The following is a 56,672-nucleotide window of genomic DNA, read 5'->3' on the forward strand; positions in this document are numbered from 1 at the left end:
AGGCCGGGGTCAGCCCCTTCGTCACGGTCTTCGACCAGCTCGGCGCGGGCTGGATCGGCGACGTCATGAACCTCGTGGTCATCACCGCCGCGCTCAGCTCGTGCAACACCGGCCTCTACTCGATCGGCCGGATCTTCCGCACGATGGCGGACAACGGCCACGCCCCGCACTGGCTCACCCGCATGTCCTCGCGGCGGGTGCCGTACGCCGCGATCCTCGCGATCGCCACGGTCTACCTCGTGGGCATCCTGGTGAACATCTGGGCCGGCGGGACCCACGCCTTCGACCTCGCCCTCAACACTGCCTCGATCGGCGTGATCTTCACCTGGGGCTCCATCTTCGCCTGCCAGCTCATGCTGCGCAGGAAGCGGGGCGGCTCCGCCTCGACCCTGCCCATGCCCGGTTCGCCGTGGACGAGCTGGCTCGGCCTGGGCGCCCTGGCCGCGATCACCGTGCTCATCGCGTTCGACACCATGACGGACAAGGCCACCGGCGAGGTGTACCCGATCGGCCTGTACACGGTCCTCAGCGTCCCCGTGATCGCGCTGCTCCTCTGGCTCGGCTGGCTTCTGGTCAAGCGCCGCGAGGGCTCGCTGGCCCCCGCGTCCGAGGACACCGACGCGGAGACCGCGGACGCGAACGCCTGAGGTCCTCGACGCCCACCTGGGGCCACCTTCTGGAGGTCACCTGATGTGACTCCAGGAGGTGACCTTCAGGAGGTGGCCTTCAGGAGGTGACTTTCAGGATCATCGCGGGAGGAGCTCGCGGGCGCCGAGGGCGTCCGCGATGAACGCGTAGTCCCAGGCTCGTTCCTTCCACGCTTCGTAGCGTCCCGACGCGCCGCCGTGCCCGGCGTCCATCTCGGTCTTGAGCACGATCGGCTGCCCCGACGTGGTGGCCGCGCGCAGTGCCTGCACCCACTTGGCCGGCTCGACGTACAGCACCCGCGTGTCGTTGAAGCTCGTCACGGCGGCCACCTTCGGATACGGGGCCCGGCGGATGTTCTCGTACGGGGTGTAGGACTTCATGTAGGCGTAGACCTCGGCGTCCTCGATCGGGTTGCCCCACTCCTCCCACTCGAGGGCCGACAGCGGCAGCTCGGGGTCGAGGATCGTGGTGAGGGCGTCCACGAACGGCACTTGCGCGACCGCGGCGGCGTACTTCTCCGGGGCCAGGTTCAGCACCGCGCCGATGAGGAGGCCGCCGGCGGAGCCGCCCATGCAGGCGATCCGTGCCGGGTCCGCCCATCCGGAGGACGCGACCCAGTCCGTGGCGGCCACGAAGTCGGTGAACGTGTTCCGCTTGTGCAGCTTCTTGCCGTCCTCGTACCAGTGCCGGCCCAGCTCGCCGCCGCCGCGCACGTGGGCGACGACGAACACGATGCCCCGGTCCAGCAGGCTGAGTCGGGCGATGGCGAAGGCCGGGTCCATGCTCACCTCGTACGAGCCGTACCCGTAGACGAGGGCCGGGTTCGTCCCGTCCCGCTCGACCGACGCCCGCCGCACCACGGACAGCGGGACCCGAGTGCCGTCGTCGGCCGTCGCCCAGGCTCGCTCGGCCACATACTGGCCCGGGTCATACCCGCCGAGCACGGGGGTCTCCTTGCGCAGGAGCAGCTCGCCGGTGGCCAGCACGTAGTCGTAGACGCGCGGGGGAGTGACGTAGGAGGTGAAGCTCAGCCGGGCCACCGGGGCGCCGTGCTCGGTGACGCCGCCGCCCGCCGTGTAGAGCTCCTCGCCGAACTGCGGCTCGACGAACGACGGCGTGCGGCCGGCGTCCGCGGCCTCGACGGCGTCCGCGAGGGGTGCGAAGCGGACGGTGGTGACGGTGTCCCTGCGCAGCGTGACGATGAGATGCGTCGCGGAGACGTCCGCCCCCTCCACCTTGACCTGCTCGTCGTGCGGAACGAGGGTCGACCAGCGCTGTTCGGAGAGGGGCTTGGACGTCTCGGACAGGTCCACGAGGGAGAGCATGCTGTTCGGCGCCGAGCCCTCGGGCCCTTGCGGACGCCCGTCGTGCAGGAGCAGCAGCCTCGTGCGGCCCCCATGCTCGAACGGCTCGGCCGAGTGCAGGATGCGCTCCTCGCGGCCCAGTACGAGCCGGAGCGCGGCGTCGGGATCGGCCAGGTCGAGGATGCGGGTCTCGGAGTACTCCGAGTTGCCGATCCCCACGAGGAGCCAGCGGCGGTCCGAGGAGAGGTCGATCCCGGTCCACTGCGCGACATCGTCCTCCTGGTACAGGACCGTGTCCTGCTCCGGCGGCGTGCCGAGCACGTGCACGCGCACCTGGTAGGGCCGCCACGAATCGTCCGCGACCATGTAGAACAGCCGCGAGCCGTCAGGATCGAACTCGAGGCCGTAGAACACGCCCTCGATGACCTCGGGCAGGTGCTCCCCGGTGCGGAGGTCCTTCACGCGCAGGGTGAAGGTCTCGTCCCCGGCCGTGTCCACCGAGTAGGCGTACAGGGTGCCGTCGCGGGAGACCGCCGCCCCGCCGAGCGCGAAGAAGGGGTGGCCCTCGGCCTCGGCGTTCCCGTCCAGCAGCACCTGCTCGCCGGGGACCGCGGTGCCGGGCACCACCGCCGGCGGCGTCCACGCGTCCAGGGTGCCCTCGTCCACGGCGCCGCGGGCCGGTCCGCCGGCGGAGTCCGCCCGGACCCGGCAGTAGATCGGGTACTGCTGGCCCTCCACGGTGCGCGCGTAGTACCACCAGCCGTCCTTGCGGGCAGGCACCGAGAGGTCGGTCTCCTGGGTGCGGCGCTTGATCTCCTCGAAGATCGCATCGCGGAGGGGCTGCTGGCCGGCGGTCACGGCGTCGGTGTAGGCATTCTCCGCTGCGAGGTGTGCGATCACCTCCGGGTTGTCCTTCTCGCGCAGCCATTCATACGGGTCCACAAAGGCGTCGCCGTGGTGCTCGCGCGTCGAGGGCACCTTCTTCGCGACAGGGGCTTCCGGCACGGTGGCTTCAGTCATGGCCCCACCCTAGCTGGCGGCGCCGACAGTCCTCGGCGGGGCTACCCGCTCGTGCGGTACCATTTCCGTGACTGTGCGCACGCCAGCGCCATGACCATTGGGGAGGTACACGCGGGTGGAGCAGGGCACTGGCCTCAGCGCCGAACAAGGGATGTCACTGACGGACTATCTGCGGATCGCACGGCGGTTCTGGAAGGGCATCGTGGCGCTCGTCCTGGTGTCCACCGCGGCCGCGTTCGGCTGGTACCTCATCCAGCCGCGCATCTACTCGGCCGAGGCGAGCGGCATGGTGATCAGCTCCGGTGCCGACAACCTCTCCTGGTCCCTCGCCGGGGACAGCCTGGCCAAGTCGAAGGCGAAGTCCTACAAGGCCGTCGCCGAGTCCGCGTCGGTCGCGGACCGCGTGATCAGCGACCTCAGCCTGCCCACGACCGCGCAGGACCTCCTCGGGAACGTGGCGGTCACGGTGCCCACGGACGGCACCGAGATCCGCATCGATGCGAGGGACAAGGATCCGGTCCAGTCCCAGAAGGTGGCCAACGACTGGGTGAAGGCCCTGGCCAGCCAGGTCAGCGACCTCGAGAAGGACGCGAATTCCAACGCCAAGGGCAACCCGGCCGTGAAGGTCGTTCCTCTGGTCACCGCGATGGTCCCCACAGAGCCGGTCTCGCCCAAGCTCACCCTCGCGCTGGGCGTCGGCGTGGTCGGAGGCCTGCTCCTGGGCCTCGCGTACGCCTTCATCCGTGACCGTGTTGACCGCCGGATCCGTACCTCCGAGGAGGCCGAGCGCTTCGGCTACCCCGTGATCGGAACGCTTCCGCTCGACGATGTGCTGGTGAAGGGCTCGAGCGTCCTCGAGGGGACCGGCGGCCACCAGTTCATGAGCGAGGCGCTGCGCGAGCTCCGCACCAACCTGCGCTTCATCGACGTGGACCACCAGCCCAGGATCGTGCTCGTCACGAGCTCGCTGCCCTCCGAAGGCAAGTCGACGGTGATCGCCAACCTGGCCTCCACCCTGGCGGCCGATGCGGAGCCCGTGATCGTGGTCGACGCGGACCTGCGCCGCCCCAACGTCCACAACGTCTTCGACATCGTCGGCGACGTCGGCGTCACCGACATCCTCTCCGGACGTGCCCGCATCGACGACGTGATGCAGACGTGGCACCGCAACGACCTGGTCCGCGTCCTCGCCGCCGGGCACATCCCGCCGAACCCCTCCGAGCTCCTCGGGTCCCAGGCCATGCGGAACCTGCTGGCCACCCTGTCGCAGGACGCGCTCGTGCTCGTGGACGCGCCCCCGCTGCTCCCGTTCACTGACGCCGCCGTCCTCTCCCGCGCCGCGGACGGCACCCTCGTGCTGGTGCGGGCCAACCGGACCAAGGTGGACGAGCTCTCCCATGCGCTGGGCAACCTGCAGCGCGTCAAGGGCCGCGTCCTCGGGCTCATCCTCAACGGCATTCCCGCGAAGGGCGCCGACGCGCGCGCCCGCGGCTACTACGGCCGATACGGCTACGGCGAGCCGCCCGCAGAGGACCGGACGCTCGAGCCCGCAGCGCAGCCCCGCGAGGCACGGAGCCGGCGAGGGTCTGCGGGGTCGGCCGAGGACTGGTCGGGCAGCGGGCAGTCGATGACGGACGACGCCGCGGGGTCGCGGTGGGACCGCCCGTTCGACGAGGACAGCCAGGGGGCGCACGGCTTCGGAGCGCCGTCTCCGGGGCAGGACCGTCTGGGCCTCGCCGCCGAGCACGACCAGCCGGATGGGCCGCGCGGCCACTCCGGGTGGGCGCAGCCGGGCTACGGCGAGGATCCGGGCGCGCACTCCACCGATGCTGACGAATCCGCGGCGGACGACGGCGTGTGGCTTCCTGCCCGCGTGCGCGAGTCCTACGGCTCCCGGCGCCGCGGCCTCTGAGGCCGCGTCCGGGACACGCCCGGAACAGCACCACGGCACAGCACGCCGGAAGTCAGGGACTTCCGGCGTGCTTCCGTCTGCGCACAGAGTCCCCGGCGGTGAGGATTGCATCGACCGCGGGCACCAGCTCCTCCGCCATCCGCCGGTAGACCTCCGGGCCCTCACGGAACGGGTCGGTGATGTCGTCGTCGGGAGCGGGCCCCGCCTGACGGCGCCCCGCGGCCTCGGCGATCGTGGCCAGCCATGCTTCCCGCACTGAGGCCGTGCTGGCTGCCTCGGCCTTCTCGAGCGCCGCGCGCGAGAGGACCCGGGCGAACTCGCGCAGCGTGAACGTCTTACGGAAGGCGGACGGCGCGAGCTGGAGGATCACCGCCCGGTGTTCGGTGGACATGGCCAGGACCAGGTCCGCCCCGGTGAGCATCGGCGTCGTGAGCTGGCGGGCGGAGAACCCGGCGAGCGAGGCCCCGAGAGCGGAGGCGATGGCCCGGGATCCGGGCTCGGCGTCGGCCCCGACCAGGGCATGGGTTCCCGCGCTGCGGACCTCCACCGCGTCCGGGCAGATCTCGTCGAACCCGGTCTGGAGGAGGCGCTCAGCCAGCGGAGAGCGGCAGACATTGCCGGTGCAGACGGTCAGGATTCGCAGGCGGTCGGCGCTCGTCACCGGATCACGCTAGCACCGGGCGCCCGGCGGCACCTGAGTGGGCTGGCGCCTGTGCCTCCCGCACGGGGGCGGGGGCTCAGCTGCCCTGGAGGTTCCGGTCAGCCAGGTACTCGGCAACGGTGCCGTGGGCCATGGCCGAGGCGAGGGCGTCCGCGGCCCCGTGGTCGAGCTCGACGATGGACTGGCCGTCGGCGGAGGTGCCGGTCCCGGACGTCGGAAGGGTGAAGCTCACGATGTCCGCGGGCCGGAGGTCCTTCACCTCGAGGGCGAGCGCCGCCACGGCCCGCGCGTCCAGGCCCCTGTCCACGGTGAGGTAGGGCGCGAACTGGCCCACGATCCGGCTCACCGTGACGGGGTTCGCGAGGGTCTGGGGCCTGGCGAGCTGGGCCACGAGCGCCTTGAGGAAGATCTGCTGGTCGCGGACCCGCTGGTAGTCGCCGTCGGGGAACGCGTAGCGCTCGCGGACGAAGGCGAGGGCCTGGTCCCCGTCCAGTGTCTGGGGCCCGGCGCCGAAGCGGTAGCCCGAGGTCTGGCCTGCGGTGAAGGGCGCCGGGACGTTGACCCTGACACCGCCGACGGCGTCCGTGAGGCCCTTGAAGCCCTCGAAGTCGACGAGGACCGCATGGTCGATGCGCTGGCGGAGCAGAGACTCGACGGTCTGGACCATGAGCGGGACGCCGCCGAAGGCGAGCGCCGCGTTGACCTTCGCACTCCCGTGCCCGGGGATGGGGACCCAGGTGTCGCGCATGATCGAGATGATGTACGCCTTCTTCCGATCGGCCGGGAGGTGCACGAGCAGCATCGTGTCCGAGCGCTGGTCGGATGACGCGCCGGACTCGGCCTGGGAGGCCGTGGCCCCGCGGCTGTCGCTGCCGACCAGCAGGATGTTCACCGGCGTCCTGCCGTCCGCGGCCGGGGTGGCCGCGGGGCGGTCGGAATCCTGCGGGAAGGCTGCCGCGATCTTCTGCGTCGACGCGTCGAACGTCGCCGCGAGCGTCCCCAGGTACGCGAAGGCGGTGCCGCCGGCGGCGATGACGAGGACCAGCGCGATGAGGAGGACCGCGCGTCCGCGGCGGCCGCGGCGCGGGGAATGCGGCCGCCTCGGGCCCGGCTCGGCGCGGAGGGCCGGATCGCTGGTCGTCGGCACCATGCCACCACGCTGGCGCCGGGCGCGCGGGCCCGGACAGGGGTCGCGGGAAGACCAGTACGTCGCCGCGGGAATTCGGGTGCTGCGCCGTCGGCGGGAGCAGGGGAGTGCGTACCTTGACGCCAGTGTTCGACCTCCCATATTCTGAACGAACGGTCGGTAATTATTTCTTGAGGAGGAGACATGGCAGCTGCGAACCTGCAGTCCGTGCCCCAGCCCCAGGCTGGACAGGGCGAGGACGCCCCGTCCGCTGAGGACATCGCGGGACAGGCGTACTTCGATCGGGTGATCGCCGAAGACTCGCGCATCGAGCCGCGCGACTGGATGCCGGCGGCGTACCGCAGGACGCTCGTGCGGCAGGTGTCCCAGCACGCGCACTCCGAGATCATCGGCATGCAGCCCGAGGCCAACTGGATCACCCGGGCCCCGAGCCTCAAGCGCAAGGCGATCCTCATGGCCAAGGTCCAGGACGAGGCCGGCCACGGGCTGTACCTGTACTCGGCAGCGGAGACGCTCGGCACCCCGCGTGACGTCCTCAACCAGCAGCTGCTGGACGGCAAGGCCAAGTACTCCTCGATCTTCAACTACCCGGCCCGCACCTGGGCCGACATGGGAGCCATCGGCTGGCTCGTGGACGGGGCGGCGATCGCCAACCAGGTGCCGCTGTGCCGGGCCAGCTACGGCCCCTACGGGCGGGCCATGGTACGCATCTGCAAGGAGGAGTCCTTCCACCAGCGCCAGGGCTTCGAGATCCTCCTCGAGCTCTCCAACGGCACCCCCGCCCAGAAGCAGATGGCGCAGGACGCCGTCGACCGCTTCTACGCCCCCGCGCTGATGATGTTCGGGCCGCCGGACGACGACTCGCCCAACTCGAAGCAGTCCATGGCATGGAACATCAAGCGCTTCTCCAACGACGAGCTGCGCCAGCGGTTCGTCGGCATGATCGCCGAGCAGGTCAAGGTCCTCGGACTGACCCTCCCCGACCCCGAGCTCCGCTACGACGAGGAGACCGGCCGGTGGATCCACATGGAGCTCGACTGGCAGGAGTTCAAGGACGTCATCGCGGGCCGCGGCCCGTGCAACGCCCAGCGCATGGCCCGCCGCCGCGAGGCCCACGAGAACGGCACCTGGGTCCGCGAGGCGGCCCGCGCGTACGCGAAGAAGCAGGCCGCGAAGCGTGCCGCAGAAGAGATCGGAGCAGCTTAAGTGAGCGAGCAGAGCAACATCTGGCCCCTCTGGGAGGTCTTCGTGCGGTCCAGCCGCGGGCTCTCCCACGTCCACGCGGGGTCGCTGCACGCCCCGGACGCGGCGATGGCGCTGCGCAACGCGCGGGACCTCTACACCCGCCGCAACGAGGGCGTGTCCATCTGGGTCGTCCCCTCCGAGGCCATCGCCTCATCCGACCCGGACTCGAAGGGCGCCTACTTCGAGTCGCCCCAGGGCAAGGACTACCGGCACGCGACGTACTACACCAAGAGCGAGGGCGTGAAGCACCTGTGACCGCTCCGACCCCCGCCCACGAGGCCGCTGCCCACACCGACCACGCCCTCGACAGCTTCGGCGACGCCGCGGCGTCGGCCACCCGCGTCACCCCGGGCAACGCACTGCGCCCCGAGGACATCGCCGTCTCCCCGGAGAAGCCCACCGAGGACGTCGCCCAGTACGCCCTGCGCCTCGGCGACGACGCGCTCATCCTCGCCCAGCGCCTGAGCCACTGGATCTCCCGCGGCCCGGAGCTCGAGGAGGACATCGCCCTCGGCAACATCGCGCTCGACACCCTCGGCCACGCGCGCTCGTTCCTGACGTACGCGGGCCACGCGTGGGACAGGACCGAGGACGACCTCGCGTACTGGCGCGAGGAGGAGGAGTTCCGCTGCGCCTGGATGGTCGAGCAGCCCAACGGCGACTTCGGCGTGACGATCGCCCGCCAGCTCGTCATGTCCGTCTACCAGTACCTCCTCTACTCGAAGCTCGTGGACTCCACCGACGCGACCCTCGCCGCGATCGCCGCCAAGGCGCTCAAGGAGGTCGACTACCACCGCGACCACGCGATCCAGTGGACCGTGCGCCTCGGCGACGGGACCGAGGAGTCGCACGACCGCATGCAGGCAGCGCTCGAGCTCGTCTGGCCCTACGTCGACGAGCTGTTCGACGACGACGCCCTGATCGACGCGGTCGGCGATGCCGGCGTGCGCCCCTCGAGCCTGCGCGAGACCTTCGACGCCCACCTCGCCGAGGTCCTCGCCGAGGCCACCCTGGACCTCCCCGACGTGCCGCGCGCCCGCGGCGGCGGTCGGCGCGGCGAGCACACCGAGCATCTCGGCTACATCCTCGCCGAGATGCAGGTGCTCGCCCGCAAGCACCCCGGCGCCACCTGGTAAGGCCCGGGACGGCACACGCCCACGAAGGAACACCCATGATCACCACCGATGACGAGGTCCGCGCGCTCGCCGCGACCGTGACCGACCCGGAGATCCCCGTGCTCACCATCGAGGACCTCGGCATCCTCCGGGACGGGCACCTCGAGGCGGATGGCACCGTGCGCCTCACGATCACCCCGACCTACTCCGGGTGCCCCGCGATGGACGCGATCCGCGCGGACCTCGCCACGGTGTTCGCCAAGGCCGGGCACGAGAAGGTCCACGTGGACCTCGTGCTCTCCCCGGCGTGGACCACGGACTGGATGAGCGAGGCGGGCAAGGCCAAGCTCGAGGAGTACGGCATCGCACCGCCCACGGGCAAGGCCGGCCACTCCGGCCCCATCCGGCTCGGGCTCACGGTCAAGTGCCCCCAGTGCCACTCGCTCAACACCCGCGAGATGTCCCGCTTCGGCTCCACGTCCTGCAAGGCCCTCTACGTGTGCCAGGACTGCCACGAACCCTTCGACTACTTCAAGGTGCTCTAGATGACTGACCAGCTGAACGAAACTGCGGCCGAGCCGGACGAGGCCGCCGCCGACGGCACGGAGGGGACCGCCCGGCGTCGTGCGTCCTTCCACCCGCTCGAGGTGAGCGGGGTGCGCAGGCTCACCAACGACTCCATCGAGGTGACGTTCGCCGTCCCCGCCGCGCTCGCCGACGAGTACGACTACATCCCCGGCCAGTACGTGGCCCTGCGCGCGCAGTTCCCCGACGAGTCCGGGGCCCCGCGCGAGGTGCGCCGCTCCTACTCGATCTGCGCCGCGCCGCGCCGGTTCGAGGACGGTTCGAGCGAGATCAAGGTCGCCATCAAGCGGGACCTCGGCGGCGTCTTCTCGACCTGGGCCAACGAGAGCCTCGAGGCGGGCGCGACGCTGGACGTCATGAGCCCCGCCGGGGCGTTCATCTCCAAGCACCGAATGACGGGCCTCAACGACCCCAGCAGCATCGACACCGAGCGCGAGCACACGTTCGTGGCCGTGGCTGCGGGCTCCGGGATCACCCCGATCATGGCGATCGCGCGCACCGTCCTGGCCGCCGACGAGCACGTCCGCTTCGACCTCGTCTACGCCAACAAGGCCGCGATGGACGTCATGTTCGTCGAGGAGCTCGCCGACCTCAAGGACCGCTACCCGTCTCGGTTCGCGCTCCACCACGTCCTCTCGCGCGAGCAGCGCATCTCCCCGCTGCTCTCGGGCCGGGTCGACGCCGAGAAGCTCACCACGCTGCTCAACACGGTGATCCACGCCGACGACGTCGACGAGTGGTTCCTGTGCGGGCCGTTCGAGCTCGTCCAGCTCGTCCGCGACACCCTGGCCGCCCGCGGCGTCGAGCCGGAGAAGGTCCGCTACGAGCTCTTCACCACCGGCACCCCCACGAACCTCGAGGGGAACATCGGCCGCCCGGTCGTGGAGGATCCCTCGGGCGCCAACGTCGAGATCGAGTTCACGCTCGACGGCCTCACGGGCGTGGTGGCCTCGCCCGTCTCCGCGAATGAGACGGTCCTCAACGCGGCCCTGCGCGTGCGCCCCGACGTGCCCTTCGCGTGCGCCGGCGGCGTCTGCGGCACCTGCCGGGCCAAGCTCGTCTCCGGCACCGTGGACATGGCCGAGAACTACGCACTCGAGCCCGACGAGGTGGAGCGCGGCTACGTCCTCACGTGCCAGTCCCGGCCGACCTCGGACCGCGTGTCCGTCGACTTCGACGCCTAGGAGCCCGCATGATCACCCTCTCCGTGACCGATGGCGTCGCCGACGTAGTCCTCGACGCCCCCGCCAAGCTCAACGCCCTCGACGAGGCCGCGCTCCGCGAGCTCTCCGACGCGTACGACGACGCCGCTGCCGCCGCCTCCCGCGGCGAGGTGCGGGCGCTGCTCCTGCGCGGCGAGGGCCGGGCGTTCTGCGCCGGCCGCGACATCTCCGCCGTGGACCCGGCCAGCGACGACGTGCTCGGCTACCTCGGCGGCCTCGTCACCCCTCTCATGCAGAAGATGGCCGCGTTCCCCGCGCCCACGTTCGCCGCCGCGCAGGGGGCCACCCTCGGCGTCGGGCTGGGGCTCCTGCTGGCCACGGACGTGGTGTACGTGGCGGACAACGCCAAGATCGGATCGCCCTTCGCGAACCTCGGCGCCACCCTCGACTCGGGCGGCCACTGGTACTTCACCGAGCGGCTCGGCATGCACCGGGCCCTGGACCTCGTCTACACGGCCGAGCTGATGAGCGGCGCCGACGCCGTGCGCTCGGGCATGTTCTCGCGGTCCTTCCCCGCGGAGGAGCTGCTGCCCGCCACCCGGGCCATCGTGTCCCGGGTCGCGGCGGGCGCCACGGGGGCGTTCGTGGCCTCCAAGGAGCTCGTGGCGCAGGTCCGTGACCGCAGGCTGGGCCTCTGGGAGTCGATGGACGCCGAGAACAAGGCCCAGGCGGCCCTGTGCGCGTCCGAGGACTACGCCGAGGGGTTCAAGGCCTTCCAGGAGAAGCGGAAGCCGGTCTTCGCCGGCCGCTGACGGGCCCCCGGCCGCCCCGCCCGTCTGTGGGTCGCCTCCTGAGGGTCACCTTCTGGAGGTCATCTTCTGAGGGTCACCTCCCCAGCGAACCCGCAGGAGGTGACTCACAGGTCCTGACCTTCAGGAGGTGACTCCCAGACGGAGGAGGGCTCACCGGTTGCCCACCGCCCCGCGCACCGCGCCTCACCGATCGGCGAGGTACGCGTGCACGCTCGCGTGGTTCATCGCCGTGGCGGCCTGCTCCGGCTTCGGGCACTCGGCCACGATCGCCACGGACGACTGGGCGGACGGCACCGCGCGTACGGCCAGACGCATGTACGTGACGGTGCCGTCGGCGTGCGCGACCTTGAGCGCGGCCCCCGCCATGTCCACCAGCGGACCGCCCTCCGAGCCGAGGGTCGTCACGACCACGAGCCCCTGCTCGGTGACCTCCACGGAGGACGAGGCCTTCCGCTCGGCTGCGATGGCGTCAGCCAGCGCTCCGCGCGTGGCCGCCGTCTGGGGGTCGGGCGAGAGCAGCGTCGGCGAGGCGGACGCCGAGGAGGGGGCCGCCGTCGTGCGCGAGGGCGACGCCGATCCGCCGGCCTGCAGCGGCCCCGCCCGGAAGGAGAGCCGGCAGCCGGCGTCGGAGACGTAGCGCAGCTCGTCCGGGGCCGCGGTGAGGCGGTACTCGGCACTCGGCGCGGCGTGCCACACCGGCCGTGCGGTGAAGGGCAGCGGGTCGTTGAGCGCGTACGCCTGGCCCGGGGCGGACGACGGCGCCGCCGCGCCGGCCGTGCCCGGCGTCGGGCCCGGCGTGGGGGGCTGGGGGGACGGCCCCATGAACAGGGCCGCGATGGCCACGACCACGCCCACTCCGACCACGACGCACGCCGCGACGAGCACGGCGACCCACGGAGGGCGCGACGAGGGCCCGGCCGTGCCGCCGTCGTTCGCCATGGGCCCTCCTGAAGCGTTCTCCTCCAACCATCCCATGCCGCAGGGTCCTCGACGCCCCCTGGGGCCGCCGGTAGCGTGGGGGTGTCCGCCGGCCCGGCCGGTCCTGCGGCCCGACGCGACGTCAGGAGTGCCCACGTGCCTGCCTCCCGTTCCACCTTCCATCCCGCCTCCGACGGGCGGGGACGGCGAGGGCGCCGGGAGCCCGCCTCGAACGTCGAGCTGAACCCGCTCTTCAGCCGGCCCGGCGAGGCCACCGAATTCCCGCGCTTCACACTGCCCGCGGGGGAGAGCCTGCCCGGCACGGCCTACCAGGTGGTCCACGACGACGCGATGCTCGACGGCAACGCCCGCCTCAACCTCGCGACCTTCGTGGGCACGTGGATGGAGCCCGAGGCCGCCCGGCTCTACGCCGAGACCGTCGACAAGAACATGATCGACAAGGACGAGTACCCCAAGACGGCCGAGATCGAGCACCGCTGCTGGCGCATGCTCGCGGACCTGTGGAACGCGCCCGAGCCCGAGCACGCCGTCGGCACCTCGACGATTGGCTCCTCCGAGGCGTGCATGCTGGCCGGGCTCGCGCTCAAGCGCCGGTGGCAGCACGGCCGCCGCGCCGCGGGGAAGCACGCCGAGCGGCCCAATCTCGTGATGAGCTCGGCGGTGCAGGTGTGCTGGGAGAAGTTCTGCAACTACTGGGACGTCGAGGCCCGCTACGTGCCCATCTCGCACGAGCACCCCGTCCTCGACGGGCACGGGCTCTCGGAGTACGTGGACGAGAACACGATCGGCGTCGTGGCCATCATGGGCGTCACCTATACCGGGATGTACGAGCCGGTCGCCGAGATCTCCCAGGCGCTGGACGAGGTCCAGGCCGCCACGGGCCTCGATGTGCCGATCCATGTGGACGGGGCCTCGGGGGCGATGGTCGCCCCGTTCCTCGCCCCCGAGCTCGAGTGGGACTTCCGGCTGCCCCGGGTCGCCTCGATCAACACGTCCGGGCACAAGTACGGGCTCGTGTACCCCGGCCTCGGGTGGGTGGTGTGGCGGGACGCCGCCGCCCTGCCCGAGGACCTCGTGTTCCACGTGAGCTACCTCGGCGGGGACATGCCCACGTTCGCGCTCAACTTCTCCCGCCCCGGCGCGCAGGTGCTCCTGCAGTACTACCTGTTCCTCCGGCTGGGGTTCGAGGGGTACCGGGCCGTGCACGCTGCGTCCCGGGACGTCGCGGGGTACCTGGCCCGGGAGATCGGGGCCATGGACCCGTTCGAGCTGTGGAACGACGGCTCCGACATCCCAGTCTTCGCCTGGAGCCTCGCGCCGGGACACACCCAGAACTGGAACCTGCACCACCTCTCCGACCGGCTGCGGATGAACGGCTGGCTCGTGCCGGCGTATCCGATGCCGGACGGGCTCGCCGACCTGACAGTGCAGCGGATCGTGGTGCGCAACGGCTTTACCCGGGACCTCGCGGAGAGCTTCCTCGAGGACCTGCGCACCGCGGTGGCGTTCCTCGACTCCGCGGACACCCCGTTCCCGGACCCGGAGCACGGGAGCGCCTTCCACCACTGACCCCCGCGCCCCCGCGCCCCGGCCGTTTCGGGTACGCATCTCGTCGCGTTCTTGCCGTTTCGGGTACGCATCTCGTCGGCTTTTCGCCGTTGCGGGTGCGCACGACGGCGGGTTCCCGGCCCGCGCGGGTCGGGAACCCGCCGTCGTGCGTACCGGCCTGTACCAGAAAGCCCAACAGGGGCGACGAGATCTGTACCAGAAAGCCTAAAAGGGCGACGAGATGCGTACCCGAGAGCCGAAAAGGGCGACGAGATGCGTACCCGAAACGGGGGGCGGGGGAGCGGGCTGGGTCAGCGGGTGTCCAGGTCCTCGAAGACGAGGAAGGTCTGGGTGTCGAGGACGCCGGGCATGCTCTGCAGCTGGTCGAACACGACCCGGCGCAGGTCCGTGTTGTCCACGGCGCGCACGAGGATGATCACGTCGAAGTCCCCGCCGACGAGCGCGATGTGGTGCACCTCGGGGATGGCGCGCAGCCGTTCGCGGAGGTCGCGCCACGTCTGCTGCCGCACCTTCAGGGTCACGTAGGCGCTCGAGCGCAGCCCGGCCTTGAGGGGGTCGACGAGTGCCGTGTACTTCGTGATGACACCGTCCGACTGGAGCCGCGCGAGCCGGTTGTAGGCGTGCGCGCGCGAGATGTGCACGTTCTCGGCGATCGTGGTCACGGACCGTCGCGCGTCCTCGGTGAGCTGGTCGAGGATGGCGCGGTCCACGGCGTCGAGCTCCCTCGGCTCGGCCGCCGGCCGCGGAGCCTCGCGGCCGGCCTGCAGATCGTCCATCGCAACCTCCTGTGACGCAGCTCATCATGACGATTCGTCTTTAGTAGCATGCAAATCGACACCAGTATTCCATGATTTACGCCTTTGCTGCATACGAATGGCTACCGAAGCGGATACTTGAGGGGAAGTCCAGCGCCGTACCAAGGAGGAGCCATGACCCTTCCCGCCGAGGCACAGGAGGCCATCCGCAGCTTCGGGATCAGCATCGAGGACTACATGCTCCCGGTGCACGGCCGAGTGCCGCAGATCCAGATCCTCGACGAGGCCGGGAGCCTCCGTCCCGAGGACGAGCGCGGTTCCGCTCCGGGCCACGAGTACCCGATCCCCGCCGCCGAGGACCTCCTCGAGGCCTACCGCCGCCTCGTGATCGGCCGGCGCGTCAACGACCAGAACTCCGCGCTCGTGCGCCAGGGCCGCATGGCGGTCTACCCCTCGAGCCATGGCCAGGAGGCCTGCCAGGTCGCCGCCGCGCTGTGCCTCGGCGCGGGCGACTGGATGTTCCCCACCTACCGCGACGCGGTCGCCGTCATGACCCGCGGCGTCGACCCCGTCGAGACGATGACGCTCTTCCGCGGCGACTGGCACGGCGGCTACGACCCGCACGCGCACAAGGTCGGCATCCAGTCCACGCCGCTGACCACCCAGCTGCTGCACGCCGTGGGCGTGGCGCACGCGGCCAAGCTGCGCGGCGAGGACACCGTGGTCCTCGCGATGTGCGGCGACGGCGCCACGAGCGAGGGCGACTTCCACGAGGCGCTCAACTTCGCAGCCGTCTTCAACCTCCCGGTCGTGTTCTTCGTGCAGAACAACCAGTACGCCATCTCCGTGCCGCTCGCGCACCAGACGGTCGCGCCCTCGATCGCGCACAAGGCCGTGGGCTACGGGATGGCCGGCGAGCGGGTGGACGGGAACGACGCCGTGGCCCTCCTCGCCGTCCTGGACCGCGCCGTCCGCCTCGCGCGCGCCGGCTCGGGGCCGCTCCTCGTCGAGGCCTACACCTACCGCATGCAGGCCCACACCAACGCCGACGACGCCACGCGCTACCGCCAGGACGCCGAGGTGGCGGCCTGGGCCGAGAAGGACCCGCTCAAGCGGATGCGGGAGTACCTGCGCTCCGAGGGCGTGCTCGCCGAGGAGACGGAGGCCGCGTTCGCCGCCGACGCCGAGGAGGTGGCCCGCCAGCTCCGCGACGGCCTGGGGGCCGAGGCGCAGCCCGACCCGCAGGACCTGTTCCGCTACGTGTTCACCGAGCCCACCCCGCAGCTGCGCGAGCAGGCCGCGTCCCTCGCCGAGGAGCAGGCCCGCGAGCAGTCCGCCGACGAGACCACCGGAGAGGAGCGCCGAGCATGAGCACGGTCGCCGAAGCCGCCGCCGCCCGCGCGGCCGGCACCCCAGCACCCGAGGCCCTCACGTTCGCCAAGGCCCTGACCACCGCCATGGCGGACGCCATGCGCGCCGATGAGAACGTCGTCGTGTTCGGCGAGGACGTCGGCACCCTCGGCGGGGTCTTCCGCATCACCGACGGGCTCCAGAAGGAGTTCGGCGAGCAGCGCTGCTTCGACACCCCGCTGGCCGAGTCCGGCATCGCCGGCATGTCGCTCGGCATGGCGATGAACGGCCTGCGCCCCGTGATCGAGATGCAGTTCGACGCGTTCGCCTACCCCGCGTTCGAGCAGATCGCGAGCCACATCGCGAAGATGCACAACCGCACGCGCGGGGCGGTCCGCCTGCCGCTCGTGATCCGCATCCCCTACGCCGGCGGGATCGGCGGCGTGGAGCACCACTGCGACTCCTCGGAGGCGTACTACGCGCACACCCCGGGGCTGAAGGTCTTCACCCCCGCCACGGTCCAGGACGCGTACCGCATGCTCCGCGAGGCCATCGCCAGCGACGACCCCGTGGTCTTCATGGAGCCCAAGAAGCTCTACTGGTCCAAGGACCTCGTGGACCTCGCCGCCCTGCGCGCCGAGTTCGACGCCGCCGGCTCCCCGGACGGCACCCCTCGCGGCACCCCCGCAGGGACGCACGACGGCGGGCGGCGGCTGAGCGTGGACGGCGCCGCCGTGGTGGCCCGGCCGGGCACCGACGCGACGATCATCACGTACGGGCCCTCGGTGCCGACCGCACTCGCGGCCGCCGAGGCCGCGGCCGCCGAGGGGCGGTCGGTCGAGGTCGTCGACGTGCGCACCCTCGTGCCGTTCGACGACGAGACCGTCGCCGCGTCGGTGCGCAAGACCGGCCGCGCCGTGGTGGTCGCCGAGGCGCCGGGCTTCGCCTCGGTGGCCTCCGAGATCGTCGCGCGGGTCCAGGAGCGCTGCTTCCACTCGCTCGCGGCCCCGGTGCGCCGCGTGACCGGGTTCGACATCCCGTTCCCGCCGCCCAAGCTCGAGCACTACTACCTGCCCAGCGTCGACCGTATCCTCGACGCACTCGACGACCTGCAGTGGGAGGACTGACATGGCGACCGCGCTGACCGCCCAGAGCGGCACTGGACAGAAGACGTTCCTGCTCCCCGACCTCGGCGAGGGCCTGACCGAAGCCGAGCTCGTGCGCTGGCTCGTGGCCGTCGGGGACACCGTGGCCGTGGACCAGCCCGTGGCCGAGGTCGAGACGGCAAAGGCGGTCGTCGAGGTGCCCACGCCGTTCGCGGGCACCGTCGCCCAGCTGCACGGCGAGGCGGGGTCGACGATCGACGTCGGCACCCCCCTCATCACCATCGCCGAGGTCACCCCCGGGGACCGCGAGGCCACCCGTGGGGCGGCGCGCGAGGCCACCCCTGGGGCGCGCGAGGTCGGGGCGTCGGCCGGCGAGGAGTACCGCACCGAGGAGCGTGCCGGGGCGCGCCCGCCGAGCCAGCCGAGCCAGGCCTCCGGCTCCGGGAACGTGCTCATCGGCTACGGCACCCCCGCGGGAACGGCTGGCGGGCGCACCCGGCGGCGCAAGGCGGCCGCGGCGTCGTCGGCTCCCGCTTCCGTCACCGCGGCCCCGCCGCGCACGACGGCGCCGGAGCAGGCCGTGCGCGTCGTCTCGCCGATCGTCCGCAGGCTGGCCCGGGACCTCAACGTGCCGCTCTCCCTCGTCTCCGGGACGGGCCCCCACGGGCTCATCATGCGCCGCGATGTGGAGTCGGCCGGGGTGACGTCGGCATCCCAGGGGGCGACCTCGGCGTCCCCAGGGGTGACTTCGGCATCCCAGGGGGTGCCCTCGACGGCGGAGGTGGACGCGCGCACCGGGCTGGGCGTGGCCGCCAGGACCCCGGTCGCGGGCGTGCGCAAGGCGGTCGCCCAGGCCATGGTCCGCTCCCGCACCGAGATCCCCGAGGCCACGGTCTGGGTCGACGCCGATGCGACCGAGCTCGTGCGCCTGCGGGCCGACCTCAAGCGCCGCGACCCCGAATCGGCGCCGAGCCTGCTGGCATTCATCGCGCGCTTCGTGCTCGCGGGCCTCGCCAAGTTCCCGGAGCTCAACACCCGCATCGAGGGCACCGGCGACGGCGGCCAGCAGATCCTCCAGTTCGACGGCGTCAACCTCGGCTTCGCAGCCCAGACGGACCGCGGGCTCGTGGTCCCCGCCATCCGCGGCGCCCACACGATGAGCGCCCGCCAGCTCGACGGCGAGCTCCGCCGCCTCACGGCCCTCGCCCGGGACGGCAAGGCCTCGCCCGCCGACCTCACCGGCGGCACGTTCACCCTGAACAACTACGGCGTGTTCGGCGTGGACGGCAGCGCGGCGATCATCAACCACCCTGAGGCCGCGATCCTCGGCGTGGGCCGGATCATCGACCGGCCCTGGGCGGTCGACGGGGCGCTGGCGGTCCGCAAGGTCGTCCAGCTGACGCTCACGTTCGACCACCGGGTCTGCGACGGGGGCACCGCCGGCGGGTTCCTGCGGTTCGTGGCCGACGCGGTCGAGCAGCCCGGCGGCGTCCTCGCGGACCTGTAGCGGCCATGGCAGAATCGAGCACATCCTCGAACGCCCTACGGAAGGACGGCATCACCCCCATGGCTGACTGGCGAGATCTCGGAGCGAACACCTACGTCCTCGCCACGGAGCCACTGCGGCTCAACGTCGGCCTGGTCGTGGGCGAGGACCGGGCACTCGTCGTGGATACCGGCCAGGGGCCGCGCCAGGGCGCCGAGATCCTCGCCAAGGTGCGTGAGAAGACCGAGCTGCCGCTCGTCGTCGTCAACACGCACGCCCACTACGACCACTACTTCGGCAACGCCGTCTTCGCCGCCGCCGGCGCCGTGGAGTTCTACGCGCACGAGAACGCCGCGGCAGAGATCGCGGAGAACGGCGAGGCGCACCGCCCCGCGGTGGCCGAGTCGGAGCCGGAGATGGCCGCAGGCGAGGGCGAGAACACGCAGATCGTGGTGCCCACGGCGATCGTGCGCGACCAGCCGGTCCTCGTGGACCTGGGCGGGGCCTCGGTCACGCTGTTCTACCTGGGCCGGGGGCACACGGACGGGGACCTCCTCGTCGGGACCCAGTCCACCCTGTTCTCGGGCGACCTCGTGGAGGAGGGCTCCTACCCCGAGTTCGGGGACTCGTACCCGGAGGAGTGGGCAGACGCCCTGCGCCACATCTCCGCCCTCCGGAACCGGTACACGACCCTCGTGCCCGGGCACGGCGGCCTGTGCAGCGATGCCCTGGTGCGCACCATGGCCGATACGATGGCCACGGCGGTCCGCTCGGCGCTGCAGGCCACGCGGGAAACACCGGACGACGCCACCAAGGCGGTTCCGATCCTCCCGTACGGGCCCGAGCAGTCCCGGCTGTTCATCCGGCGCCTCAAGACCGCCAGCCTGGGCTGACCAGCCCGAGGGGGCGGCCGGGCCGCCGGACCGAGCCAGCGCCAGACCGCGTCAGACGCAAGGGGCCAGCATGACCGAGACTCAGCCCGACGGAGGGCGGCCGTCCTCGTCCGCGCCCATGACGCGACGCGAGGCGCGGCGGCTCCGTGAGGCAGAGGAGGCCCGGCGCGCCGCGCCGCCTCCCGCGCCGTCCGAGTCCTCGGCGCGGGAATCCTCGGTGCCGGCCGAGTCTCCGACGCCCCAGCCGCCGGCCCGCGAGACCGGCGAGCCCAGAGAATCCGGCGAGGCCAGCGAAGTCGGTGAGGCCCGCGAGACCCGAGAGGCCCGCGAGGGCCGCCCGGCGCCGTCGTCCGCACCCCCGGCGAGCACGCAGCCCGTCCCGGCGTCCGCCCCGCCCCGGCCCCGGATGCCCCCGGCACAGCCTCGGGGCGTCGACCAGGCTCCGGAGCCGCCGCCCCGGCCTGCCCGCCGCAGCGCGCCGGTGCCAGCGGACGCCGCGACCGCCGCAGTTCCGGCGGTCCGGCCCGCACCGAGCAGCCCCCCGCAGAGCGAGCCCGCACCCACCAGCCCGGCACCCTCCAGCCCGGCGCGCCCGAGGACCGCGCCCACCAGGACCGCGCCTACCAGGACGGTGCCGACCAGGACGGTGCCGACCAGGACGGTGCCGACCAGGCCCCCGGCACCGGCCCGGCTCCCGGCCGAACCGGTGGAATCGCCCGCGGGGTTCATCCGCACCGCTCCCATGCCGCCGTCGGGGGGCCTCCGCGGACTCCTGTACCGGATCAGCGGCGGCGCGATCAACCTGGGGCCCTCCGAGCAGGACCGGCAGGCTGAGCTGCTCGAGAAGCAGATCGGCCGCCGGCTCGAGGGGACCTGGAACACCGCGTTCCTCTCGCTCAAGGGCGGCATCGGCAAGACCTCCACGACGGTCGGGGTGGGGCTCACGCTTGCCGAGCTGCGCCCCGAGCCGCCGTGTGCCATCGATGCCAACCCGGACGCCGGAGACCTCGTGGAGCGCGCGCTGGGGGAGGGCTCCTACGAGTCGGAGCGGCGGCGATCCATCACGGCCCTGCTGCGGGACTTCGAGTCGGTGCAGACCCGGTCGGAGCTGCTGCGCTACCTCCACCAAGCCGGCAGCCTGCACCTGCTGGCCGGCGAGCAGGACCCCGAGCTCTCCGACTCCCTCACCGCCGAGGACTACCGGCGGGTGCACGCTCTCGTGGCGCGGCACTTCGCCGTCACGCTCACGGACTGCGGGACGGGCGTGAGCAGGCCCGCGATGCGCGGCATCCTCGAGGACGCGGACAACATCGTGGTGGTCGCCGGGTACGCGGTCAGCGGCGCCAAGCGCGCCCGGGACACCCTGCGCTGGCTGTCGGCCCACGGCTACGACCGCCTCGCGCAGGGGGCGATCGTGGTCGTGACGGACAAGGACGGGGTCTCGGCGCGCGTGGACAAGGCCGCCATCGAGGCGACGCTCTCGGGGATGTGCCGCGCCCTCGTGACGGTCCCGCACGACCGCTCGATGGCCGACGGCGACCTCGTGGCCCTCGACCAGCTCCGCCCCGCGACCCGCCAGGCCTACCGCGAGATCGCCGCGGCGATCGTCTCCGGCTACCAGCGGTAGCGGGCGCCCACCGCGCCCCGGGCGTGTGCCGCCGGCGGTGGCCCGGGACCTAGAGTGGGGGAGTGGTTCGAGAAGGCAACGATCAGTTCTCCCTGCTGTCCATCGCGGTGCCGGCCTTCGGCCCCTCGGTGCTCTTCTCCCTCGGCGAGGGCGCCGTGCTGCCCGTCGTGGCGCTCTCGGCACGGGACCTCGGCGGGTCCGTGGCCGTCGCCGCGCTCACCGTCACGCTGATCGGCCTCGGCTCGCTCGTCTTCAACCTGCCCGCATCCCTCCTGACGATCCGCTTCGGCGAACGCTGGGCGATCATCGGCGCCCAGGCCACCGGCGCCGTGGCCCTCGTGGTCGCGGCGCTCTCGCGCGAGCTGTGGCAGTTCATGCCCGCGCTCGTCGCACTGGGCATGGCCTCGAGCGTGACGAACCTCGCGCGGCAGAAGTACCTCACGGAGGCGGTGCCGCCCGGATTCCGGGCCCGCGCCCTCTCGACCCTCGGCGGCACGCTGCGCGTGGGCCTCTTCCTCGGGCCCTTCCTCGGCGCCGCCGCGATGCAGGTATGGGGCCTGCGCGGGGCGTACTGGGTGGGCGCCGCCGTGTACACGGGGGCCGCGGTCGTGGCCTGGTTCATGCCGGACCTCGAGGACGACGCCGCCGGGCCGGGCCGCGCCGTGCAGCCGCGCCTCGGGCGCATCGCGGCGACCCACTGGAAGGTCCTGGCCACGGTGGGACTGGGCGTGCTGTTCGTCTCCGCCGTCCGCCAGTCGCGCCAGGCCGTGATCCCGCTCTGGGCGGAGCACCTGGGCATGGACGCCCCGACGGCCTCGCTCGTCTACGGCATCGCCGGCGGGGTGGACCTGCTGCTCTTCTACCCGGGCGGCCGCCTCATGGACCTGCGCGGGCGGCTGGCCGTGGCGCTGCCCTCCATGCTCATCATGGGCGCGGCGCTCGTCGCGATGCCCCTGAGCACCTCCTTCTGGCCGTTCCTGCTGGTCTCCTGCCTCCTCGGCCTCGGGAACGGCATCGGCTCGGGCATGATCATGACCCTCGGGGCCGACTTCTCGCCCGCGCACGGCCGGGCCCAGTTCCTCGGGCTGTGGCGCCTCATGGCGGACTCCGGCAGCACGCTGGGCCCGGTGCTCCTCTCGGCCGTGACGGCGGCGGCGAGCCTGGGGATCGGGGTGGCGGCCGCGGGGGCGCTGGGGCTCGCGGCGGCTGGGGTCCTCGCGTGGAGCATCCCGCGCGCGCAGCGCAGTCCCGCGCAGGGCTCGTAGGGCGGCCGGGCGGGGCTGCCGGTCAGGGTCCGGTGGCGCGCCGGGTCAGCGCCGCTGGACGGCGCTCGCGAGGAGCCAGGACGCGGCACTCGCGACGAGGTAGCCGCTGATGACGATGAAGGCGCACCCCGCCCAGAAGTAGTTCGTGGTGCTGACCTCGCTGCCCAGGCCCGGCGCGATGCGGACGAGGGCCACGACCGCCACCGCCGCGGCGACGAGGCCGATCAGCGTCGGCAGCGCCACCCACAGCCGCCAGGACGCCGGGTGGCTGCCGAACCCCTCCCACGTGTTCCAGCTGCCGCCCCGGCGCAGGAGGAGCCACGCCGCGGGAGACATCACGGCGGCCACCACGAGGAACGCCGCCACCACGTCCGCCGGCCGATGCCACTGGTTCACGAGCGTTGCGATCCCCGTGCCCACGGCATACGTCCCGCCGGCGAACGCGACCAGGGGGCGCCAGCGCGGGGAGGCCACCAGGAACACGGCGGCCGCCGCCGAGGCCGCGAGCGTCGTGTGGCCGGAGGGCAGGGAGTTCCCGGCGAAGGTCTCGATGCCCCGGTACGGGCGGGTGAGGACGTCGTTCTTGAGGACCTGCGTGGCGAGGTTGGCTCCCCCCGCGGCGGCGAGGGCTATGAGCGAGGCGGCCCATCGGCGTCGTACGAGGGCGGCGTATCCGAGGCCTATGGCGCCGAGCCCCACCGAGATGAGCGGGAGGTAGTCCAGGAAGCGCAGGGACGCCTTGCTGGCGGCGCCGTAGAGCTGGGTGGCCTCCACCAGCGCCGACTCGTCGATGTACTGGCCGGTGGTGGTCCGCACGAAGAACAGGTACGTGCCCAGCAGGGCCGCGACCGCGGCGAGCGAGGCGAGCATGAAGGGGGCCAGCCGCGGCCGGCCCAGGGCCAGGTCGGGGTCCTCTGCGGGGGCGCCGGGGGGCGCTGCCTGCGTCATCTCGGGGGCTCGGATCGGGGCGGGCATGACACCCAGCGTCCCATACCCGGCTGGGGGCGGGCCAAAACTTCCAGGGGCGCTCGCGAGGGGCGGCCGAGGCCCGCACTCCACGCGCGATGTTGCTCATGCTTGGAGTCCCAGCGGGCGTCCTGCGGCGTGCCGTGCGCGTGTCGCGGAGGGGCCGCGGTGACGGTGAGCAGAATCGCCCGGCGGCTTGGCCCGGCGTGCTCCCAGCGGTCTCGGCTACCCTCGGGAGGCGTGATCAAGGACTGGTGGCAGGCGTTCCTGGACGGCTTCGTGGGCGGGTTCGCCCGCACCCAGCCCCTCGCCGTGCCGGCGTCGGAGCTGGCCCTGCTGCTCGCCGCCGCGGCCGCCCTGTGCGTCGTGCCGATCCTGTGGCGGTTCTTCGGACGGTTCGTCACGATCGTGCACGAGCTCGGGCACGCCTCCGCCGGGCTCGCCACCGGCATGCGCGTGACCGGCATCACGCTGCGCATGGACCAGGGCGGCACCACGCACGGGGTGGGCCGGGGGAGGGCCGTGTGGTTCGGCTTCTGGGGCTACCCCTCCCCGGCGGTGGTCGGGGCAGCGCTCGTCTGGGCCTCCGCCGCCGGGTTCGGCCGCGCCGCGCTCTCCCTGGCCGTGGTGCTGCTCGCGCTCGTGTTCCTCTTCATCCGCAACCTCCAGGGCGTGCTCATCCTCCTCGGGGCGATCCTCGCCGTTGCCGTGATCGTGGTGGCCGTCCCGCCGGACACCCAGGTCCACATCACCCTCGCGGTGGGCCTCGCCCTCGTGCTCGGCGCCGCCCGCGACTGGTGGAACGTGGTCACCGTCCACACGACCCGCCCGCGCGAGCTCGCCAGCTCCGACGCCTACATCCTCTCCCGCAAGACCGGCGTGCCCTCGGCCGTGTGGCTCGCCTCGTTCGCCGCGGTGATCGTGCTCGCCGGCCTCGCCTCGTGGGTCCTGCTCGACGGGGCCGTGCGTACAGTGGACACGTGATCACTGCCCCGCGCCCCGCCCTGCCGGACCTCGCCGAGCTCGAGGCGGGTGCCGCCGTCGTGCGCCTGCCGATGCGGGTCAAGTTCCGCGGCGTGACCGAGCGGGAGGCGCTCCTGGTCCGCGGGCCGGCCGGATGGGGCGAGTTCTCGCCGTTCCTCGAGTACGACGACGCTGAGGCCTCCCGCTGGCTCGCCTCCGGCCTCGAGGCAGCCTGGGAGGGCTTCCCCGAGCCGGTGCGCGACCGGGTGCCGGTCAACGCCACGGTGCCCGCGGTTCCCGCCGGCCAGGTGCCTGAGGTGCTCGCGGCGTTCGGGCCGGTGCAGGCGGTCAAGGTCAAGGTCGCCGAGCGCGGGCAGGCGCTCGCCGACGACATCGCCCGGGTCGCCGCAGTGCGCCGTGCGCTGCCCGAGGCGGACCTGCGCGTCGACGCGAACGCGGGCTGGACCGTGCCGGAGGCCGTCGAGGCGCTCGTGCGGCTCGGCGAGTTCAGCCTCGAGTACGCCGAGCAGCCCGTGCCGGGGATCAACGGCCTCGCCGAGGTGCGGGCCCTCCTCGAGGCGCGCGGCACGCCCGTGCGGATCGCCGCAGACGAGGCCGTGCGCAAGGCCGAGGACCCCCTGCGCGTGGCCCGGGCCCGCGCCGCGGACCTCATCATCGTCAAGGCCGCGCCGCTCGGGGGCGTGCGCCGGGCCTTGGAGATCGTGCGCGAGGCGGGGCTGCCCGCGGTGGTCAGCTCGGCCCTGGACACCTCCGTGGGGCTCGCGGCCGGTGTGGCGCTCGCGGCCGCGCTGCCATCCCTGCCGTACGCGTGCGGGCTCGGCACCGGGGCGCTCCTCGCGCACGACGTCGTGTCCCCGGCCCTCGTGCCGGACGGCGGCTTCCTGCCCGCTGACCGCCTCGCCGAGCGTGCTGTGCCGGACCCCGAGCTGCTCGAGCGGTACGCTGCGCCCCGGGAGCGCCGGAAGTGGTGGCTCGACCGTCTCCGCCGGTGCTACGCACACCTGGCCGCCGGGCACTAGGGCTGGCCTCGCCTCGCCCACTGTCCGCCGAGGCGACGCGGGGTCACTTCTCGACCGACGCGGGGTCACTTCTCGACCGACGCGGGGTCATCTCTCGAGGGATCCGGGGTCACTTCTCGGTCGACGCGGGGTCAGGTCTATGGAAGGTGACCCCGGGTGCGGGTGAAGGTGACCCCGGGTGCGGGTGAAGGTGACCCCGGGTGCGGGTGAAGGTGACCCCGGGTGCGGGTGAAGGTGACCTCGGGTCGTCGCGCCGCGCCCCTCGGTGGTCCAGGTCCTCCCGGCGGTCCACGCCAGGTAGCCCGGTGGCCCGGCGCGGCCAAAACCCTACGATGGGGATGTGAGTCCCCTCAGTTCCCTCGACGCCGCCCGCGAGGCAGTCTCGGCGCTGCTCGCGGGCGGCGTCCGCTGCGTCGTCGTCTGCCCCGGCTCCCGGAGCGCACCGCTCGCGTACGCGCTCGCCGAGGCCGAGGGGCGAGGGCACCTCGAGCTCGTGGTCCGGATCGACGAGCGGGCGGGCGGCTTCACGGCGCTCGGCGCCGCCCTCTCCTCGGGGCGGCCGACGGCGGTCGTCACCACGAGCGGCTCGGCCGTGGGCAACCTCGTGCCCGCCGTCATGGAGGCGAACCATGCCGAGGTCCCGCTGATCGTCCTCTCGGCGGACCGACCCGAGGAGCTGCACGGGACCGGGGCCAACCAGACCACAGAGCAGTTCGACCTGTTCGGCGAGCACGTCCGGTTCGCCGCCACGGTGGAGGCGGGGGCCTCGCCGTCGTCCCCGGTCCGGACCGCGCTCTCCGCGGCGACCGGCGCGCTCGAGGGGGTGCCCGCCGGCCCCGTGCAGCTGAACCTGTGCTTCCGCGAGCCGCTCGTGCCGGAGGACGGCTGGGAGCCGCCGCACGGCGGATGGGACGCCCCGCCGGTGCAGCCGTACGCGTACCGCAGGCCGCCGGTCGCGGCGCTCGGCGGCCTGCCGCCGCGGCGCACGGTGGTCCTCGCCGGGCACGGCGCCGGCCCGCTCGCCGAGGCCTTCGCGGCCGCCCACGGCCTGCCCCTGCTGGCGGAGCCGACGTCCAACGCCCGCTTCGGCGGCCATGCCGTGGGCCCCTACCGCCTCCTGCTCGAGGGCCATCCGGGCGCGCTCATCGAGCGCGTGGTGCTGTTCGGGCGCCCCACGCTCTCCCGGCCGGTGACGGCACTCCTCGCGCGCGAGGGCGTCCAGACCGCGCTCTACCACGCCCGCCCCGCCGCATGGTTCCGTGAGGGGCGGCGCCGCGAGCGGCTCATCGACGACCTCGACGTGCTCTCCGGCTTCGCCGGCCGCGGCGCCGAGGGCTGGCTCGACGCGTGGCTGCTCGCGGGCGCCGCCGCGCAGGAGGCCGTGGACCGGATCATCGCCGGCCCGGGCGCCGTGCTCACCGGCCCCCGCCTCGCCCAGCTCGTCTGGGAGACCTCGCACGGCCAGCTCATGCTCGGATCCTCCAATGGGATCAGGGACGTTGACCTCGCCGCGTCCCCGCCCACCCAGCCGCTGGCCCGCGTGTTCGCCAACCGCGGGCTCGCCGGGATCGACGGGGCCATCTCGACGGCGACGGGCCTGTGGCTCGGCAGGCGCACCGCGACCACGCTCTTCCTCGGCGACCTCACGCTCCTGCACGACGCGGGCGGCCTGCTCATCGGCGACGGGGAAGCGGAACCGGACCTGCGCGCCGTCGTGCTCAACGACGCCGGCGGCGCCATCTTCGGCGTCCTCGAGCACGGCCGCGTGGGCGGCGACCCGGACGCCCGCCCGGGCGCCGCGGCCGCCGTCGAGCGGCTCTTCGGCACGCCGCACCACGCCGACCTCCGCGCCCTCGCGGCCGCGTACGGGGTGCGGCACACCCTCGTGCGCACGAGCGCGGAGGCCGCCGCAGCGCTCTCGGGTCCCCGGCGGGCCGGGCGCGAGATCATCGAGGCGCGCCTCGACCGGGCCGGGCTGCGGGGGCTGCACGCGAGGATCCGGGCCGCCGTCGAGGATGCGGTGGGCGTCCGTTCGTGACCTTGGGCACGCGCGTCTGGGATTCCGGAAACCACCCTGGGCTGCGGGCTTGCGCCCAAGGGCGCAAATATTGTCCAATGATGAACATTAGTTGTCTGTGATGCACATCTCACCGACCCTCTCACAGGGGTAGGATGGGACGTCGCTTAGCACTCTCGACACGTACCTGAAAAGTAAAGGTAGAGATATGACTTTCTCCGCGAAGCTCGCGGCCAAGGGCGCAGCCGTGCTCGCCGTCGGTGCCCTTGCCCTCACGGCCTGCACCAACGCCTCCGAGACCGGCGGCGGGGCGAGCAAGCCCTCGGGCTCGGCGTCGGCGTCGTTCGACCCGAGCACGGTGACCAAGGACGACTCCCTCGCCTCGCAGGTCCCGGCCGCGCTCAAGTCGAAGGGCACGCTCGTGGTCGGCTCCGACACCTCGTACGCCCCGGCTGAGTTCCTCGGCGGCTCGGACAACCACACGCCGATGGGCTACGACGTGGACCTCGCCAAGGCCATCGGCGCCACTCTGGGCCTCAAGACGGACGTGCAGACCGCGGACTTCACCGGCATCCTCCCGGCCCTCGGCCCCAAGTACGACCTCGGCATCAGCTCCTTCACCATCAACAAGGAGCGCCTCGCCGCAGTCAACTTCGTGAGCTACTTCAACGCCGGCACCGCCTGGGCCGTCCAGAAGGGCAACCCGAAGAAGTTCTCCCTCGACGACGTCTGCGGCAAGACCATCGGCGTCCAGACCGGAACCGTGCAGGAGGACCCGGACCTCAAGGACCGCAACGCCAAGTGCACCGCGGCGGGCAAGCCGGCGATCAACATCGTCTCGCTCAAGGCCCAGACGGACCTCAACACCCGCCTCGTCAACGGCAGCATCGACGCCATGGCGGCCGACTCGCCGATCATCGGCTACGCCGTCCAGCAGACCAAGGGCGCCGTCGAGAAGATCGGCGACACCTACGACTCCGCGCCCCAGGGCATCGCGATCGCCAAGAGCGACACGGCGCTCGCCGACCTTGTCCAGAAGGTCATGACCAAGCTCATCGCCGACGGCACCTACAAGAAGATCCTCGACACGTGGAACAACTCCGAGGGCGCGGTCACCAAGTCTGAAGTCAACCCGACTCCCTCCTCGTGATTGACATGACCACGCATCGGACTGAGACAGTCCAGACGTCCAAGGGCGGCGCACCGGAGCTCATCAAGGCGGTCCCGGTGCGCCACCCCTGGCGGTGGGTGGGGGCCGCCGTCATCCTCGTGATCGTGCTCCTCGCCGTCCAGAGCCTGGCGACGAACGAGAACTTCCACTGGGACACCTACGTCCTGTACATCCTCGACGTGAACGTGGTCCGGGGCGTCGGGTGGACGCTCCTGCTCACCGTGCTCTCGATGGTCCTGGCGATCGTGCTCGCGGTCCTGCTGGCGTTCATGCGCCAGTCGGACAACCCGATCTTCCGCTGGTCGTCCTGGTTCTGGGTCTGGTTCTTCCGCGGCACCCCGGTGTACACCCAGCTCATCTTCTGGGGCCTCGTCTCGGTGCTGTACCCGAAGATCGCGGTGGGGGTCCCCTTCGGGCCCGAGCTGTTCAGCTTCACCACGCAGGACCTCCTGAACGCCTTCTGGGCCGCAGTGCTCGGCCTGGGCCTGAACGAGTCCGCCTACCTCGCGGAGATCTTCCGCGCGGGCCTGAAGTCCGTGGACCGGGGCCAGAGCGAGGCGGCGGAGGCTCTCGGCATGCGCGGGACCAAGATCATGTGGCGGATCGTGCTGCCGCAGGCCATGCGGGTGATCGTGCCGCCCACCGGCAACGAGACGATCGGCATGCTCAAGACCACCTCGCTGGTCCTGGCCGTCCCGTTCACTCTGGACCTCACCTTCGTCACGAACACCCTGGCCAACCGCACCTACCTGCCGATCCCGCTGCTCATGGTGGCGGCGACGTGGTACCTGCTCGTAACGAGCATCCTCATGGTGGGGCAGCACTACATCGAGAAGTACTACGGCAAGGGCGTGGACAACCTCGTCCCCGCCCCGGTGAACGCAGCGGCGGCCAAGGCCGCGGCGGCAGGGCTGGGGCCGGCGTCGGACACCATGCCCGGCGGCCCGACCGTGGCCGGCAAGGACATCGAGGAGAGCGGACGATGAGCGCAGCAGCTGCCGAGGGCACGCACCGCGTCGCCCCCGGGACCCAGGAGATCGTGCGCGTCGAAGGCGTGCACAAGTACTTCGGCCACCACCACGTGCTCCGCGGGATCGACATGACGGTTAAGCAGGGCGAGGTGGCGGTGCTGATCGGCCCCTCCGGCTCCGGCAAGTCCACGCTCCTGCGCTGCATCAACCACCTCGAGACGATCAGCGCCGGCCGGATCAGGGTCAACGGCGAGCTCATCGGGTACCGCGAGCACGGCGGCAAGCTGCACGAGCTCACGCTCAAGGAGGTCGCCCGCCAGCGCCGCAACATCGGCATGGTGTTCCAGCGGTTCAACCTGTTCGGGCACAAGACCGCCCTGGAGAACGTCATCGAGGCGCCGATCCAGGTCAAGGGCCAGAACAAGGCCACGGCCAAGAAGCGCGCCCTCGAGCTCCTCGACCAGGTCGGGCTCTCCGACCGGGCCGGCCACTACCCGGCCCAGCTCTCCGGCGGCCAGCAGCAGCGCGTGGCCATCGCACGGGCCCTGGCGATGGAGCCGGAGCTCATGCTGTTCGACGAGCCCACCTCGGCCCTGGACCCGGAGCTCGTCGGCGACGTCCTGAACGTCATGAAGGACCTGGCGGCCTCGGGCATGACCATGATCGTGGTCACGCACGAGATCGGCTTCGCCCGCGAGGTCGGCGACACCCTGACCTTCATGGACGGCGGCGTCGTGGTCGAGTCCGGCAACCCGCGGGACGTCATCGCCAACCCGCAGCACGAGCGCACCCAGGCCTTCCTCGGGAAGGTCCTCTAGCGCGAGAGACCCCGCAAAGCACGGCCAGAGACCCCGCAACACCATCAGGAGGTTGCGGGGTCTCTGGCGTTCGGCTGAGGGCCCCGCGTCAGCGCTCGACGCCCAGGGCCTCGAGCATCGGGCGGAACTTGGCCCACGTCTCAGCCAGCTCGGCGGTCGGCTGGGACGCCTCCACGATCCCGCACCCGGCGTACAGGCGCATCGAGGTCGGCGTCTCGATGACCCCGCCCCGCAGGGCGATGCCCCACTCGCCGTTCCCGGCGGCGTCGAGCCAGCCGACCGGCCCCGCGTAGGGCCCGCGGTCCAGCGCCTCGAGCTCGCGGATGAGCGCGCCGGCGATCGAGGTCGGGGTGCCGCAGACCGCGGCGGTCGGGTGCAGCGCGTTGACGAGCGCGAGCGAGGTCGGGATGTGCCCCTCGACGTCGACGAGCTCGGCCTTGACGTCTGAGGCGAGGTGGTACACGTTGGGCAGCTCGAGGATGAACGGCTCGTCGTGGGCGTTCATGGCCTCGGAGAAGGGGGCGAGCGCCGTGGTCAGGGACTGGATGGCGATCTCGTGCTCGTGGCGCTGCTTGGGCGAGCCGGCGAGCACGCGCTCCGCGTACTCGAGGCCCTGGCCGTTGGCGTCGCGCCGGTCGATCGTGCCCGCGAGGACCCGCGCCTGTGCGGTGCGCCCCTCGACCTGGATGAGCATCTCCGGGGTGGCGCCCACGAGCCCGTCCACCCCGTACACCCACGTGTCCCGGTAGGACGCGGCGAGCCGGCGCAGCACCTCGTGCCGCTCGATCCCGCTGCCTCGGTGCACCACGATGTCCCGGGCGAGCACGAGCTTCTCGAGGTCGCCGGCCGCGATCCGCTCCACCCCGGCGGCCACGGCGTCCATCCACCGCTGCTCGCCCAGCGATCCGGGGGAGAGGGTGACCGGCCCGCGGCCGGCGCTGTCCGCGCCCGAGTCCGCGCGCGCCGTCGTGCGTCCGTCCCCGCCCGCACCGCCGGCGGTGCCGAGGACGCGCACGACGGCGGCGTGCACCCCCGCGTCGGTGGGCTCCGTCCCGTCGCTGGTCACCAGCGTGGCCCAGGCGGCGCCGTCGCGGATGCCGATCACGAGCTCTGGGACCACGAGGCGGGAGAGGAAGTGGGACGTGCGGGAGAAGGCGAAGCTGCCGAACGCGAGCAGGCCGGTGCCCGGGTGGCCCACGCGGTCCACCACCTCGGCCTCGAGCGTGAGCTGCTTCCACCACGCCTCGGCATCGATGAAGCGGTCGGCGCCGGTGGCCGTGAAGCGGGCCGCCTCGCCGAACCCGATCTGGCCCTCGCCGCGGCGGATCCAGCAGTGCACCTCCGCGTCGGTGAGGCCTGCCGCGAGGTCGGTGGCGCCGAGGGCGGCCGGGCCCAGAGTGACCGTGAGGGCGCGCAAGGGGTGCTTCATGATGGGTCAAGCCTACGCGGTCGGCGGCCGCCGTCCCGGCGCGGGCCGCGGGGCCCTGGACGTGGCCGGACCCCCCGGAGCAGACCGCCGGGCCGGGCCGCGGCGCCATGGACGGGGCGCGCGCGCCGCAGCTATCCTGACCGCCGTCCGCCGTACATGCACAGGAGGTCCCGTGAGCATTGCCGTCGTGGTCCACGCCGCCGGGGACCTGCGCCTCGATCCGGTGCCGGAGCCGCGGCCGGGGCCCCGGGACGCGGTCGTGGCGGTCGAGTACGGGGGCATCTGCGGCAGCGACCTCTCCTACCTCCGGCACGGCGCCTCGGGCCTGAGCATCCTGCGTGACCCCCTCGTGCTCGGCCACGAGGTCGCCGGGCACATCGAGGCCCTCGGCGAGGCGGTGACGGGCTTCGACGTGGGCCAGCGCGTGGCCGTCCACCCCGCCACGGTGTGCGGCCACTGCCGGCACTGCACCCAGGGCCGGCCCAACCTGTGCGAATCGGTGCGCTACCTCGGCTCCGCCGCGTCCTGGCCCCACACCCAGGGCGCCTTCTCGGCCCGCACCGTGGTCCCGGCGGACCAGCTGCGCGCCGTGCCCGAGGGCGTAAGCACGCGCCTGGCCGCCGTCGCCGAGCCCCTCGGCGTCGCGATCCACGCCGTCAAGCGGGCCGGCGACGTCCGCGGCCGCACGGTCCTGGTCAACGGCGCCGGGCCGATCGGCGCGCTCGTCGTCGCCGCCGCGCGCCGGGCCGGGGCCGCCCGCGTGATCGCGGCGGACCTCGCCCCCGCCTCGCTCGGGGTCGCCGAGAGGATGGGCGCCCACGAGACGGTGGACCTCGCCGGGGGCGCTGCGCTGCCCGAGGCCGACGTCGTCTTCGAGGCCTCCGGCGCGCCCGGGGCCGTCAGCGCCGTCCTGCGTTCCGTCCGGCGGGGCGGCACGGTGGTCCAGGTCGGCAACCTGCCCGCCGGGGACATCGCGGTCTCGCTCGGCGCGCTCGTGTTCCGCGAGGTGGACTATCGGGGGACGTTCCGCTTCGTCGACGAGATCGCGACAGCCCTGGCGTACCTCGCCGAGGGGCTCGACGTCGGGCCCCTGCTCACCCACGAGTTCGCCGCCGAAGACGCCGCCGAGGCCTTCCGCGTGGCAGGGGACCGCCGCACCGGCTCGTCGAAGGTCCTGCTGCGGTTCTGAAGTTTGGCAGAATGGTGCGGGTGAGCAGCGCAGGCAGCAGGGCATCCCTCGAGAAGCGGCCCGACGAGGTCGCCACCATGTTCGACGAGGTCGCACCCCGGTACGACGTCATGAATGACCTCCTCTCCCTCGGCCAGACGCGCCGCTGGCGGAAGATCGTGCTCGATGCGGTCGATGCCAGTCCCGGCCAGCGGGTCCTCGACCTCGCCGCCGGGACCGGCACCTCCTCGGAGCCCTACGCGGACGCGGGGATCGACGTCGTGGCCTGCGACTTCTCCCTCGGCATGCTCCGGGTGGGCAAGCGCCGCCGCCCCGACATCGACTTCATCGCCGGTGACGCGACCAACCTGCCCTTCGCGGACGGCTCCTTCGACGCCGTGACCATCAGCTTCGGGCTGCGCAATGTGAGCGACCCCCGCAAGGCCCTCGCCGAGATGCTGCGCGTGACCAAGCCCGGCGGCCGGCTCGTCATCGCCGAGTTCTCCTCCCCGGTCAACCCCCTCTGGCGCACCATGTACGTCGAGTACCTCATGCGCGCCCTGCCCGAGATCGCCCGCCGGGCGTCCTCCAACCCGGACGCCTACGTGTACCTCGCCGAGTCGATCCGCGCCTGGCCGGACCAGGACAACCTGGCCGCATGGCTGTCCGCGGCCGGGTGGACGGACGTGACGTACCGCAACCTCTCCGGCGGGATCGTGGCCGTGCACCGCGCGTACAAGCCCGAGGCCGCGACCGCCTCGCCGGCGGCGCCGCCCGCCCAGGTCCGGCGGGCACGCCGCTCCGCGTCCCGCTGACGCCGCCGGATCCACCGTGGACGTCCTGATCGTCGGCGCCGGGCCGGCCGGCTCGACCGCAGCCCACTACCTCGCACGCTCCGGCGTGCCCGTGACCGTGCTCGAGAAGACCCGCTTCCCGCGCGAGAAGGTGTGCGGGGACGGGCTCACGCCCCGCGCCGTGCGCGAGATCCAGCTGCTCGGGCTCCCGCATGCCGCCGAGGACGGCTGGCGCCGCAACCGCGGCCTGCGCCTCATCGCCGGCGGCCGCACCCTCGAGCTCCCGTGGCCCGACCTCGACGGCTTCCCCGACTACGGGCTCGTCCGCACCCGGCTCGGCTTCGACGAGGCCCTCGCCGCCCACGCCCGCTCCGCCGGGGCGCAGATCCTCGAGGGGCACTCGGTCGCGGAGGTCCTCACGGACGACGCCGGCCGGGTGGTAGGTGCCCGCGCCCACCTCCTCGACGAGGCCGGCAAGAAGACCGGCGAGACGCGTGACTTCCACGCCGACGTGGTGCTCGCCGCCGACGGCAACTCGACCCGCGCCGCCGTCTCCCGCGGGCTCGCCAAGCGCGACGACCGCCCGCTCGGGGTCGCCTACCGCACGTACTTCGAAAGCCCCCGCCACGAGGACGACTGGATGGAGGGCTGGCTCGAGCTGCCCGGGGCGGACGGCAAGCCCCTGCCCGGGTACGGCTGGGTGTTCGGCGTGGGCGACGGCACGTGCAACGTGGGCCTGGGCATCCTCAACTCTTCGAAGGAGTTCGGCAGGCTCGACTACCGCCAGGTGCTGCGCGAATGGACCGCCGGGATGCCGGGGGAGTGGGGCTTCAGCGAGGAGAACCAGGTCGGCCCGATCCGCGGCGCCGCGCTGCCCATGGGCTTCAACCGGACCCCGCACGTGGTCCCCGGCATGGCCCTCCTCGGCGACGCCGGAGGCATGGTCAGCCCGTTCAACGGCGAGGGCATCTCCTACGCCATGGAGTCCGGGCGGTTCGCCGCCCAGTACCTCGTCGACGCCGCAGCAGCCCAGCGCGCGGCGGGCCGGGCGCGGCCGGCGGAGGCCGACGTCGACCGTCGCCTCGGCGCGTACGCGGACCGGGTGCGGCGCGAGTGGGGGAGCCATTTCACGCTCGGCCGCGGGTTCGCGGCGCTGATCGGCCACCCGGCCGTGATGCGGGCGGCGCTCGCCACCGGCATGCCGGTGCCGCCGCTCATGCGCCTCGTGGTGCGGCTGCTCGCCAACCTCACCGACCGGCCCGGGACGAGCCTGCCGGACGCGGCGATCCGGGTGCTCGAGGCGCTCGTGCCCGCGACATCGAACACCGTTCCACCGAGCCCGGCGCCCGCAGCGCGCCCCGAAAGCTAGGCTTGACCCCGTGACTGATTCTGCAGACAGCCGCTGGACGCACGCGGGGCACGGCCGCCCCGAGTCCTCCGAGCCGCCTCCCACGACCACGGCGATCGCCGCGGGCATGCAGCTGCCTGCCGGCTTCGCCGCCATTGCCGAGGACGCTGAGCTGGGCCCTGCGATCAGCACGAGCATGGCGCGCGTCGAGCGGGTCCTGCGGGAGGCCATCTCCAACTCCGACCCGCTGGCCGACGCGACGAGCAAGCACCTCATGGAGGCGGGCGGCAAGCGCATCCGCCCGCTGCTGACCATCCTCGCCGCCCATCTGGGCGACTCCGAGCGCGCCGAGGTGCTCCAGGCGGCGGCGGTCGTCGAGCTCACGCACCTCGCGACGCTGTACCACGACGACGTCATGGACTCCGCGCCGTACCGCCGCGGCGCCCCCACCGCCCACGAGGTCTGGGGCAACACCGTGGCGATCCTCGCCGGCGACCTCATCTTCGCCCGCGCCTCGATCCTCGTCTCCGACCTCGGCGGGCGCGCGCTGGCCATCCAGGCGCGCACCTTCGAGCGGCTCTGCCTCGGGCAGCTGCACGAGACCGTGGGCCCGCGCGACGGCGAGGACCCGCTGCAGCACTACATCTCCGTGCTGTCGGACAAGACCGGCTCGCTCATCGCCGCCTCCGGCCAGTTCGGCGTGATCTTCTCCGGCGCCCCGTCCGAGTACGAGTCCGTCCTCGTGGACTACGGCGAGAAGGTGGGCGTCGCGTTCCAGCTGGCCGACGATGTCATCGATGTCACCGGCGGCAAGGTCACCTCGGGCAAGATCGCCGGGACGGACCTGCGCGAGGGCGTCCCGACCCTGCCCGTGCTGCTGCTCCGCCGCGCCGCGGCCGACGGCGATGCCTCCGCCCAGCGCGTGCTCGGCTTCGTGGACGCGGACCTCTCCGGCGACGACGCGCTCGCCGCGGCGGTCGACGCGATCGCGTCGCACCCGGTGACCGAGCAGTCGTGGGCCGTCGCCCGGGAGTGGGCCGATGCGGCCAAGGCCGCGCTCCGGCCGCTGCCCGAGGGGGTCGTGAAGGATTCGCTGGCCGCGTTCGCGGACGCGGTGGTGGAGCGCCGGGCCTGACTTCGCCCTCCCCCCCCGCCCCCGACGGCCGACCGACGACGAACGACGGCCAACTGACGCGGGGTCACCTCTCGGATGACGCGGGGTCGTCTCTTGGGCGACCCGAGGTCATCTCTCAGGTGACGCGGGGTCATCTCTCCAGTTGTCCGGGGTCATCTCTCGGGTGACGCGGGGTCATCTCTCCAGCTGTCCGAGGTCAGGTCATGCGGTGCGGCCTGCGAGGTGGCCCCTGAGAGCGGCTCGAACGCTAGCGAAGTCGTTCTGGCAATCCTCGGATCTGACGATGAGCACGATCCACCCGGCTGCGCGGAAGGCGGCGTCCCGCCGTGCATCGCGCCAGCGCTGTTCCTCGCTTAGGTGATGACTGCCGTCGTACTGAATCGCCACCTTGACCGACGGATACCCCATATCGGCGCTCGGCGAGAAGGGATCGTTTGGCCGCAGAGCAATCTGCAGCTCGGGTTCCGGGAATCCATGGGCGAGCAGGCTGAGGCGGAGGAGCGTCTCTTGAGGCGAGTCGGCCCCGACCCGCATGTCGGCGAGAGCGGCTCGGCACTTCGCGACGCCCGGCATGTTGGGGTGTGCCCGGAGCAGGGCTGCAAGTGCGCCTTTGGTGGCGTGAGGAACAGCGCGGCCCTCAAGCCCGGGCCTGGGAATGCGAAGCAGCTCGTCTCCAAGGATCACCAGCCCCACGGGGCCGAGTTCGTTTCCAAGGTCGAGCCAGGTCCTCGCCGGCGAGCTGACTCTGACTCCTACACTCAGCTCGACAATCTCGCCTGCCTTGACGCGCACCCTGTGGCCGACGACGCCGGTTCTGCGCACGCGGGGCACGTCCGTGGGCTTGCTCAAGTGGAGCAGGGAGTGGTCTGCAGCGTCATCCGGCAGCCACAGCCCGTGAAGGGCTGCCGCAGTTTGATGCGATGCCCACGCCTGCGGTGTCACCGCGAGGTGCGCTCGTACGCGGTCCCGGAGCTGGGCGGTGTTGTCGTCGGGGACGTAGAGCTCACGGCTGATATGCCGGACGTTCTCCTGAAGCAGTTGGGAGTAGTCGAGACCATGTCGCTCGGCCTCGGCAGCCGTGAAGGGGGCTGCGAGCAGGGTCTCGCGGGCTTTGACAGGATCCATGGCCCCATAGTGGCAGGGTCCGGGCTGGAGCGTCGGAAGTTATCCACAGGCATTCGGCAAAGGGGCAGCGTGGGGAGCGGGACCTGGTGGCCCCGCGCAGAGGGAGAGGTGACCTCGGGTCGGGTGGGAGGTGACCTCGGGTCGGGTGGGAGGTGACCTCGGGTTGGGTGGGAGGTGACCCCGCACGGAGGGAGAGGTGACCTCGGGTCGGGTGGGAGGTGACCCCGCACGGAGGGAGAGGTGACCTCGGGTCGGGTGGGAGGTGACCCCGCACGGAGGGAGAGGTGACCTCGGACCGGGGGGAGGAACGGTTAAACGGGTGGTCCCGGGACTCGGCTAACGCCGATTCCCGGGACCGTTTCCGTTCGCACCCGGATTCACTGGAGGCTAAGAAGTGAACCCACTGACAAGCATATGACAGATCTGTAAAAAGTCCAGCGATACCGGTCAATCAGTGTGAAGGGGGGGGCGGTCAGCCCTCTTCGTCTTCCTCGTCGTCCTCGCTGAAGACCCACTCGAACATGTCGAACGTGAACTCGGAGAACGTGCCGTCCTCCGAGACCCACTCGCCCCGGGCGTTGTTCTTCCGGTACACGATCGGGTCCGGGACGCGCAGGTCGCCCGCGCGGAAGCCCCAGGTGAACTGCTCGTCCTCGTCCTCGAGGAACATGAGGAAGCCCTCGTCGTCGATCTCGAGCTCTTCGGGGTCCCAGAAGTAGTGGTAGGCCTCCATGAGCTCGGAGTTGCCCAGCGCGAGGTAGAACTCGCGCAGCACCTGCGGGACGGTGAACGCATGTTCTTCGAGGGCCTCCTCGAGCTCCTTCTCGGAGATTCCGTCCTCGGGCTTCCAGGGATCCTCGAGGTACTTCGGGACAAGCGCGCGGAACTTCTCCAGGAACATCTCGTTCATATGCTTCATCCTAGTCGGGCGGGGCCCGCGGGTTTCCGCCGCGTGAACTGACGGCCGGTACGCTCGGCACATGAGCCAGGACATCCTCGTGGCATGCGCCCACGGAACCAGCAACGCCGGGGGCCGGGCCGCGATCCTTGCCGTCGTCGAGGAGATCCGGGCAGCCCGGCCGGGCCTGACCGTGGTGGACGCCTACGTCGACGTGCACGGCCCCGAGCTGCCGGAAGTGGTGGCCGGACTGCCCGCGGGGGCGGGCGCCGTCGTCGTGCCCCTCCTTCTCAGCGTCGGCTACCACGTGAAGGTGGACATCGCCCGTGCGGTGGCGGCGCGGCCCGGCACGCTCGCCGCGGGCCCCCTCGGGCCCGACGAGCGCCTCGCGGACCTCCTCGCCGAGCGCCTCGCCGAGGCGGGACTGCGCGCCGACGACGCCGTGGTGCTCGCCGCCGCCGGGTCGTCGAATCCGCAGGCGGCGGCCGACGTCGAACGCCTTGCCGACATGCTCCGCCATCGCGTCCCGAACCGCGTGCTGCCCGGGTACGGCGCGAGCGCCTCGCCGAGCGTGCCGGAGGCCGTCGCCGAGCTGCGGGCCGAGGAGACGGACCGGGCGGGCGACGCCGCGCGGGTCGTCATCGCCTCCTACCTCCTCGCGCCGGGGTTCTTCCACGACCAGCTCGCGAAGGCCGGGGCCGACGCCGTCGCCGCGCCGCTGCTGCCGGCGCCCGTCATCGCCCGGATCGCCCTGGACCGCTACGACGCCGCGCTCGCCGCGCGGGCCGCCCAGGCGCCCGCCCCGGCGCCCGCCGAATGAGCGCCGCTGCCGAGCACGCACCCCGGAAGGCGACGGCCGGACTCCTCGTGGTCCTCGTCGCGGCGATGGGCGTGGGTCCGCTGCTGAACTACGGCCTCAGCGCCGTGAGTCCGCTCATCCTCGCGTCGCTGGGGATGAGCCAGTCCCAGTTCGGCCTCCTCGCCGGGGCCGTGTTCGCCTCGGCGGCCGTGAGCAGCTTCTCCCTCGGGCGCCTGAGCGACCGGGCGGGAACGCGCACGCAGCTCGTGCTGATCTTCGGCGGGACCGTCGTGGCGCTCGTCATCGCGGCCCTCGCGCACAGCTTCTGGGTGCTCCTCGCCGCGGTCATCATCGCCGGCCCTGCGCAGTCGATCTCGAACCCGACCACCAACCGCGTCATCGTGACCTCGGTGCCCCCGCACAAGCGCGCCGGGTGGATCGGGATCAAGCAGTCCGGCGTCCAAGCGAGCCAGCTCTTCTCCGGTCTGTTCTTCCCCGCGGTGGCGCTCTGGCTCGGGTGGCAGGGCGCATTCGGGTTGGCCGCGGTTGTTGCGCTCGGCCTGCTCGCCTACGGGTTCACGCAGGTTCCCTCGGAGCCCGCGAAGCCGAGGTCCCGCGCCCGGCGCGGGCAGGGCGGATCCCTGCCGTTCTCGGTGTGGCTCTTCGCCGGGTTCGCCTTCTTCTCGGGCCTGGGGATGCAGGCCACCAACGTGTACCTGCCGCTCTACGCGGTGCGCGAGCTGGGCTTCCCGCTCGTGCTGGCGGGGGCCGCGGCGGGCGTCTCGGGCATCGTGGGCGTGTCCTCGCGAATCGTGTGGGGGCGCAGGATGGCCGGCGGCGCCCGTCCGTCCGGGCTGCTGTTCGCCCTGGCCCTCGGGGCGATCGTGGGCGTGGCGTGCCTGCTCGGCGCCGGCGCCCTGCACCAGCCGTGGCTCGTCTGGGCCGGGGTCGCGCTGCACGGGGCTACGGTGCTGGGCGCGAACGTGATCATGAACGCGGCCGTGCTCGTGGTGGTGCCCTCGGAACGGGTCGGCGTGGCGTCCGGCGTGCTCGCCGCGGGCATGTACACGGGGTTCTCGCTCGGGCCGCTCATCATGGGCGTCCTGGCCGACGCGACCGGCTCGTACGACGTCGGCTGGCTCTCCGTCGGCGCCGGGTACCTGGTCTGTGCGGGCCTGGCGCTGTGGCTGCGGCGGTACGGCGCCACACACCCGTGGACGTCGTTCTCCCGCTGACCCCCTCGGCGTTCCGGGTACGCATCTCGTCGCCTCCTGAGCGTTTCGGGTACGCATCTCGTCGCCGTTTCCGGCTTTCTGGTACGCACGACGGCGCGTTCCCCCGGCCGCGCGCGGCGACGCGGCCGGCGTCGTGCGCGCCACCAGAGGGCTTGGGCCCGGGCCTGAGCAGCGGACGGCTCCAGAGCGGACGGCGAGCCGCGGGTAACGCCCGCGTACCCGGAACGCCGAAAGCGCGACGAGATGCGTACCCGTAACGCCGAAAGCGCGACGAGATGCGTACCCGAAACACAAGGCGGGGGAGGGGTGGGGCGGGAGGCGGGGAGGAGTCAAGGGGCGCCCCCGAGATCGGGCCCTGTGCGACGAAATGCGTCCCCGGGTGACCCTGCATTGCAGCGCCGTGGAGCCCGGGCAGCGGGCTCCGTACCCTCGAACGCATGACAGAGACCGCCACGCACCCGCGCACCGACGCCGCGCGCCCAGCACGCCCGCGTGCCGCCAAGCCGAACGGGCAGTGGAAGGTGGACGGCACCGCCCCGCTCAACCCGAACGAGGCCTGGAAGCAGGAGGACGGCGGGCTCAGCGTCCGCGAGCGGATCGAGTCGATCTACGCCGCCGGCGGGTTCGACTCGATCGACCCGACCGACCTGCACGGCCGCTTCCGCTGGTGGGGCCTCTACACCCAGCGCAAGCCCGGGATCGACGGCGGCAAGACCGCCACGCTCGAGCCGCACGAGCTCGAGGACCGCTACTTCATGATGCGCGTGCGGATCGACGGCGGCGCGCTCACCACCGAGCAGCTGCGCGTGATCGGCGGGATCTCCCGCGACTTCGCCCGCGGCACCGCGGACATCACCGACCGGCAGAACATCCAGCTGCACTGGGTCGAGATTGAGAGCGTGCCGGAGATCTGGCGCCGCCTCGAGGCCGTGGGGCTGCACACCACCGAGGCCTGCGGCGACGTGCCGCGCGTGATCCTCGGCTCCCCGGTCGCCGGCATCGCCGCGGACGAGATCCTCGACCCCACCCCGCAGATCCGCGAGATCGCGGACCGCTACATCGGCGACGAGTCCTTCGCGAATCTGCCCCGCAAGTACAAGACCGCCATCACGGGCCACCCGTCCCAGGATGTGGTCCACGAGATCAACGACTTCGCCCTCGTCGGCGTGGTGCACCCCGAGCTGGGCCCCGGCTACGACCTGTGGGTCGGCGGCGGGCTCTCCACCTCGGCGCACCTCGCCGTCCGCCTCGGCGCCTTCGTCGAGCCCGCGCGCGCGGCCGAGGTGTGGGTCGGCGTCACGAGCATCTTCCGCGACTACGGCTACCGCCGCCTGCGCAACCGGGCGCGCCTGAAGTACCTCGTGGCGGACTGGGGCGCCGAGAAGTTCCGGCAGGTCCTCGAGACCGAGTACCTCGAGGCGCCCCTGCCCGACGGCCCCGCCGCCGAGAAGCCCTCCACCCCCGGCGACCACGTGGGCGTCCACCGGCAGAAGGACGGCCGCTTCTACATCGGCGCCACCCCGACCGTGGGCCGCGTCTCCGGCGAGACCCTCGTGCGGCTCGCCGACCTCATCGAGGCCCACGGCTCGGCCCGCCTGCGCACCACCCCGCACCAGAAGATCGTGGTGCTCGACGTCGAGGAGGGCCGCGTCGACTCGCTCGTGGCCGGCCTCGAGGAGCTCGGCCTCTACGCAGACCCGAGCCCCTGGCGCCGCTCCACCATCGCCTGCACCGGCATCGAGTTCTGCAAGCTCGCGATCGTGGACACCAAGGACACCGCGACCGCCGCCATCGCCGAGCTCGAGCAGCGCATCCCGGCCAACGAGCTCCTGCGGCCGCTGACCCTGCACGTGAACGGCTGCCCCAACTCGTGCGCGCGCATCCAGACGGCGGACATCGGGCTCAAGGGCCAGCTCCTGCCCGACGGCAACGGCGGCCAGACCCCGGGCTTCCAGGTGCACCTCGGCGGCGGCCTCGCCTCCGACTCCCGCGAGGAGGCCGGCACCGGCCGCACCGTCCGCGGGCTCAAGGTCACCGCCGAGGGCCTGCCCGACTACGTCGAGCGCGTCACCCGGCGCTACCTCGCCGAGCGCGCCGACGAGGGGCAGACCTTCGCCGAATGGGCCCACGCCGCAGACGAGGAGGCACTCCAGTGACGGCCACGACGAAGCGCTCGCAGGACGAGCTCAAGGCCCTCGCCGAGGCCGGCGCCGCCGAGCTCGGCTGGGACGCCTCCGCCCAGGAGGTGATCGGCTGGGTGGCGCGGAACTTCGCGGTGGAGGCCACCGCCGTTGCCTGCTCGATGGCCGACGCCGTCCTGCCGGCCCTGGTGGCCGACCAGCTCCCGGGCGTGGACGTCCTCTTCCTCGACACCGGCTACCACTTCCCCGAGACGTACGCCACGCGGAACGAGGTCGCCGAGAACCTCCGCGTGCGGATCGTCGATGTCACGCCGAAGCAGACCGTCGCCGAGCAGGACGCCGCCGAGGGCAAGGACCTCTTCTCCCGCGATCCGGGCCGCTGCTGCGCCCTGCGGAAGGTCGAGCCGCTGCACGCCTCGCTCGCCGGCTACGAGCTGTGGTTCACCGGCGTGCGCCGCGACGAGGCCCCGACCCGCAGCAGTACCCCGCTCGTGACGTGGGACGAGAAGAACGGCCTCGTGAAGGTCAACCCGGTGGCCCCGTGGTCCTTCGAGGCGCTGGTGCAGTACTCCGAGGACAACCTCCTGCCCGTCAATCCCCTCCTTGCCCAGGGGTACCCCTCCATCGGCTGTGCGCCGTGCACGCGCCCGGTCGCCCCCGGAGAGGACCCCCGAGCCGGCCGCTGGTCCGGCACCGACAAGACAGAATGCGGACTCCACGTATGAGCACTCCCACCGACACGCTGGTCGAGCCCACCCGAGGCCAGGGCTCCCTCGCGCTCCTCGACGCCCTCGAGGCCGAGTCGATCCACATCATCCGCGAGGTCGTCGCCGAGTTCGAGCGCCCCGCGATGCTCTTCTCGGGCGGCAAGGACTCCGTGGTCATGCTGCACCTGGCCGCCAAGGCGTTCTGGCCCGGGAAGATCCCCTTCCCCGTGCTCCACGTGGACACGGGCCACAACTTCCCCGAGGTCCTCGACTTCCGCGACCGCACCGTGGCGCGCCTGGGCCTGAAGCTCGTGGTCGGCTCCGTGCAGGAGTTCATCGACCGCGGGGAGCTCGCCGAGCGCGCCGACGGCACCCGCAACCCGCTGCAGACCGTGCCGCTCCTGGACGCGATCGAGCGCAACAAGTTCGACGCCGTCTTCGGCGGCGGCCGCCGCGACGAGGACAAGGCCCGCGCCAAGGAGCGCATCCTGTCCCTGCGCGACGAGTTCGGCCAGTGGGACCCGCGCAACCAGCGCCCCGAGCTGTGGAACCTCTACAACGGCCGACACACGGTGGGCCAGCACGTGCGGGCGTTCCCCATCAGCAACTGGACCGAGCTGGACATCTGGCGGTACATCGAGCGCGAGCAGATCGAGCTGCCGAGCATCTACTACGCGCACGAGCGCGACGTGTTCGTCCGCGACGGCATGTGGCGCGCCGTGGGGGAGGTGAGCCGGCCGCGCGAGGGGGAGGACGTCGTCGTGCGCACCGTGCGGTACCGGACGGTGGGGGACATGTCCTGCACCGGCGCCGTGCTCTCCGACGCCTACACCGTGGCGGACGTGGTGCGCGAGGTTGCCGCGTCCACCCTCACCGAGCGCGGGGCCACCCGCGCCGACGATCGCATTTCCGAAGCGGCGATGGAAGACCGCAAGAAGGACGGGTACTTCTGATGAGCACGCTGGCCGAGCCTGCCGAGACCACCACGCTGACCGAGGGCACCCTCTTCCGCTTCGCGACCGCCGGGAGCGTCGACGACGGCAAGTCCACCCTCGTGGGCCGCCTCCTGCACGACTCCAAGGCGATCCTCGCCGACCAGCTCGACGCCGTGGCGCGCACCTCCGAGGCCCGCGGCTTCGGCGGCGAGAAGGGCGGGCTCGACCTCGCGCTCCTCACCGACGGGCTGCGCGCCGAGCGCGAGCAGGGCATCACGATCGACGTCGCCTACCGCTACTTCGCGACCGACCGGCGCACGTTCATCCTCGCCGACTGCCCGGGCCACGTGCAGTACACCAAGAACACGGTCACCGGCGCCTCGACTGCGGACGCCGTGGTGCTGCTCATCGACGCGCGCAAGGGCGTGCTCGAGCAGACCCGCCGGCACCTCTCGGTCGCCGCGCTCCTGCGCGTGCCGCACGTGGTGGTCGCAGTGAACAAGATCGACCTCGTGGACTTCTCCGAGCCGGTCTTCACGGCGATCGCGGACGACGTCGCGCGGCTGGCCTCCGAGCTCGGCCTCCGTGACGCTGTGGCCGTCCCGGTCTCCGCCCTCGAGGGCGACAACATCGTGGACCGCTCCGACCGCACCGCCTGGTACGCCGGGCCGACGCTCCTCGAGCTGCTCGAGTCCCTGCCGAGCACCGACGAGCTCGACGACTCTGGTTCTGCTCCTGCGGAGCCCTTCCGCTTCCCCGTCCAGACCGTGATCCGCCCGCAGGGCGCGCTCGCGCCGGGCCTGGACGAGGCCGAGTTCCGCGACTACCGGGCCTACGCCGGGCAGGTCACGGAGGGCGTGGTGCGCGTGGGCGACCGGGTCTCCGTGGTGACCCCGGGCCAGGCCGCGCGCGAGACGACCGTGGTGGGGATCGACGTCGCCGGCCGCTCGCTCGAGGAGGCCGGGGCGCCCCTGTCCGTCGCGCTGCGCCTCGCGGACGAGTTCGACGTGGCCCGCGGCGACACGATCGCCGCCGCCGGGACCCTGCCGGAGAGCAGCGCGGACCTGTACGGCTCGGTGGCGTGGCTGTCCTCCAAGCCGCTGCGCGAGGGCGCCAAGGTGCTCGTCAAGCACGGCACCTCCACGGTGCGCGGCCTCGTGCGCGCCGTGACCGGGAAGCTGGACCTCGACTCGTTCGAGGTGGCGCCCGCGTCCGAGCTGGGACTCAACGACATCGGCGAGGTCCAGGTCCGCCTGGCCGCCCCGCTGCCCCTCGAGCCCTACGCGGCCCACCGCCGCACCGGGGCGTTCCTCGTCATCGACCCGCAGGACGGCAACACCCTCGCCGCCGGCATGGTCCGGCAGCACCCGGGGGACACCGAGGACGAGCGGTACTGGATCTAGGGTCCCGGCTCCGTCCGGTCGCGGCGGAGCAGGAGGCGTCGATGCCATGAGTGTGCGGCTGACGCGGGTGCAATGAGTGAGCACCCGCGTCAGTCGCACACTCGTGTGCGCGCCCAGGGTGACCTTCGGCGCTGTGCGCGGAGGGCCGCCTCAGAGGACCATGCTCCTATGAGGGGTGACCGCCGGGAGCCCGCCAGTGGCCAGGCTGCCGCTGGCGCCGACGTCCTGCTCCGGTCGTGGCGCTTCACCGACGCCTACGGCCGTGAGCTGACGGTCGGCGCCGTGCGCTGGCACTACGCCCGCCTGGGCCGCGGCCCTGCCGTGCTCTGGCTCACCGGCGGCCTGCGGCGGGCGGCCCTCGGGGCAGTGTCCCTCGAGCGGCTGGCCGCCGCCCACACCGTGGTGGCCCCGGACTACCCGCCCGTGACCAGCTTCGCCGCGATGGACGCGGGGCTCTGCGCGATCCTCGCCGCCGAGGGGATCGACCGCTGCGACCTGGTCGGCCAGTCCTACGGCGGGATGCTCGCGCAGGCGTTCCTGGCAGCCCACCCCGAGCGGATCCGGCGGCTGGTGCTCTCCAGCAGCGGCCCGGCGGACTACGGCAGGCGCTGGCTGCCGGTGCTCGCGCTGCTCATCGGGGTGGTCCGCGTGCTGCCGCGCCCCCTGCTCACCCGCCTCCTCGTCCGCGCCCTGAGGGGGCTGCTGTCCTCTGAGCGCAGCCCCCGCGGCGCCGGGGCCGCGATCCTGCGTCGGACCCTCGGGCACGACCTGACCCGGGCCGACGTCGTGTCCCACTTCGCCGTCGCCGCCGACGTGGCGCGGCGCCTGCTGGTGCGTCCAGACCGATTCGCCGGCTGGCACGGCGACGTCGCCGTGCTCCGTGCCGAGAACGACCGCACCCAGGGAGCCCGGGACATCCCCCGGCTGCAGCGGCTGCTGGGCCGGCCGGTCCGGGTCATCTCCATGGGCTCAGCCGGCCATGCGGCGGTGCTGCTCGAACCGGACCGCTACACGCAGTGGCTCGAGCAGGCGCTCGGCTGACGGCGCGCATCTTCCGATGGCCGACGCCGCGCCTCCGCCCTGCCGTCCGGCCAGTGGACGTGTGACAGGCGGGGTTCACCCGGCGCTGCTAGCGTCGGGAGCGAACAGGACGGCATCGCGGCCGCACCCCAGCAGTCCGTGCGCCGGAGCCGACCTGTCGCCTGCAGTAGAAGGCCCACAGTATGACCGGTTTGCCCCGAATCCGAGGCCTGCCTCGGGAGAGGAAGGAAGCAGATGACCGACAACCAGCAGGGCGGATGCCCGGTGATGCATGACAATGCTGCGGCCCAGGCGGGCGCGACGGCGAGCGGCAGCGAGAGCGAGAACCCGGCGATCGATGCGCCCACGCCCAAGACCGACCAGCCGCGGAAGAACACCGACTGGTGGCCGAACCAGCTCGACCTGACGGTGCTCCACCCCCACCACCCCGCGGGCAACCCGCTCGGTGCTGGCTTCGACTACCGCGAGGAGTTCGCCAAGCTCGACCTCGAGGCGCTCAAGCGGGACATCGTGGAGGTCCTGACGACGCCGCAGGACTGGTGGCCGGCCGACTTCGGCCACTACGGCGGCCTCATGATCCGGCTCAGCTGGCACGACGCCGGCACGTACCGCGTGTTCGACGGCCGCGGGGGCGCCGGGGACGGCAGCCAGCGCTTCGCGCCGCTGAACAGCTGGCCGGACAACGCCAACCTGGACAAGGCCCGCCGCCTGCTCTGGCCGGTCAAGCACAAGTACGGCCAGAAGATCTCCTGGGCGGACCTGCTCGTCTACGCCGGCAATGTGGCCCTCGAGTCCATGGGCTTTACGACGTTCGGGTTCGCGTTCGGCCGCGAGGACGTGTGGGAGCCGGAGGAGATCTTCTGGGGCTCGGAGGACACCTGGCTCGGCCCCGACCGCTACGTCGGCAAGGACGAGATGGTGCCCGTGGTCGGCGCGACGGAGATGGGCCTCATCTACGTCAACCCCGAGGGCCCCCAGGGCAACCCGGACCCGGCGGCCGCGGCGGTGTTCATCCGCGAGACCTTCGGCCGCATGGCGATGAACGACGAGGAGACCCTCGCCCTCATCGCAGGAGGCCACACGTTCGGCAAGACCCACGGCGCGGCCCCCGCGGACGCGCACGTGGGCCCCGAGCCGGAGGGCGCGGACCTCGAGGCCCAGGGCCTGGGCTGGCTGAGCACCTACGGCAGCGGCAAGGGCTCCGACACCATCACCTCGGGCCTCGAGGTCACCTGGACCGACCGGCCGACCGAGTGGAGCAACCGGTTCTTCGAGATCCTCTTCGGCTACGAGTGGGAGCTGACCAAGAGCCCCGCCGGGGCGTGGCAGTGGGTGGCAAAGGACGCCCCGGAGATCATCCCGGACGCGTTCGACCCGGAGAAGAAGCACCGGCCCACCATGCTCACCACGGACCTCGCGCTGCGGGTGGACCCGACCTACGAGAAGATCGCCCGCCGCTTCCTCGAGCACCCGGACGAGTTCGCGCAGGCGTTCGCGAAGGCCTGGTACAAGCTCCTGCACCGCGACATGGGCCCCGTGGGCCCGCACATGCTCGGCCCCTGGGTGCCCGAGCCGCAGGTCTGGCAGGACCCGGTCCCCGCCGTGGACTACGAGCTGGTGGACGAGGCGGACATCGCCGCGCTCAAGGCCCAGCTCCTCGAGGCGCTCCCGGCGGAGACGCTCCTGCGCACGGCCTGGGCCTCGGCGTCGACCTTCCGCAGGACGGACGGGCGCGGCGGCGCGAACGGCGCCCGCCTCCGCCTCGAGCCCCAGCGCGGCTGGGAGGCCAACGAGCCCGAGCAGCTCGACTCCGCGCTGAGGGCCTTCGAGGGCGTGCAGGAGAAGTTCAACGGCGCCCAGACGGGTGGGAAGAAGGTCTCCCTCGCGGACCTGATCGTGCTCGGCGGCGCCGCGGCAGTCGAGGAGGCCGCGCGGGACGCCGGCTTCGAGGCGAGCGTACCCTTCCGGCCCGGACGCACCGACGCCACGCAGGAGCAGACGGACGTCCAGTCCGTGGGCTACCTCGAGCCGCGGGCGGACGGGTTCCGCAACTACCTGCGGCCGGGGGAGAAGACCCCCGCGGAGAAGCTCCTCGTGGAGAAGGCCTACATGCTGGGCCTCTCCGCGCCCGAGATGACGGTGCTCGTGGGCGGCCTGCGCGTGCTCGGCGGCAATGTGGGCGGCTCGTCCCACGGCGTGCTCACGGACCGGCCCGGTGCGCTCACCACCGACTTCTTCGTCAACCTGCTCTCCCCGGGCACCCGGTGGAAGGCCTCGGAGACCGAGGAGAACGTCTACGAGATCGCCGACGCCGCCACCGGCCAGGTGAAGTGGACCGCCACGGCCGCGGACCTCGTCTTCGGCTCCAACTCCCAGCTGCGGGCCCTCTCCGAGGTGTACGCAAGCAGCGACGCCGGCCAGAAGTTCGTGGACGACTTCGTTGCCGCCTGGACCAAGGTCATGGAGGCCGACCGGTTCGACCTGCGCTGACACCCGGCTGCTGACGCCCACAGTGGGCCGAGCCGCCCTGTCCTGCCGCTGCATCGCGGCCGGACAGGGCGGCTGCTCTTTGCTCGCTTCCGACCGGCATTCCCGGGCGGCACTTCTGACCGGCATTCCCGGCCGGCAGCGGCGCGTCGGCCAGGACACGCCGGTGTCCGCGCCGGCCGACGCCCGAAACCCGGTCGGAATTGCCGCGGCCGGCCCACCCACATGACTCCCCGTGACGCCCCGTGACCGCCCGTGAACCCACCCTTGGGCGGCCCCCCGCGCCTCGTCCATGCTTGAACGCATGATCCCGCAGACCCCTCCCCGCACGGCGGCGCGAATGCCCCGATGTCGGGCCCGTCGATAGGCCCCATCCGAGACCTGACGACCTGCGAGACCAAGGACTTCCTCCCATGAGCGAGACCACCACGAGCCCCGGGACCATCCGCATCACGGCCGACGCGGGGCCGCCGAAGCGCCGCCGCGGCCTCGCGCTCGGGATCGGCGCCGCCCTCGTCGTCGGCCTCCTCGGCGGAGCCACCGCGGTCGCCGCCGCGGTGACCGGCGGCGAGCCGCGCACGACGCCGGCCGTCGCCGCCGGGGCCCCCGCGCCACAGCTGCGGCTCGGCTACTTCGCCAACGTGACGCACGCCCCCGCGCTCGTAGGCGTCCAGGACGGCCTCCTGGCGAAGGCGCTCAAGGCCGCCGGCACCGACTCCCTGACCACCCAGGTGTTCAACGCCGGCCCCGCCGCCGTGGAGGCGCTCAACGCCGGCGCGATCGATGCGGCGTACCTCGGCCCGAACCCGGCCATCAACTCCTTCGTGCAGAGCCACGGCGAGTCCCTCTCGGTGATCGCCGGGGCGGCCGCCGGCGGCGCCCAGCTTGTGGTCAGGCCCGGCATCACGGCCCCGGCGCAGCTGCGGGGCGCCGTCCTCGCCACGCCCCAGCTCGGCGGCACCCAGGACGTGGCCCTGCGCGCCTACCTCGCGTCCAAGGGCCTGAAGACCACGCCGAACGGCGGCGGGGACGTGACGGTCAACCCCACCGACAACGCCGCGACCCTCAAGCTCTTCCAGGACGGCAAGATCGACGGCGCGTGGCTGCCCGAGCCGTGGGCCTCCCGCCTCGTGCTGCAGGCCGGGGCCAAGGTCCTCGTGGACGAGAAGGACCTGTGGAACGGCACGGGCACGGGGAAGCCCGGCCTGTTCCCGACCACGATCCTCGTGGTGAACAAGGCGTTCGCCGCGCAGCATCCGCAGACCGTCGAGGCCCTGCTGCGCGGCCACGTCGCCGCCGTCGACTGGCTGGGCCGCGCGTCCGCCGCCGAGAAGGCCTCGACCGTCAACGCGGCGCTGCAGAAGGCGGCCGGCGCCGCCCTCCCCGCGGACGTGATCGGGCGGGCCCTGGCCAACATCACCTTCACCACCGACCCGCTCGCGGGCGCCTACCCCAAGCTCCTCGCCGACGGCGTCACCGCGGGCGTCACCAAGCCGGCGGACCTCCACGGCCTCTTCGACCTGCGGGCCCTGAACACCGTCCTCGCCCAGAGCGCCGGCCGCGGCAGGGCCAGCGCCGCCGGCCTGGGCCAGGACTGAGAAGGAGAGGACCCGACATGACCGTCGTGCTCGAGAACCTCGGCAAGCGCTTCGGCACCGGCGCCCCGGTGCTGGAGGGCGTGACCGCCTCGATCGGCCAGGGCGAGTTCGTCGCGCTCCTGGGCGCCTCAGGCTGCGGCAAGTCCACGCTCCTGAACATCATCGCCGGCCTCGACCGTCCCACCGCGGGCGCGCTCGAGGTCCCGGCGGACGGCGCCGCGTTCATGTTCCAGGACGCCGCCCTCTACCCCTGGCTCACCGCCCGCGGGAACATCGAGCTCGCCCTGCGCCTGCGGGGCGTGCCCAAGGGCGAGCGGCGGGCGCGCGCGGTCGAACTCCTCGAGCTCGTGCGCCTCGGCGACGCCGCGGACCGGCGCCCGCACGAGCTCTCGGGCGGCATGCGCCAGCGCGTGGCCCTCGCCCGGGCCCTGTCCCAGGACCGCCAGGTCCTGCTCATGGACGAGCCCTTCGCCGCGCTGGACGCCATCACCCGCGACCTCCTCCACGAGGAGCTCACCCGGATCTGGCGAGAGACCGGCCGGACCATCATCTTCGTCACCCACAACGTCCGCGAGGCCGTGCGCCTGGGGCAGCGGATCCTGCTGCTCTCCTCGCGGCCGGGCCGCGTCGTCGCGGAGTGGCCGGTCCCGGACGCCGTGAAGCACGACGCCGGCGCTTCCGCCACCCTCGCCAACGAGCTCACCACCCGCCTCCGGCAGGAGATCGCCCGCCATGCCAAGTAACCCCACCCTCACCGAGACGGCCTCCCTCGACGCCGAGCTCGCCGCCATCGAGGCGGGCCTCGACGAGCTCCAGTCGGACACCGTGCGGCGCAGCCGGGACCTCTCCCGCGTGCTCCTGCCCCTCGTCGCCGTCGTGGTCCTCGTCCTCGCCTGGCAGCTCTACGTCACGCTCGGGCTCAAGCGCCGGGACCTGGTCCCGGGCCCGCTCGACGTCGCGGCCTCGCTCGGGCAGCTGTGGAGCGAGGGCAAGGCGCAGGAGGCCGTATGGACCTCGCTCCAGCGCGGCCTGCTCGGCTTCGCGGTGAGCGTCGTCGTCGCGACCCCCCTCGGGCTGCTCCTGGGCCAGGTGAAGAACCTGCGCCGGGCCTTCGGGCCGCTCATCTCGGGCCTGCAGGTCCTGCCGTCCGTCGCGTGGGTCCCCGCCGCGGTCATCTGGTTCGGGCTCACGGACGCGACCGTGTACTTCGTGGTGCTCATGGGCGCCATCCCCTCGATCGTCAACGGGCTCATCTCCGGGATCGACCAGGTCCCGCCCCAGTACCGCTCCGTCGCGAAGGTCCTCGGCGCCTCCAAGGCCGAGCTCGCGCTCCAGATCATCCTGCCCGCCGCCCTGCCCGGGTACGTGGCCGGGCTCAAGCAGGGCTGGGCGTTCTCGTGGCGCTCCCTCATGGCCGCCGAGATCATCGCCGTGGGCGGCACGCTCGGGTTCGGGCTCGGTTCGCTCCTGGACCAGGGCCGCACGCTCAGCGACATGGGCGTGGTCATGAGCGCGATCCTGACGATCCTCGCGGTCGGCATCCTCATTGAACTGTCCGTGTTCGGACCCATCGAGCGGCGCATGCTCCAGCGCCGCGGACTTCTCACCGGAGGCACGCGATGAGCGGCATCGACCTGTACCCCACCACGCTGCGCCTGCTCGGCCGGGACGTGCTCGTCGTAGGCGGCGGGAAGGTCGCCGCCCGCAGGGCCCAGGGCCTGCTCGACGCCGGCGCGAAGGTGACCGTCGTGGCGCCCGAGGCGGCGGCCGACGTCGTGCGCCTGGCTGAGGCGGGGCTCGTCGCCTGGGTGCGCCGCTGCTACGAGACGGCCGACCTCGAGGGCGCGTGGTTCGTCCAGACGGCGACCGGCGTGCCGGCGGTGGACGCGCGCGTCGCCGCCGAGGCCGAGGAGCGCCGCATCTGGTGCGTCAACGCCGCCGACCACGAGTCCTCCGCCGCGTGGACGCCGGCAACCGCCCGGGTGGACGACGTGACGGTCGCCGTGAACGCCGGGGGAGACCCGCGCCGGGCCAAGGCGCTCAAGGACGCCGTGGTGCTCGCGCTGCGCACCGGCAAGCTCCCGCTGCGCCGGCGCCGCCAGGGCGTCGGCCGGGTCGCGCTCGTGGGCGGCGGCCCCGGCGACACGGGGCTCATCACCGTCCGGGGACGGACCCTGCTCGCCGAGGCGGACGTGGTCGTGGCGGACCGGCTCGGCCCGCGCGGGCTCCTCGACGAGCTCGGCGATCTGGCCGCGGGCGGCCCCCGGGTGATCGAGGTCGGGAAGGCCCCGGGCGCGCATACCGCCACCCAGGAAGAGATCAACGAGATCCTCGTCCGCGAGGCGCAGGCGGGCCACGTCGTGGTCCGGCTCAAGGGCGGCGACCCCTACGTCCTGGGCCGCGGCGGCGAGGAGGCCGAGTTCTGCCGGCGCCACGGCGTCGACGTCGAGGTGGTCCCCGGCGTCACGAGCGCCGTGTCCGTGCCCGCCGCCGCCGGCATCCCGGTCACCCACCGGGGCCTCGCGACCGGCTTCAGCGTCGCCACGGGCCACGACGAGCTCGCCGAGCTCCCTGCGCGGCCCGACCACACCATCGTGCTGCTCATGGGCGTGCGCCGCCTCGCCGAGTCCGCCGCGGCCCTGCGTGCGCGCGGCCTGGGGGAGTCGACGCCGGTCGCGATCGTCGAGCGCGGCTGGACCCCCGAGCAGCGCGTCACCATCGGCACACTGGGTACGATCGTTGATCGGGCCCGTGCCGTCGGCGTCGCGAATCCCGCCGTGATCGTGGTCGGCGACGTCGTCCGCGTGAGCCCGTACGCGCCGTCGGACATCGCCCACGCCTCGCTCTCCACGAACCGCTAGAGACCCGAAGAAGAAGCCAGAAGGAAACCTCCGTGACGAACTCCCAGCAGCGCCCGCTGCGCATCGCCATCATCGGCTCCGGCCCGGCGGGCGTCTACGCCGCAGACCTGCTCACCAAGAGCGCCCCCGTCGCCTCCGGCGAGCTGACGCTCAGCATCGACCTCTTCGACCGCTACCCGGCCCCGTACGGCCTCATCCGCTACGGCGTGGCGCCGGACCACCCGCGCATCAAGGGCATCGTCAACGCACTGCACAAGGTCCTGGACCGCGGCGACATCCGCTTCTTCGGCAACGTCGACTACGGCACGGACCTGGGCCTGGCGGACCTCCAGCGCCACTACGACGCCGTGATCTTCGCCACCGGCGCCATCAAGGACGCGGACCTGAACATCCCCGGCATCGAGCTGGAGGGCTCCTTCGGCGCCGCCGACTTCGTCTCCTGGTACGACGGCCACCCGGACGTGCCGCGCGAGTGGCCGCTGGAGGCCAAGGAGATCGCGGTGATCGGCAACGGCAACGTGGCCCTCGACGTGGCCCGGGTCCTGTCCAAGCACGCCGACGAGCTGCTCGTGACCGAGATCCCGGACAACGTCTACCGCGCCCTCAAGTCCAGCCCCGTCACGGACGTGCACGTGTTCGGCCGCCGCGGCCCGGCGCAGGTGAAGTTCACCCCGCTCGAGCTGCGCGAGCTCTCCCACTCGCACGACGTCGACATCGTGCTGTACCCGGAGGACTTCGAGTTCGACGAGGCCTCCGACCGCGAGATCCAGACCAACAACCAGGTCAAGACCATGGTGGGCACGCTCACCAACTGGATCGCCGAGCAGCCCGAGGACCCCTCGGAGTTCACGGCCTCCCGCCGCCTGCACCTGCACTTCCTCCAGAGCCCGGTCGAGGTCGTCGACTCGCCGGAGGCCCCGGGCCGCGTTGCCGGGATCCGGTTCGAGCGCCAGGAGCTCGACGGCACCGGCAACGTCCGCGGGACCGGCGAGTTCGTGGACTACCCGGTCCAGGCCGTCTACCGTGCGATCGGGTACTTCGGCTCGGCGCTGCCCGGGCTCGAGTTCGACCACCGCCGGGGCGTCGTCCCGAACGACGGCGGCCGCGTCCTCGGCGCGGACGGCGAGTTCGTGCCGGGCGTCTACACGACGGGGTGGATCAAGCGCGGGCCGGTGGGCCTGATCGGCCACACCAAGGGCGATGCGCTCGAGACGATCGGCCACCTCCTCGACGCGCGCGAGGAGCTCCCCGCCGCCGAGCAGCCGAGCGAGGCTGCGGTTCTGGAGCTGCTCGAGGCCCGCGGCGTCGAGTACACGACCTGGGAGGGCTGGCTCGCCCTCGACGCGCACGAGAAGGCCCTCGGCGCCGCCGCCGAGCCGGCGCCCACGCACAAGGGCGAGGTCGCGCGCGAGCGCGTCAAGGTCGTCCCCCGCGAGGAGATGGTCGCGATCTCGAACGGCGCCCCCGTCTCCCGCTGATTCTGGGAGTCACCTTCTGGGAGTCACCTCCTGAAAGTCACCTTCTGGGAGTCACCTTCTGAAGGTCACCTTCTGGGAGTCACCTCCTGAAGGTCACCTTCTGGAGGTCACCTCCTGAAGGTCACCTCCCGGGGGTGTCCCGCAGGAGCTGACTCTCAGGAGGTGACTCCCAGACGGGGTCAAGCCTTGGCGACCTTCTTGACCGCGAGGGCGAGGTAGAGCTGCACCCGGTCGGCGGTCACGGCCGGGTCGTACCCGGTGAGCTCCGCGATCTGCCCGAGCCGGTAGCGCACCGTGTTCCGGTGGAGGTTCAGCTGCTCGGCCACCTGCGCCACCGAGCCGTTGAGGTTCAGGTACGTCTCGAGCGTGTGCACGAGCTCGGCGCCGTGCTGGCGGTCGAACCGGACCAGCGGGCCGATGGCCTCTCCGGCCATGTCCGCGAGCGGCACGTCCTCGCTCGCGAGCAGCAGGGACGTGATGCTCAGGCGCTCGGGCTCGTTGACGTCGAGCCCGCGCCCGGCGGCTTCCTTGGCCTCGAAGTAGCTCCACCGCAGCCCGTTGGGCTTGGTGTAGGAGCCGCCGATCCCGACGGTCGCGTGGATTCCCGCCTCGGTGAGGTGATCGTAGAGTGCGCGGCCCAGCGCGGGTGCGCGGGCGCCGTCGTCCTCCACCACGACGACGAGGTCCCGGTCGAGCGTCGCGGTGACCGCGCCGTCGAGCGCGGCTGGGAGGGTGGTGCCGCGGAGGTTGCGGTGGTGGGCGGCCGACTCGGCGAGGAGCACCACGTTGCGCTTCGTCGAGTTGATCCCCGTGCCGGCGAGGCGGCGCGAGGCCTCGTCCGCATCGAGGGTTCCGCGCACGACGTCGTTCACCACCTGCCCGGTTAGGGCCCGCTGGGCCTGGCGCTGCTTCATGAGGTTGCTGAGCTCGATGCTGATGAGGTTCTGGGCGTACGAGATGATGCCGGTGTCCTCGAAGGGCTTCTTTGCCCAGAGGGTGCACGCGTCCCGGCGGCCGGTGGGGATGGGGAAGGGCACCCACCGGTCCATGGAGGGCATCCCGGCCTCGGGGCTGGAGGCGTAGAGCTGCGCGGTGAACTGCGTCAGGATCAGCTCGGTGCCGAGCATCGAGCCGAGGTGCCTGAGCAGTTCCTGCAGGCCCCCGCCGGTCAGCAGGGAGCGGGCGAGGACCTGGTGGGCGGCGATGAGGCGCTCGAGGCTCGCGTAGTGGTCTGCGGAGTGGGAGTCGGCGACGAGCTTGCCGATGGCCATGAAGGGGGTGCGGTAGGGCACCTCGACCACGGGGACGCCCCACCGGTTGGCCTCGGCGATGAGCGCGGGCGGAATCGAGTCATGCCCGAGCGCCACTCCGAAGCCGATCCCGAGCGCCCCGGCGCGCTGGAGGACGCGCACGAACCGCCGCTGCTCGGCCGCGGTGCGCTGGCGGACGCCCGTGGTGAGGACGAGCTCGCCGCCGGTGAGGAACGGGGCCGGATTCTCGAGCTCCGTCACGGCGACCCAGCGGATCTCCTCGCGCAGCGTC

49 protein-coding genes (2 of these 49 cut by a window edge) are annotated in these 56,672 nt (G+C 72.5%); 38 read left to right on the plus strand and 11 right to left on the minus strand.

Going from position 1 to position 56,672, the window contains the following annotated elements:
- Positions 1-647, plus strand: the 3' end of a protein-coding gene (locus ACVWWH_RS01045; RefSeq protein ID WP_457315305.1) for an amino acid permease. It extends 817 nt beyond the left edge of the window; the window shows 647 of its 1,464 coding nt (coding positions 818-1,464); its start codon lies beyond the left edge, outside the window; the stop codon is at positions 645-647.
- A gap of 99 nt (positions 648-746) precedes the next feature.
- Here the strand turns inward: ACVWWH_RS01045 and ACVWWH_RS01050 are convergent, their stop codons facing one another.
- Positions 747-2,972, minus strand: coding sequence for a S9 family peptidase (locus tag ACVWWH_RS01050; protein WP_457315306.1), 2,226 nt, complete (start codon positions 2,970-2,972; stop codon positions 747-749).
- A gap of 151 nt (positions 2,973-3,123) precedes the next feature.
- Between ACVWWH_RS01050 and ACVWWH_RS01055 the strand changes: the two genes are divergently transcribed.
- A complete protein-coding gene (locus ACVWWH_RS01055; RefSeq protein ID WP_457315307.1) occupies positions 3,124-4,884 on the plus strand; it encodes a polysaccharide biosynthesis tyrosine autokinase in 1,761 nt (586 codons plus the stop codon).
- 52 nt (positions 4,885-4,936) lie between these two features.
- On the opposite strand, the gene ACVWWH_RS01060 is transcribed toward ACVWWH_RS01055, so the two are convergent.
- Positions 4,937-5,545: an arsenate reductase/protein-tyrosine-phosphatase family protein gene (locus ACVWWH_RS01060; protein WP_457315308.1), complete on the minus strand. Its 609-nt coding sequence runs from the start codon at positions 5,543-5,545 to the stop codon at positions 4,937-4,939.
- A gap of 76 nt (positions 5,546-5,621) precedes the next feature.
- Positions 5,622-6,695: an LCP family protein gene (locus tag ACVWWH_RS01065; RefSeq protein WP_457315309.1), complete on the minus strand. Its 1,074-nt coding sequence runs from the start codon at positions 6,693-6,695 to the stop codon at positions 5,622-5,624.
- A 180-nt stretch (positions 6,696-6,875) separates the two neighbouring features.
- On the opposite strand from ACVWWH_RS01065, the gene paaA reads away from it, so the two are divergent.
- The 6 genes from paaA to ACVWWH_RS01095 are packed head-to-tail and all read left to right on the plus strand — an operon-like array spanning position 6,876 to position 11,612.
- A complete protein-coding gene (gene paaA, locus ACVWWH_RS01070; protein ID WP_066499888.1) occupies positions 6,876-7,898 on the plus strand; it encodes a 1,2-phenylacetyl-CoA epoxidase subunit PaaA in 1,023 nt (340 codons plus the stop codon).
- Positions 7,899-8,192, plus strand: coding sequence for a 1,2-phenylacetyl-CoA epoxidase subunit PaaB (gene paaB / locus ACVWWH_RS01075; RefSeq protein ID WP_066499886.1), 294 nt, complete (start codon positions 7,899-7,901; stop codon positions 8,190-8,192).
- Positions 8,189-9,073, plus strand: coding sequence for a 1,2-phenylacetyl-CoA epoxidase subunit PaaC (gene paaC, locus ACVWWH_RS01080; protein WP_457315310.1), 885 nt, complete (start codon positions 8,189-8,191; stop codon positions 9,071-9,073). The genes paaB and paaC overlap by 4 nt, the downstream gene beginning before the upstream one ends.
- Positions 9,074-9,108: 35 nt before the next feature.
- Positions 9,109-9,597 (plus strand): 1,2-phenylacetyl-CoA epoxidase subunit PaaD, encoded by a 489-nt coding sequence (gene paaD, locus ACVWWH_RS01085; RefSeq protein WP_066499883.1) that lies wholly within the window; start codon positions 9,109-9,111, stop codon positions 9,595-9,597.
- Positions 9,598-10,821 (plus strand): 1,2-phenylacetyl-CoA epoxidase subunit PaaE, encoded by a 1,224-nt coding sequence (gene paaE / locus ACVWWH_RS01090; protein ID WP_066499882.1) that lies wholly within the window; start codon positions 9,598-9,600, stop codon positions 10,819-10,821.
- An 8-nt stretch (positions 10,822-10,829) separates the two neighbouring features.
- Positions 10,830-11,612, plus strand: coding sequence for an enoyl-CoA hydratase/isomerase family protein (locus ACVWWH_RS01095; RefSeq protein WP_457315311.1), 783 nt, complete (start codon positions 10,830-10,832; stop codon positions 11,610-11,612).
- 183 nt (positions 11,613-11,795) lie between these two features.
- On the opposite strand, the gene ACVWWH_RS01100 is transcribed toward ACVWWH_RS01095, so the two are convergent.
- Complete coding sequence (locus ACVWWH_RS01100; protein WP_457315312.1) at positions 11,796-12,551, minus strand: hypothetical protein; 756 nt, start codon at positions 12,549-12,551, stop codon at positions 11,796-11,798.
- A 219-nt stretch (positions 12,552-12,770) separates the two neighbouring features.
- Between ACVWWH_RS01100 and ACVWWH_RS01105 the strand changes: the two genes are divergently transcribed.
- Positions 12,771-14,120, plus strand: a complete 1,350-nt coding sequence (locus ACVWWH_RS01105) for a glutamate decarboxylase (RefSeq protein ID WP_457315516.1) — start codon at positions 12,771-12,773, stop codon at positions 14,118-14,120.
- A gap of 290 nt (positions 14,121-14,410) precedes the next feature.
- Here the strand turns inward: ACVWWH_RS01105 and ACVWWH_RS01110 are convergent, their stop codons facing one another.
- Entirely contained in the window at positions 14,411-14,896 is a 486-nt protein-coding gene (locus ACVWWH_RS01110) for an Lrp/AsnC family transcriptional regulator (protein WP_457315313.1), read from the minus strand.
- A 153-nt stretch (positions 14,897-15,049) separates the two neighbouring features.
- On the opposite strand from ACVWWH_RS01110, the gene pdhA reads away from it, so the two are divergent.
- From pdhA to ACVWWH_RS01130, 4 genes are read left to right on the plus strand one after another with little or no spacing between them, the layout of a single operon-like run.
- Positions 15,050-16,246 (plus strand): pyruvate dehydrogenase (acetyl-transferring) E1 component subunit alpha, encoded by a 1,197-nt coding sequence (pdhA, locus tag ACVWWH_RS01115; protein WP_457315314.1) that lies wholly within the window; start codon positions 15,050-15,052, stop codon positions 16,244-16,246.
- Positions 16,243-17,352 (plus strand): alpha-ketoacid dehydrogenase subunit beta, encoded by a 1,110-nt coding sequence (locus tag ACVWWH_RS01120; RefSeq protein ID WP_066499860.1) that lies wholly within the window; start codon positions 16,243-16,245, stop codon positions 17,350-17,352. The genes pdhA and ACVWWH_RS01120 overlap by 4 nt, the downstream gene beginning before the upstream one ends.
- Before the next feature lies 1 nt (position 17,353).
- Positions 17,354-18,838, plus strand: coding sequence for a dihydrolipoamide acetyltransferase family protein (locus tag ACVWWH_RS01125; RefSeq protein ID WP_457315315.1), 1,485 nt, complete (start codon positions 17,354-17,356; stop codon positions 18,836-18,838).
- Between the two features lie 59 nt (positions 18,839-18,897).
- On the plus strand, positions 18,898-19,710 hold the full coding sequence (locus tag ACVWWH_RS01130) for an MBL fold metallo-hydrolase (RefSeq protein ID WP_457315316.1): 813 nt from the start codon (positions 18,898-18,900) through the stop codon (positions 19,708-19,710).
- Positions 19,711-19,791: 81 nt separating this feature from the next.
- Here the strand turns inward: ACVWWH_RS01130 and ACVWWH_RS01135 are convergent, their stop codons facing one another.
- Positions 19,792-20,439 (minus strand): hypothetical protein, encoded by a 648-nt coding sequence (locus tag ACVWWH_RS01135; protein ID WP_457315317.1) that lies wholly within the window; start codon positions 20,437-20,439, stop codon positions 19,792-19,794.
- Between the two features lie 13 nt (positions 20,440-20,452).
- Between ACVWWH_RS01135 and ACVWWH_RS01140 the strand changes: the two genes are divergently transcribed.
- Positions 20,453-21,337, plus strand: coding sequence for a MinD/ParA family ATP-binding protein (locus ACVWWH_RS01140; RefSeq protein ID WP_066499851.1), 885 nt, complete (start codon positions 20,453-20,455; stop codon positions 21,335-21,337).
- A gap of 62 nt (positions 21,338-21,399) precedes the next feature.
- Positions 21,400-22,602, plus strand: a complete 1,203-nt coding sequence (locus tag ACVWWH_RS01145; protein ID WP_457315318.1) for an MFS transporter — start codon at positions 21,400-21,402, stop codon at positions 22,600-22,602.
- Positions 22,603-22,647: 45 nt separating this feature from the next.
- Here ACVWWH_RS01145 and ACVWWH_RS01150 read toward each other — a convergent pair whose 3' ends face one another.
- Positions 22,648-23,577 carry a phosphatase PAP2 family protein gene (locus tag ACVWWH_RS01150; protein ID WP_457315319.1) on the minus strand — a complete coding sequence of 310 codons (930 nt, stop codon included), beginning with the start codon at positions 23,575-23,577 and terminating at the stop codon, positions 22,648-22,650.
- A gap of 231 nt (positions 23,578-23,808) precedes the next feature.
- Between ACVWWH_RS01150 and ACVWWH_RS01155 the strand changes: the two genes are divergently transcribed.
- The 6 genes from ACVWWH_RS01155 to ACVWWH_RS01180 all read left to right on the plus strand — a co-directional run bounded on the left by ACVWWH_RS01155 (position 23,809) and on the right by ACVWWH_RS01180 (position 30,548).
- Positions 23,809-24,552, plus strand: coding sequence for a M50 family metallopeptidase (locus tag ACVWWH_RS01155; protein ID WP_457315320.1), 744 nt, complete (start codon positions 23,809-23,811; stop codon positions 24,550-24,552).
- 71 nt (positions 24,553-24,623) lie between these two features.
- On the plus strand, positions 24,624-25,571 hold the full coding sequence (locus tag ACVWWH_RS01160) for an o-succinylbenzoate synthase (RefSeq protein ID WP_457315517.1): 948 nt from the start codon (positions 24,624-24,626) through the stop codon (positions 25,569-25,571).
- Between the two features lie 340 nt (positions 25,572-25,911).
- Positions 25,912-27,609, plus strand: a complete 1,698-nt coding sequence (gene menD / locus ACVWWH_RS01165) for a 2-succinyl-5-enolpyruvyl-6-hydroxy-3-cyclohexene-1-carboxylic-acid synthase (protein WP_457315321.1) — start codon at positions 25,912-25,914, stop codon at positions 27,607-27,609.
- Positions 27,610-27,796: 187 nt separating this feature from the next.
- Positions 27,797-28,738 carry an ABC transporter substrate-binding protein gene (locus tag ACVWWH_RS01170; protein WP_066499844.1) on the plus strand — a complete coding sequence of 314 codons (942 nt, stop codon included), beginning with the start codon at positions 27,797-27,799 and terminating at the stop codon, positions 28,736-28,738.
- 5 nt (positions 28,739-28,743) lie between these two features.
- On the plus strand, positions 28,744-29,745 hold the full coding sequence (locus tag ACVWWH_RS01175; protein ID WP_084249582.1) for an amino acid ABC transporter permease: 1,002 nt from the start codon (positions 28,744-28,746) through the stop codon (positions 29,743-29,745).
- Positions 29,742-30,548, plus strand: coding sequence for an amino acid ABC transporter ATP-binding protein (locus ACVWWH_RS01180; protein WP_276508650.1), 807 nt, complete (start codon positions 29,742-29,744; stop codon positions 30,546-30,548). The genes ACVWWH_RS01175 and ACVWWH_RS01180 overlap by 4 nt, the downstream gene beginning before the upstream one ends.
- Positions 30,549-30,636: 88 nt before the next feature.
- Here the strand turns inward: ACVWWH_RS01180 and ACVWWH_RS01185 are convergent, their stop codons facing one another.
- Entirely contained in the window at positions 30,637-31,977 is a 1,341-nt protein-coding gene (locus ACVWWH_RS01185; RefSeq protein ID WP_457315322.1) for an isochorismate synthase, read from the minus strand.
- Positions 31,978-32,149: 172 nt separating this feature from the next.
- Between ACVWWH_RS01185 and ACVWWH_RS01190 the strand changes: the two genes are divergently transcribed.
- The 4 genes from ACVWWH_RS01190 to ACVWWH_RS01205 are packed head-to-tail and all read left to right on the plus strand — an operon-like array spanning position 32,150 to position 36,422.
- Positions 32,150-33,166 carry an L-idonate 5-dehydrogenase gene (locus tag ACVWWH_RS01190; RefSeq protein WP_244932804.1) on the plus strand — a complete coding sequence of 339 codons (1,017 nt, stop codon included), beginning with the start codon at positions 32,150-32,152 and terminating at the stop codon, positions 33,164-33,166.
- 20 nt (positions 33,167-33,186) lie between these two features.
- Entirely contained in the window at positions 33,187-33,960 is a 774-nt protein-coding gene (locus ACVWWH_RS01195) for a demethylmenaquinone methyltransferase (protein WP_457315323.1), read from the plus strand.
- Between the two features lie 16 nt (positions 33,961-33,976).
- Complete coding sequence (locus tag ACVWWH_RS01200; RefSeq protein ID WP_066499840.1) at positions 33,977-35,308, plus strand: geranylgeranyl reductase family protein; 1,332 nt, start codon at positions 33,977-33,979, stop codon at positions 35,306-35,308.
- 10 nt (positions 35,309-35,318) lie between these two features.
- Positions 35,319-36,422 carry a polyprenyl synthetase family protein gene (locus ACVWWH_RS01205; RefSeq protein ID WP_066499835.1) on the plus strand — a complete coding sequence of 368 codons (1,104 nt, stop codon included), beginning with the start codon at positions 35,319-35,321 and terminating at the stop codon, positions 36,420-36,422.
- A 201-nt stretch (positions 36,423-36,623) separates the two neighbouring features.
- Here ACVWWH_RS01205 and ACVWWH_RS01210 read toward each other — a convergent pair whose 3' ends face one another.
- Positions 36,624-37,547, minus strand: coding sequence for a hypothetical protein (locus ACVWWH_RS01210; protein WP_457315324.1), 924 nt, complete (start codon positions 37,545-37,547; stop codon positions 36,624-36,626).
- A 472-nt stretch (positions 37,548-38,019) separates the two neighbouring features.
- Complete coding sequence (locus ACVWWH_RS01215) at positions 38,020-38,457, minus strand: hypothetical protein (protein ID WP_066499830.1); 438 nt, start codon at positions 38,455-38,457, stop codon at positions 38,020-38,022.
- A 70-nt stretch (positions 38,458-38,527) separates the two neighbouring features.
- On the opposite strand from ACVWWH_RS01215, the gene ACVWWH_RS01220 reads away from it, so the two are divergent.
- From ACVWWH_RS01220 to ACVWWH_RS01280, 13 genes are all read left to right on the plus strand, one after another.
- On the plus strand, positions 38,528-39,265 hold the full coding sequence (locus ACVWWH_RS01220) for a sirohydrochlorin chelatase (RefSeq protein WP_457315325.1): 738 nt from the start codon (positions 38,528-38,530) through the stop codon (positions 39,263-39,265).
- A complete protein-coding gene (locus ACVWWH_RS01225; RefSeq protein ID WP_457315326.1) occupies positions 39,262-40,479 on the plus strand; it encodes an MFS transporter in 1,218 nt (405 codons plus the stop codon). The genes ACVWWH_RS01220 and ACVWWH_RS01225 overlap by 4 nt, the downstream gene beginning before the upstream one ends.
- Before the next feature lie 437 nt (positions 40,480-40,916).
- On the plus strand, positions 40,917-42,635 hold the full coding sequence (locus tag ACVWWH_RS01230) for a nitrite/sulfite reductase (RefSeq protein WP_457315327.1): 1,719 nt from the start codon (positions 40,917-40,919) through the stop codon (positions 42,633-42,635).
- Positions 42,599-43,345, plus strand: coding sequence for a phosphoadenylyl-sulfate reductase (locus tag ACVWWH_RS01235; RefSeq protein WP_066499821.1), 747 nt, complete (start codon positions 42,599-42,601; stop codon positions 43,343-43,345). The genes ACVWWH_RS01230 and ACVWWH_RS01235 overlap by 37 nt, the downstream gene beginning before the upstream one ends.
- Positions 43,342-44,280, plus strand: coding sequence for a sulfate adenylyltransferase subunit CysD (cysD, locus tag ACVWWH_RS01240; protein ID WP_066499819.1), 939 nt, complete (start codon positions 43,342-43,344; stop codon positions 44,278-44,280). The genes ACVWWH_RS01235 and cysD overlap by 4 nt, the downstream gene beginning before the upstream one ends.
- Positions 44,280-45,665, plus strand: a complete 1,386-nt coding sequence (locus ACVWWH_RS01245; protein WP_066499818.1) for a sulfate adenylyltransferase subunit 1 — start codon at positions 44,280-44,282, stop codon at positions 45,663-45,665. Before cysD ends, ACVWWH_RS01245 begins: the two co-directional genes overlap by 1 nt.
- A gap of 168 nt (positions 45,666-45,833) precedes the next feature.
- The gene (locus ACVWWH_RS01250; protein WP_457315328.1) at positions 45,834-46,706 is read left to right on the plus strand and encodes an alpha/beta fold hydrolase; all 873 of its coding nucleotides are present in this window, start codon (positions 45,834-45,836) and stop codon (positions 46,704-46,706) included.
- 234 nt (positions 46,707-46,940) lie between these two features.
- Complete coding sequence (gene katG, locus ACVWWH_RS01255; protein ID WP_457315329.1) at positions 46,941-49,196, plus strand: catalase/peroxidase HPI; 2,256 nt, start codon at positions 46,941-46,943, stop codon at positions 49,194-49,196.
- Positions 49,197-49,606: 410 nt separating this feature from the next.
- Entirely contained in the window at positions 49,607-50,791 is a 1,185-nt protein-coding gene (locus ACVWWH_RS01260; protein ID WP_457315330.1) for an ABC transporter substrate-binding protein, read from the plus strand.
- A gap of 17 nt (positions 50,792-50,808) precedes the next feature.
- Positions 50,809-51,534, plus strand: a complete 726-nt coding sequence (locus tag ACVWWH_RS01265; protein WP_066499811.1) for an ABC transporter ATP-binding protein — start codon at positions 50,809-50,811, stop codon at positions 51,532-51,534.
- Complete coding sequence (locus ACVWWH_RS01270) at positions 51,524-52,414, plus strand: ABC transporter permease (protein ID WP_457315331.1); 891 nt, start codon at positions 51,524-51,526, stop codon at positions 52,412-52,414. The genes ACVWWH_RS01265 and ACVWWH_RS01270 overlap by 11 nt, the downstream gene beginning before the upstream one ends.
- On the plus strand, positions 52,411-53,652 hold the full coding sequence (cobA, locus tag ACVWWH_RS01275; RefSeq protein ID WP_457315332.1) for a uroporphyrinogen-III C-methyltransferase: 1,242 nt from the start codon (positions 52,411-52,413) through the stop codon (positions 53,650-53,652). Before ACVWWH_RS01270 ends, cobA begins: the two co-directional genes overlap by 4 nt.
- Before the next feature lie 32 nt (positions 53,653-53,684).
- Positions 53,685-55,130 (plus strand): FAD-dependent oxidoreductase, encoded by a 1,446-nt coding sequence (locus ACVWWH_RS01280; RefSeq protein ID WP_457315333.1) that lies wholly within the window; start codon positions 53,685-53,687, stop codon positions 55,128-55,130.
- A gap of 179 nt (positions 55,131-55,309) precedes the next feature.
- Here the strand turns inward: ACVWWH_RS01280 and ACVWWH_RS01285 are convergent, their stop codons facing one another.
- On the minus strand, positions 55,310-56,672 hold the 3' portion of the coding sequence (locus tag ACVWWH_RS01285) for a PucR family transcriptional regulator (protein ID WP_457315334.1). 71 nt of this gene lie beyond the right edge of the window; only the last 1,363 of its 1,434 coding nucleotides appear in the window; its start codon lies off the right edge, out of view; its stop codon occupies positions 55,310-55,312.

The organism is Sinomonas sp. RB5, from assembly GCF_054063535.1.

What these genes read in the sequence shown, in the direction of transcription:
- ACVWWH_RS01265 (WP_066499811.1), top strand. Translation starts at nt 50,809, where the DNA reads ATGACCGTCGTGCTCGAGAACCTCGGCAAGCGCTTCGGCACCGGCGCC.
- paaE (WP_066499882.1), top strand. Translation starts at nt 9,598, where the DNA reads ATGACTGACCAGCTGAACGAAACTGCGGCCGAGCCGGACGAGGCCGCC.
- ACVWWH_RS01175 (WP_084249582.1), top strand. Translation starts at nt 28,744, where the DNA reads ATGACCACGCATCGGACTGAGACAGTCCAGACGTCCAAGGGCGGCGCA.
- ACVWWH_RS01270 (WP_457315331.1), top strand. Translation starts at nt 51,524, where the DNA reads ATGCCAAGTAACCCCACCCTCACCGAGACGGCCTCCCTCGACGCCGAG.
- ACVWWH_RS01050 (WP_457315306.1), bottom strand. Translation starts at nt 2,972, where the DNA reads ATGACTGAAGCCACCGTGCCGGAAGCCCCTGTCGCGAAGAAGGTGCCC.
- ACVWWH_RS01260 (WP_457315330.1), top strand. Translation starts at nt 49,607, where the DNA reads ATGAGCGAGACCACCACGAGCCCCGGGACCATCCGCATCACGGCCGAC.
- ACVWWH_RS01210 (WP_457315324.1), bottom strand. Translation starts at nt 37,547, where the DNA reads ATGGATCCTGTCAAAGCCCGCGAGACCCTGCTCGCAGCCCCCTTCACG.
- ACVWWH_RS01110 (WP_457315313.1), bottom strand. Translation starts at nt 14,896, where the DNA reads ATGGACGATCTGCAGGCCGGCCGCGAGGCTCCGCGGCCGGCGGCCGAG.
- ACVWWH_RS01095 (WP_457315311.1), top strand. Translation starts at nt 10,830, where the DNA reads ATGATCACCCTCTCCGTGACCGATGGCGTCGCCGACGTAGTCCTCGAC.
- ACVWWH_RS01225 (WP_457315326.1), top strand. Translation starts at nt 39,262, where the DNA reads ATGAGCGCCGCTGCCGAGCACGCACCCCGGAAGGCGACGGCCGGACTC.
- ACVWWH_RS01235 (WP_066499821.1), top strand. Translation starts at nt 42,599, where the DNA reads ATGGGCCCACGCCGCAGACGAGGAGGCACTCCAGTGACGGCCACGACG.
- ACVWWH_RS01245 (WP_066499818.1), top strand. Translation starts at nt 44,280, where the DNA reads ATGAGCACGCTGGCCGAGCCTGCCGAGACCACCACGCTGACCGAGGGC.
- ACVWWH_RS01150 (WP_457315319.1), bottom strand. Translation starts at nt 23,577, where the DNA reads ATGCCCGCCCCGATCCGAGCCCCCGAGATGACGCAGGCAGCGCCCCCC.
- ACVWWH_RS01230 (WP_457315327.1), top strand. Translation starts at nt 40,917, where the DNA reads ATGACAGAGACCGCCACGCACCCGCGCACCGACGCCGCGCGCCCAGCA.
- ACVWWH_RS01130 (WP_457315316.1), top strand. Translation starts at nt 18,898, where the DNA reads ATGGCTGACTGGCGAGATCTCGGAGCGAACACCTACGTCCTCGCCACG.
- ACVWWH_RS01135 (WP_457315317.1), bottom strand. Translation starts at nt 20,439, where the DNA reads ATGAACCCCGCGGGCGATTCCACCGGTTCGGCCGGGAGCCGGGCCGGT.
- paaA (WP_066499888.1), top strand. Translation starts at nt 6,876, where the DNA reads ATGGCAGCTGCGAACCTGCAGTCCGTGCCCCAGCCCCAGGCTGGACAG.
- paaD (WP_066499883.1), top strand. Translation starts at nt 9,109, where the DNA reads ATGATCACCACCGATGACGAGGTCCGCGCGCTCGCCGCGACCGTGACC.
- cysD (WP_066499819.1), top strand. Translation starts at nt 43,342, where the DNA reads ATGAGCACTCCCACCGACACGCTGGTCGAGCCCACCCGAGGCCAGGGC.
- katG (WP_457315329.1), top strand. Translation starts at nt 46,941, where the DNA reads ATGACCGACAACCAGCAGGGCGGATGCCCGGTGATGCATGACAATGCT.
- pdhA (WP_457315314.1), top strand. Translation starts at nt 15,050, where the DNA reads ATGACCCTTCCCGCCGAGGCACAGGAGGCCATCCGCAGCTTCGGGATC.
- ACVWWH_RS01220 (WP_457315325.1), top strand. Translation starts at nt 38,528, where the DNA reads ATGAGCCAGGACATCCTCGTGGCATGCGCCCACGGAACCAGCAACGCC.
- ACVWWH_RS01140 (WP_066499851.1), top strand. Translation starts at nt 20,453, where the DNA reads ATGCCGCCGTCGGGGGGCCTCCGCGGACTCCTGTACCGGATCAGCGGC.
- ACVWWH_RS01180 (WP_276508650.1), top strand. Translation starts at nt 29,742, where the DNA reads ATGAGCGCAGCAGCTGCCGAGGGCACGCACCGCGTCGCCCCCGGGACC.
- ACVWWH_RS01055 (WP_457315307.1), top strand. Translation starts at nt 3,124, where the DNA reads ATGTCACTGACGGACTATCTGCGGATCGCACGGCGGTTCTGGAAGGGC.
- ACVWWH_RS01170 (WP_066499844.1), top strand. Translation starts at nt 27,797, where the DNA reads ATGACTTTCTCCGCGAAGCTCGCGGCCAAGGGCGCAGCCGTGCTCGCC.
- cobA (WP_457315332.1), top strand. Translation starts at nt 52,411, where the DNA reads ATGAGCGGCATCGACCTGTACCCCACCACGCTGCGCCTGCTCGGCCGG.
- ACVWWH_RS01065 (WP_457315309.1), bottom strand. Translation starts at nt 6,695, where the DNA reads ATGGTGCCGACGACCAGCGATCCGGCCCTCCGCGCCGAGCCGGGCCCG.
- ACVWWH_RS01125 (WP_457315315.1), top strand. Translation starts at nt 17,354, where the DNA reads ATGGCGACCGCGCTGACCGCCCAGAGCGGCACTGGACAGAAGACGTTC.
- ACVWWH_RS01215 (WP_066499830.1), bottom strand. Translation starts at nt 38,457, where the DNA reads ATGAACGAGATGTTCCTGGAGAAGTTCCGCGCGCTTGTCCCGAAGTAC.
- ACVWWH_RS01100 (WP_457315312.1), bottom strand. Translation starts at nt 12,551, where the DNA reads ATGGCGAACGACGGCGGCACGGCCGGGCCCTCGTCGCGCCCTCCGTGG.
- ACVWWH_RS01160 (WP_457315517.1), top strand. Translation starts at nt 24,624, where the DNA reads ATGCGGGTCAAGTTCCGCGGCGTGACCGAGCGGGAGGCGCTCCTGGTC.
- ACVWWH_RS01250 (WP_457315328.1), top strand. Translation starts at nt 45,834, where the DNA reads ATGAGGGGTGACCGCCGGGAGCCCGCCAGTGGCCAGGCTGCCGCTGGC.
- ACVWWH_RS01120 (WP_066499860.1), top strand. Translation starts at nt 16,243, where the DNA reads ATGAGCACGGTCGCCGAAGCCGCCGCCGCCCGCGCGGCCGGCACCCCA.
- ACVWWH_RS01185 (WP_457315322.1), bottom strand. Translation starts at nt 31,977, where the DNA reads ATGAAGCACCCCTTGCGCGCCCTCACGGTCACTCTGGGCCCGGCCGCC.